This window comes from Winogradskya humida, from assembly GCF_016862215.1.
GTDB classification, from domain to species: domain Bacteria; phylum Actinomycetota; class Actinomycetes; order Mycobacteriales; family Micromonosporaceae; genus Actinoplanes; species Actinoplanes humidus.
In genome coordinates this window covers 1-57,671 of sequence record NZ_BOMN01000144.1, presented here as the reverse complement: position 1 = coordinate 57,671, position 57,671 = coordinate 1, and the positions used below count along the sequence as shown (strand labels likewise).

The 57,671-nt window shown below is 70.2% G+C and carries 43 protein-coding genes (1 of these 43 running past the window's edge); 32 read left to right on the top strand and 11 right to left on the bottom strand.

From position 1 onward, the window contains the following. Positions 1-3,269, bottom strand: partial view of an ATP-binding protein gene (locus Ahu01nite_RS47625; protein WP_203843384.1) — the 5' portion only. It extends 103 nt beyond the left edge of the window; 3,269 of the gene's 3,372 nt are visible here — the first part of the coding sequence; it begins with the start codon at positions 3,267-3,269; its stop codon lies beyond the left edge, outside the window. A 252-nt stretch (positions 3,270-3,521) separates the two neighbouring features. Here Ahu01nite_RS47625 and Ahu01nite_RS47620 point away from each other — a divergent pair, with 252 nt between their 5' ends. The 19 genes from Ahu01nite_RS47620 (at position 3,522) to Ahu01nite_RS47530 (ending at position 30,517) form a co-directional block, all read left to right on the top strand. Beyond that, entirely contained in the window at positions 3,522-4,202 is a 681-nt protein-coding gene (locus Ahu01nite_RS47620) for an ABC transporter ATP-binding protein (protein ID WP_239159728.1), read from the top strand. Then, positions 4,199-6,454: an ABC transporter permease gene (locus tag Ahu01nite_RS47615; RefSeq protein ID WP_203843383.1), complete on the top strand. Its 2,256-nt coding sequence runs from the start codon at positions 4,199-4,201 to the stop codon at positions 6,452-6,454. Before Ahu01nite_RS47620 ends, Ahu01nite_RS47615 begins: the two co-directional genes overlap by 4 nt. Before the next feature lie 13 nt (positions 6,455-6,467). Beyond that, positions 6,468-7,628, top strand: a complete 1,161-nt coding sequence (locus Ahu01nite_RS47610) for a sensor histidine kinase (protein ID WP_203843382.1) — start codon at positions 6,468-6,470, stop codon at positions 7,626-7,628. A gap of 37 nt (positions 7,629-7,665) precedes the next feature. Beyond that, positions 7,666-8,322: a response regulator gene (locus tag Ahu01nite_RS47605; protein WP_203843381.1), complete on the top strand. Its 657-nt coding sequence runs from the start codon at positions 7,666-7,668 to the stop codon at positions 8,320-8,322. 213 nt (positions 8,323-8,535) lie between these two features. Continuing rightward, positions 8,536-11,007: a BTAD domain-containing putative transcriptional regulator gene (locus tag Ahu01nite_RS47600; protein ID WP_203843380.1), complete on the top strand. Its 2,472-nt coding sequence runs from the start codon at positions 8,536-8,538 to the stop codon at positions 11,005-11,007. 63 nt (positions 11,008-11,070) lie between these two features. Next, positions 11,071-19,632 (top strand): DNRLRE domain-containing protein, encoded by an 8,562-nt coding sequence (locus tag Ahu01nite_RS47595; RefSeq protein ID WP_203843379.1) that lies wholly within the window; start codon positions 11,071-11,073, stop codon positions 19,630-19,632. 10 nt (positions 19,633-19,642) lie between these two features. After that, positions 19,643-19,942, top strand: coding sequence for a hypothetical protein (locus Ahu01nite_RS47590; protein WP_239159727.1), 300 nt, complete (start codon positions 19,643-19,645; stop codon positions 19,940-19,942). 88 nt (positions 19,943-20,030) lie between these two features. After that, positions 20,031-20,534 carry a hypothetical protein gene (locus Ahu01nite_RS47585; protein WP_203843378.1) on the top strand — a complete coding sequence of 168 codons (504 nt, stop codon included), beginning with the start codon at positions 20,031-20,033 and terminating at the stop codon, positions 20,532-20,534. Beyond that, positions 20,531-20,866: a DUF2750 domain-containing protein gene (locus Ahu01nite_RS47580; protein ID WP_203843377.1), complete on the top strand. Its 336-nt coding sequence runs from the start codon at positions 20,531-20,533 to the stop codon at positions 20,864-20,866. Before Ahu01nite_RS47585 ends, Ahu01nite_RS47580 begins: the two co-directional genes overlap by 4 nt. Positions 20,867-20,897: 31 nt before the next feature. Beyond that, entirely contained in the window at positions 20,898-21,752 is an 855-nt protein-coding gene (locus tag Ahu01nite_RS47575; protein WP_203843376.1) for an SCO6745 family protein, read from the top strand. Positions 21,753-21,772: 20 nt separating this feature from the next. Continuing rightward, complete coding sequence (locus tag Ahu01nite_RS47570) at positions 21,773-23,002, top strand: cytochrome P450 (RefSeq protein WP_203843375.1); 1,230 nt, start codon at positions 21,773-21,775, stop codon at positions 23,000-23,002. Positions 23,003-23,016: 14 nt separating this feature from the next. Beyond that, a complete protein-coding gene (locus Ahu01nite_RS47565; protein WP_203843374.1) occupies positions 23,017-24,087 on the top strand; it encodes a BMP family ABC transporter substrate-binding protein in 1,071 nt (356 codons plus the stop codon). Between the two features lie 2 nt (positions 24,088-24,089). Next, on the top strand, positions 24,090-25,580 hold the full coding sequence (locus Ahu01nite_RS47560; RefSeq protein WP_203843373.1) for an ABC transporter ATP-binding protein: 1,491 nt from the start codon (positions 24,090-24,092) through the stop codon (positions 25,578-25,580). Continuing rightward, positions 25,577-26,599 (top strand): ABC transporter permease, encoded by a 1,023-nt coding sequence (locus tag Ahu01nite_RS47555; RefSeq protein WP_203843372.1) that lies wholly within the window; start codon positions 25,577-25,579, stop codon positions 26,597-26,599. The genes Ahu01nite_RS47560 and Ahu01nite_RS47555 overlap by 4 nt, the downstream gene beginning before the upstream one ends. Further along, on the top strand, positions 26,596-27,450 hold the full coding sequence (locus Ahu01nite_RS47550) for an ABC transporter permease (protein ID WP_203843371.1): 855 nt from the start codon (positions 26,596-26,598) through the stop codon (positions 27,448-27,450). The genes Ahu01nite_RS47555 and Ahu01nite_RS47550 overlap by 4 nt, the downstream gene beginning before the upstream one ends. Before the next feature lie 94 nt (positions 27,451-27,544). Beyond that, on the top strand, positions 27,545-28,225 hold the full coding sequence (locus Ahu01nite_RS47545) for a hypothetical protein (RefSeq protein WP_203843370.1): 681 nt from the start codon (positions 27,545-27,547) through the stop codon (positions 28,223-28,225). 43 nt (positions 28,226-28,268) lie between these two features. Next, on the top strand, positions 28,269-28,781 hold the full coding sequence (locus Ahu01nite_RS47540) for a SigE family RNA polymerase sigma factor (protein WP_203843369.1): 513 nt from the start codon (positions 28,269-28,271) through the stop codon (positions 28,779-28,781). After that, complete coding sequence (locus tag Ahu01nite_RS47535) at positions 28,774-29,484, top strand: hypothetical protein (RefSeq protein ID WP_203843368.1); 711 nt, start codon at positions 28,774-28,776, stop codon at positions 29,482-29,484. The genes Ahu01nite_RS47540 and Ahu01nite_RS47535 overlap by 8 nt, the downstream gene beginning before the upstream one ends. 172 nt (positions 29,485-29,656) lie before the next feature. Beyond that, entirely contained in the window at positions 29,657-30,517 is an 861-nt protein-coding gene (locus Ahu01nite_RS47530) for an ATP-binding protein (RefSeq protein WP_203843367.1), read from the top strand. Here the strand turns inward: Ahu01nite_RS47530 and Ahu01nite_RS47525 are convergent. Next, positions 30,514-30,951, bottom strand: a complete 438-nt coding sequence (locus tag Ahu01nite_RS47525; protein WP_203843366.1) for a hypothetical protein — start codon at positions 30,949-30,951, stop codon at positions 30,514-30,516. The two genes, Ahu01nite_RS47530 and Ahu01nite_RS47525, sit on opposite strands and share 4 nt — an antisense overlap. A gap of 194 nt (positions 30,952-31,145) precedes the next feature. Further along, a complete protein-coding gene (locus Ahu01nite_RS47520) occupies positions 31,146-31,829 on the bottom strand; it encodes a GAF and ANTAR domain-containing protein (protein ID WP_203843365.1) in 684 nt (227 codons plus the stop codon). 322 nt (positions 31,830-32,151) lie between these two features. On the opposite strand from Ahu01nite_RS47520, the gene Ahu01nite_RS47515 reads away from it, so the two are divergent. Then, positions 32,152-32,883, top strand: a complete 732-nt coding sequence (locus Ahu01nite_RS47515; RefSeq protein ID WP_203843364.1) for a GAF and ANTAR domain-containing protein — start codon at positions 32,152-32,154, stop codon at positions 32,881-32,883. Positions 32,884-33,052: 169 nt separating this feature from the next. Beyond that, entirely contained in the window at positions 33,053-34,153 is a 1,101-nt protein-coding gene (locus tag Ahu01nite_RS47510) for an RCC1 domain-containing protein (RefSeq protein ID WP_203843397.1), read from the top strand. Between the two features lie 150 nt (positions 34,154-34,303). Here Ahu01nite_RS47510 and Ahu01nite_RS47505 read toward each other — a convergent pair whose 3' ends face one another. Both Ahu01nite_RS47505 and Ahu01nite_RS47500 read right to left on the bottom strand, forming a co-directional pair. After that, positions 34,304-36,271: a right-handed parallel beta-helix repeat-containing protein gene (locus Ahu01nite_RS47505; RefSeq protein WP_203843363.1), complete on the bottom strand. Its 1,968-nt coding sequence runs from the start codon at positions 36,269-36,271 to the stop codon at positions 34,304-34,306. 106 nt (positions 36,272-36,377) lie between these two features. Further along, entirely contained in the window at positions 36,378-37,055 is a 678-nt protein-coding gene (locus Ahu01nite_RS47500; RefSeq protein ID WP_203843362.1) for a 2-phosphosulfolactate phosphatase, read from the bottom strand. A 110-nt stretch (positions 37,056-37,165) separates the two neighbouring features. Here Ahu01nite_RS47500 and Ahu01nite_RS47495 point away from each other — a divergent pair, with 110 nt between their 5' ends. Then, positions 37,166-38,179 carry a LacI family DNA-binding transcriptional regulator gene (locus Ahu01nite_RS47495; protein ID WP_203843361.1) on the top strand — a complete coding sequence of 338 codons (1,014 nt, stop codon included), beginning with the start codon at positions 37,166-37,168 and terminating at the stop codon, positions 38,177-38,179. 160 nt (positions 38,180-38,339) lie between these two features. Beyond that, positions 38,340-38,786: a phosphotransferase gene (locus Ahu01nite_RS47490; protein ID WP_239159726.1), complete on the top strand. Its 447-nt coding sequence runs from the start codon at positions 38,340-38,342 to the stop codon at positions 38,784-38,786. Between the two features lie 96 nt (positions 38,787-38,882). Here the strand turns inward: Ahu01nite_RS47490 and Ahu01nite_RS47485 are convergent, their stop codons facing one another. Further along, positions 38,883-39,455, bottom strand: a complete 573-nt coding sequence (locus Ahu01nite_RS47485) for a TetR/AcrR family transcriptional regulator (RefSeq protein WP_203843360.1) — start codon at positions 39,453-39,455, stop codon at positions 38,883-38,885. An 86-nt stretch (positions 39,456-39,541) separates the two neighbouring features. On the opposite strand from Ahu01nite_RS47485, the gene Ahu01nite_RS47480 reads away from it, so the two are divergent. The 4 genes from Ahu01nite_RS47480 to Ahu01nite_RS47465 all read left to right on the top strand — a co-directional run bounded on the left by Ahu01nite_RS47480 (position 39,542) and on the right by Ahu01nite_RS47465 (position 44,022). Beyond that, entirely contained in the window at positions 39,542-39,913 is a 372-nt protein-coding gene (locus Ahu01nite_RS47480) for a DUF4267 domain-containing protein (RefSeq protein WP_203843359.1), read from the top strand. A 129-nt stretch (positions 39,914-40,042) separates the two neighbouring features. Continuing rightward, on the top strand, positions 40,043-41,428 hold the full coding sequence (locus Ahu01nite_RS47475; protein WP_239159725.1) for an alpha,alpha-trehalose-phosphate synthase (UDP-forming): 1,386 nt from the start codon (positions 40,043-40,045) through the stop codon (positions 41,426-41,428). Between the two features lie 314 nt (positions 41,429-41,742). After that, positions 41,743-42,690 carry a ferritin-like domain-containing protein gene (locus tag Ahu01nite_RS47470; RefSeq protein ID WP_239159724.1) on the top strand — a complete coding sequence of 316 codons (948 nt, stop codon included), beginning with the start codon at positions 41,743-41,745 and terminating at the stop codon, positions 42,688-42,690. A 51-nt stretch (positions 42,691-42,741) separates the two neighbouring features. Next, a complete protein-coding gene (locus tag Ahu01nite_RS47465; protein ID WP_239159723.1) occupies positions 42,742-44,022 on the top strand; it encodes an Nramp family divalent metal transporter in 1,281 nt (426 codons plus the stop codon). 35 nt (positions 44,023-44,057) lie between these two features. Here Ahu01nite_RS47465 and Ahu01nite_RS47460 read toward each other — a convergent pair whose 3' ends face one another. Continuing rightward, a complete protein-coding gene (locus Ahu01nite_RS47460) occupies positions 44,058-45,983 on the bottom strand; it encodes a potassium transporter Kup (protein ID WP_203843358.1) in 1,926 nt (641 codons plus the stop codon). Between the two features lie 106 nt (positions 45,984-46,089). Next, positions 46,090-47,151 carry an alpha/beta fold hydrolase gene (locus Ahu01nite_RS47455; protein ID WP_203843357.1) on the bottom strand — a complete coding sequence of 354 codons (1,062 nt, stop codon included), beginning with the start codon at positions 47,149-47,151 and terminating at the stop codon, positions 46,090-46,092. Between the two features lie 54 nt (positions 47,152-47,205). On the opposite strand from Ahu01nite_RS47455, the gene Ahu01nite_RS47450 reads away from it, so the two are divergent. Beyond that, entirely contained in the window at positions 47,206-47,838 is a 633-nt protein-coding gene (locus Ahu01nite_RS47450) for a TetR/AcrR family transcriptional regulator (RefSeq protein ID WP_203843356.1), read from the top strand. On the opposite strand, the gene Ahu01nite_RS47445 is transcribed toward Ahu01nite_RS47450, so the two are convergent. Further along, on the bottom strand, positions 47,835-48,773 hold the full coding sequence (locus tag Ahu01nite_RS47445; protein WP_203843355.1) for an NAD-dependent epimerase/dehydratase family protein: 939 nt from the start codon (positions 48,771-48,773) through the stop codon (positions 47,835-47,837). The genes Ahu01nite_RS47450 and Ahu01nite_RS47445 overlap by 4 nt on opposite strands. Positions 48,774-48,945: 172 nt before the next feature. Here Ahu01nite_RS47445 and Ahu01nite_RS47440 point away from each other — a divergent pair, with 172 nt between their 5' ends. Together Ahu01nite_RS47440 and Ahu01nite_RS47435 are read left to right on the top strand one after the other, a co-directional pair. Further along, positions 48,946-49,608 carry a TetR/AcrR family transcriptional regulator gene (locus Ahu01nite_RS47440; RefSeq protein ID WP_203843354.1) on the top strand — a complete coding sequence of 221 codons (663 nt, stop codon included), beginning with the start codon at positions 48,946-48,948 and terminating at the stop codon, positions 49,606-49,608. Between the two features lie 58 nt (positions 49,609-49,666). Further along, positions 49,667-50,083 carry an ATP-binding protein gene (locus Ahu01nite_RS47435; protein WP_203843353.1) on the top strand — a complete coding sequence of 139 codons (417 nt, stop codon included), beginning with the start codon at positions 49,667-49,669 and terminating at the stop codon, positions 50,081-50,083. Here the strand turns inward: Ahu01nite_RS47435 and Ahu01nite_RS47430 are convergent. Both Ahu01nite_RS47430 and Ahu01nite_RS47425 read right to left on the bottom strand, forming a co-directional pair. Then, positions 50,073-50,414 (bottom strand): STAS domain-containing protein, encoded by a 342-nt coding sequence (locus Ahu01nite_RS47430; protein ID WP_203843352.1) that lies wholly within the window; start codon positions 50,412-50,414, stop codon positions 50,073-50,075. The two genes, Ahu01nite_RS47435 and Ahu01nite_RS47430, sit on opposite strands and share 11 nt — an antisense overlap. A 41-nt stretch (positions 50,415-50,455) precedes the next feature. After that, complete coding sequence (locus Ahu01nite_RS47425; protein ID WP_203843351.1) at positions 50,456-53,518, bottom strand: putative bifunctional diguanylate cyclase/phosphodiesterase; 3,063 nt, start codon at positions 53,516-53,518, stop codon at positions 50,456-50,458. A gap of 102 nt (positions 53,519-53,620) precedes the next feature. On the opposite strand from Ahu01nite_RS47425, the gene Ahu01nite_RS47420 reads away from it, so the two are divergent. Both Ahu01nite_RS47420 and Ahu01nite_RS47415 read left to right on the top strand, forming a co-directional pair. Then, a complete protein-coding gene (locus Ahu01nite_RS47420) occupies positions 53,621-55,585 on the top strand; it encodes a putative bifunctional diguanylate cyclase/phosphodiesterase (protein ID WP_203843350.1) in 1,965 nt (654 codons plus the stop codon). 9 nt (positions 55,586-55,594) lie between these two features. Beyond that, positions 55,595-57,655, top strand: coding sequence for an ATP-binding protein (locus tag Ahu01nite_RS47415; protein ID WP_203843349.1), 2,061 nt, complete (start codon positions 55,595-55,597; stop codon positions 57,653-57,655). Positions 57,656-57,671: the final 16 nt, after the last annotated feature.

Below are 57,671 nucleotides of genomic sequence, written 5' to 3'. Positions count from 1 at the left end.
TGGGTGGCGGCCTCCGGAGCGGCCAGTCGCAGGCCGAGATGGTGGGCGAGAGGGTAGCGCCGGGACAGGTCGAAAAAGCGGCGCGCGTCGGCGTCGGCCTCGGTGGTCCGCCCGGCGCGCCCGTGCAGCACCGCCCGGGAGAGCAGCAGGAACTGCTGGTTCCAGCCGGCCTGGGCGTGTGCGGAGCGGGCCAGGGCCGCGCATCGTTCGAGCCCGGCGGTGCCGTCGAGGACGGCGGTCAGCAGCTCGGGGCCGGGCACGAACGACAGATAGGACGCGGGTCGCGACGCCTCGTGGGCGGTGGCCCAGTCGAGTTCGGCGCGGGCCGCGGCGGGGTTCTCGTTCAGCAGATGATGCAGGGCGAGGCCGAATCCGCGTACGGCTGTCGCGAAATCGTCCTCCTCCCCGCCGAGCGCGCGGAACCGGTCCATCAGCTCGTCCACATCGGAATTCGCGGCTCGATGGGCCGCTGCCATGATGCGTACGCCCAGCGCGATCAGCCGGGTGTGGGTCAGTCGCAGCCGCCCCGCGGTCTCCTCGCACCGTGCCGCCGCCGCGGAAGCCGTTTCGTACTCGGCGCGGCAGATGCGCACGACGCACAGCTCGATCTCGATGTTCAGCGCACTCACGACAGCCCCGGACGCGGTGGCCGTCGCCAGCGCGGACTCCAGCCGGCTCGGGTCGCCGTGCCGGATGCCGTGGTCGGTGCCGAGGTGGTAGAGCAACCCGATGCGCCGCCCGGCCAGGTTGTGCTCCTCCGCGACGGCCAGCCCCCGCTCGTAGAGGCGGTCGGCCTCGGCGAGATCGTCCAGCCGGGCACAACGGCCGAGCATCTCCAGGGCACCGCAGATCAGATCGGGATCGCCGGCCAGCCGCGCGGACCGCAGCGCCCGTTCGGCCCGCCGGCGCGCACCGGCGTAGCGGTGGGGCGTCGGGTTGCCGAAGGTGAGCCGCGCGGCGAGCAGGTCGAAGCGGGCATTGGTGACGTGGTCGGCGGGGCGCCCGATCAGCCGGCGCGCCTCCGCGAGGTCCCGCAGCCCGCGGATCCACAGCCCGGCGGCGGCTGCCACCTGGGCCATCCGCAGGTGCACGGCGGCGCGCTGCCGGGGGTCCGGTGCGTCGCGGACCCGCAGTGCCAGGGCGTACGCGTCGTCGATGCGCCCGGTGTCGGCGTACCCGTCGATGAGAGCGGTGATCACGTCGAAGGCCGAGGGATGCAGTGACAGCGCCCGCTCCAGCAGGGTGATCCGCGTGCCGATCGCGCCCTGGGCGGCGGCACGGGCGGCCGCGGTCAGGAACGCCGCCGCCGCCCGATCCGGATCGCCGGCCGCCAGCCACAGCTCGGCGACCAGGGGCTCCCAGCCTTCGGTCGCGCCGATCGTGGCGGCGGCGCGACGCGACAGCGCGGCCCGCTCGATCGGCAGCAGCCGCTCCCGAAGGGCGTCGGCGGTCAGCGCGTGCCGGAATTGTTCCCCGCCGCCGTCGAGGATCCGAGCCTCCACCGCCTCGCGCAGGCTGGAGAGCAGCTCCATCTCGTCCATCTCGGCGATCGCGCCGGCCGCGGCGGGCGGAAAACGCCGCCCCAGCAGCGCGGCGGCCTGCAGGAGCCGCTGGGTGCGCGGGCTGAGCCGCCCGGCGCGTGCCGTGAGGGTGGCGGCGAGGGTTTCCGGCACGCCCGTGGGCAGCCGGCGCCGCACCGTCCAGCCGTCGTCGTCGCGGACGAGAGAGCGCTCGCCCACCATGCCCGCCAGCAACTCCTCGACGTGCAGCGGCACCCCGTCGCAGCTCTCCGCCAGCCGCTCGTGCACCGCCTCCGGCACCTGCTCCGCGCCCACGCCCAGGCACAACCCGGCGAGCTCGCGCACCGCCGCACCGTCCAGGTGGTGGAGCTCGATGACGGTCGCGGCCCGGCGCTGCGCGGCGGTGTTCGCCAGCTTGAGCGCCTCGCCCGGATCCGGCCGCAGCGTGCTGACGATCAGGAGCTGCTCGCCCGCGGTGTTGTCGGCGAGGTAGTCGAGGACGGCGAGGGTGTCCGGGTCTGACTCGTGCAGGTCCTCCAGGATCAGCACCGTGCCGGCCGGGCGTCCGGCGTGCACGAGCAGCCGCAGCAGCGCCTCGGCCAGCACGATGGGGGAATCGTCGGCGTCCGTGCGGGTGTGCCCGCGCCATTCGGGCACCAATCGGGCCAGCGCGGGAAGGTACGGCGCCAGCTCCCGGGTCTGCGGCGGCTCGTCGTGGCGCACCAGACCCAGCAGCGCCTCGTGCAGCGGACGGAACTGCACCGGCGGTGCGGCGGCCCGCCCGCGCAGCACCCGCAACCCGGCAGCGCCGGCCAGCCGGCCGGCCTCGAGCGCGAGCCGGCTCTTGCCCAGGCCCGCTTCCCCCACGACGAAGGCCACGCCGCCCGCACCACGCCCGGCGGCGGCTATCCGCTCGCGCAGCGCGGCCAGCTCCGGGTGCCGTCCGATGAGGACCGGGCCGCCCAGGCGAAGCTCGCCGAACGTCCCCCTGCGGGAGTCCGGGACACCGGTCGCCCCGGCGAGGTGGGCATCCTGGCGCAGGACCGCCGCGTGCAGCCCCCGTAGCGCCCGGCCCGGATCGATGCCGAGCTCCTCGGCGAGCACGGCCCGGATCCGGTCGAACACCGCGAGGGCCTCCGCCTGACGCCCGGCCCGGTAGAGCGCGAGCATCAGCTGGGCGTGCAGCTGCTCGTCGAGCGGGTGGTCGCCCGCCAGCTCGTGCAGCACGGGGACGACCTCGGCCTGCTCGCCCACCGCCATCCGGCTCTCGGCCAGCGCCAGCGTCGCCCGCAGCCGCAGCTGGTCCAGCCGGGCGGCCTGCTCGTCCAGCCAGGCCAGCCCGGCGACATCCGCCAGGGGACGGCCCCGCCACAGCGTCAGCGCCTCCCGCAGCAGGGCCGCGCGACCGGTGTGGTCGGTGTCGAGCGATGCCCGTTCCACGAGACGCTCCGCGACGTCCACATCGGTGCCGTCCGCGTCGAGGTCGAGCACGTAGCCCGGTGCCCGCGCCACGATGCTGTCCCTGCCGCCCAGCACGCCGCGAAGGTGGGAGACGGTGCTCTGCAGGCTGTTCAGCGCGGTCGCGGGCGGGGAACCCTCCCAGGCCACCTCGATCAGCCGCTCGGTGCTGACGACCCGGCCCCGGTGCAACGCCAGCGTTGCCAGCACCGCCTTGCGCCGCAACCCGCTCACGTCCCGCACCTGGCCGCCGTCGACCACATCGACCGGCCCGAGCAGCCTCACCCGCATGAGCACCCCGCTTCCTGGTCGATCCTTTCTATCGATCGCCCGGGGCCTCAGATCGCTTGAGTCGCGCACTGGACACGCCGGCTCCGGAAAGGTGTTCGACAGCCTCCCCGGAGGTAGCCCTTTGGTCGTATCAGGGCGCGGGTGTACGCCTCAGGTCGTACACGAAGAGCCATCTTTTATACGGACGCCCCCGGGCGGTTCTGTTCCTAACGTGGTAGGCGTCCTCGATCGCCGACCGCCCTGGAGCGTCCCTTGTCGCCAGCTCTGCTCGTCGCTGAAGATCTGAGTAAGTCGTTCGGTGTCACCCGGGCGTTGAACGGGGCGTCGTTGCGGGTCTCCCCGGGTGAGGTGCTGGCACTCACCGGGCCCTCGGGGTCCGGCAAGTCGACGTTGCTGCACTGCCTCTCCGGGATTCTCGCGCCGGATTCCGGGCGGGTGCTCTACGACGGCCGGGAGCTGACGACCCTGACGGACCGCGAGCGCAGTGCCCTGCGGCGCCGGGAGTTCGGGTTCGTGTTCCAGTTCGGTCAGTTGGTGCCGGAGCTCACCTGCCAGGAGAACGTCGAGTTGCCGCTGCGGCTGAGCGGGGTGCGGCGGGCAAGGGCGCGGGGGCCGGCTGCCGAGCTGCTCGCCCGGCTGGGGGTGAGCGAGGTGGCCGGCAAGCGTCCGGGGCAGGTGTCCGGCGGGCAGGGGCAACGGGTCGCGGTGGCCCGTGCGCTGGTCACCGGTCCGCGGGTGATCTTCGCTGACGAGCCGACCGGGGCGCTCGACTCACGCAATGGCGAGCAGGTGATGGGCCTGCTCGTCGCCGCCGCGCGGGAGCGGGGGAGCGCGGTGGTGCTGGTCACGCACGAGACGCGCATCGCCGCGTTCGCCGACCGGGAGGCCGTCTTCCGTGACGGAGCCGCCGTGGAACGGCAGGGCGCGCGGTGAGCGCCGCCGGTGATCTGGCTCTTGGCGTGCGGCTGAGCGTCGCCGGGGGCCGTTCCGGCTGGCTGCGGCTGACCCTGATCGCGGCGGGGGTCGGTTTCGGTGTCGCGATGCTGCTGCTCATGGCGGCCGCCCCGACGGCGAGCACGAACCGTCAGCAGCGGCTGGCCGACCGGGCGATGGGCGCCACCGCCGAGCAGCCCGGGCCGGGCACGCTGCTGGCACTGACCACGCAGACCCGGTTCCGTGACGAGGCTGTTCGGGGCAGGATCCTGCGACCCGAGGGTGACCGCGCGCCGGTCCCGCCCGGGGTCGACCGGGTGCCCGCGGCGGGGGAGATGGTCGTGTCACCCGCCCTGGCCGCGCTCCTCGACGGGCCCGGCGGTGCGGTGCTGGGCGAGCGGTGGTCCGCCAGGGTGGCCGGCGTCATCGGGCCGCAGGGGCTATCGGGGCCCGGCGAGGTCTACTTCTACGTGGGCTCCGGCACGCTGACCCGCGACGACGGGGCCGCGCGGATCACGTCGTTCGGCGGCGGGGGCTCGCCGGTGACCGACCCGGCGATCGTGGTGCTCGTCGTGATCGGGTCGGTGATCATGGTGCTGCCGGTGCTGGTGTTCGTGACGACGGCCGTGCGGTTCGGGAGTGAGAGCCGGGAACGTCAGCTCGCCGCGATCCGGCTCGTGGGCGCGGACGCCACGATGACCCGGCGCATCGCCGCCGGGGACACCCTGATCGGCGCGGTGCTGGGGCTCGGGGCCGGTGGGCTCGGGTTCCTCGGGCTGCGCCGGGTGGTGGGAGGTCTGCTGCCGGTCGACTTCAGCCCGTACCCGGCGGATCTGCGGCCTGTCCCGGTCCTGCTTCTCCTGATCGTGGTGCTCGTGCCGGTCGGGGCTGTGCTGGTGACGCTTGCCGCGTTGCGACGGGTTGTCATCGAACCGCTCGGCGTGGTGCGGCAGAGCGGGGCGCGGCGGCGCCGGATCTGGTGGCGGCTGATCCCCCCGGCCGTCGGTGCGGTGCTGCTCTATCCCCTGATCGACGATCCGGCCGGGTCGGAGGCGCAGCTCGCCGCCGGGGTGGTGCTGTTGCTGGCCGGTGTCGTGGTGCTGCTGCCCTGGCTGGTGCAGGCGGTGGTGCGGGGGCTCGGCGGTGGCAGTGTCGCGTGGCAGTTGGGGGTCCGGCGCCTGCAACTGGACAGCGACACCGCGGTGCGGTCCGTCTCCGGCATCGCCGTGTCGGTCGCCGGGATCATCGCCATCCAGGGGATCCTCGCGGCGTCCGTCGCGGCGAACAACGGTGCGCAACCGCCGGACGATCACTTCCAGGCGGTTGTCTACACCAACGGCGCCGACGGGAACGGCTGGGAAGCGGCGCTCGCCGGCACGCCGGGGGTCCAGCAGGTGCGTACGTCCGGCTACGCCGAGCTGCGCCCGGACGGCGACGATCAACCAGGCGTCACCGTACGCGTCGGTGACTGCGACACACTGCGTCAGTACGCGCCGTTGCCGTCCTGCACGGAAGGTGACAGCTTCACCGGCACCATGTCCGGGTGGTACCAGACCACGGTGCTGCAGCCCGGCGCGAGCGTGGGGGTCTACGGCACCGACGACAAGAAGCCGCTGGCGCGGTGGGAGGTGGGTGCCGGGCTGCCGGTTGTCGAGCAGTACACGAGCGAGGCGGGGCCCGTGGCGTTCCTGGCGACGCCGTCGGCGCTCGGGATCGGGGGCGGGCTGCCCGTCGACGCGTACCTGCTGCGGCTGGATCCCGCCGACCCGGACGCGATCGAACACGTCCGCAACACCATGGTCGGGCTGGATCCGGCGGCGCCCCTGCAACTGTTCGGCGACGACCGGGTCGGTAACCAGTTCGCCGGCGCGCGGCAGGTCGCTCAGGCCTGCGCGGTTCTGCTGCTGCTGTTCATCGGCGCCAGCATGCTCGTCAACGTCACCGAGCAGCTGCGCGAACGGCGCCGGCTGCTGGCCGTCCTGGCCGCCTTCGGCACCCCGCGGCGCACGCTGTCGGCCGCGGTGCTCTACCAGGTCGCCATCCCGGCCACGGTCGGACTGGTCCTGTCGGTCATCGTCGGCAGCAGCCTGTCCGCGGTGCTGCTCGCGGCCACCCACGGACCCGTCGACCTCGACTGGCCGGTGATCACCGGGATCACCGCCACGGTCGCCGCGATGGTCGTGGCGGTCACCGCGGGTAGCCTTCCCTTGTTGTTCCGCCTCCTTCGGACCCAGGAGTTGCGCAGTGAATGACCTGCTCCGATTCATGTCCTCACGTCGCCGGATCTCCCCGGCCGACCTCCTGGTGTCAGGCTCGGTGGCCGCGCTGGCCACCTGGTGGTGGCACCGGTCCCCGCTGGGCGGCCTGCTGTTCGGCGTGCTGGCCGGGTTGCTGCTGCTGGCCCGGCGCCACCGTCCACTCGTCGTGCTCGGCTCGGTGATGGTGCTGACCGTGCTGACGGCGAGCGTCGAGGTCGACGGGACGAAACTGCACGAGGGCATGCTGCTGCTCACGGTGGGCATCGCCATGTACGCAGCCGTCGTGCACGCGGCGACCCGGCGTGGCGTGATCGCGGGCGGCCTCGGCGGGCTGCTCTTCGCGAGCCTGCTGCTGTCGGCTCACCCCAACACCGACGCCGGATGGCAGCCGATCCGGCTCGGTGACCTCGTGCACAACGCCGCGACGATGCTCGGGTTCGCCGCCGTCATCGGGGTGGCCGGGCTGACCGTGCGGTTCACCCGCGAACGTGTCCGGAGCACGGAACGGGAACGCGACCATGTGGCCCGGATCGCGGTGGCCGAGGAACGCACGCAGATCGCCCGGGAACTGCACGACATCGTCGCCCACTCCCTGTCGGTGATCGTCCTGCAGGCGAACGGGGCAGCGTACGCGTTCGACCACGATCCCGCCCGCGCCCGCGAGGCGTTACGGACGATCGGCGCGACCGGCAGCGACGCCCTGGAGGAGATCCGGCAACTCGTCGAGCTGCTCCGGGGTGCGGGTGACGGTCCGTTCGACCGCAATCCGGTCGCGCTGGACCAGATCGGAGCCGTGGTCCAGCGGGCCAGGGACGCCGGCCTGACCGCAGAGCTGATCATCGACGGTACGCCGCCCGAGGTCCCCAGCGCCGTGGCGCTGGCGTTCTACCGGATCGTGCAGGAGTCGCTCACGAACACCCTGAAACACGCCGGCCCGGCGCCGACGGCGACCGTGCGGGTGCAGAACCGGCCGGACTTCATCCAGATCGACGTGACCGACACCGGCACCACCATCGACATGGAGAACTACAGCGGGCACGGGCTGATCGGCATGCGCGAACGGGTGTCCCTGCACGGTGGCAGCTTCGACGCCGGTCCCGACCCGGACGGCGGCTGGCGGGTCCACGCCCGCATCCCCCTCAGCGCGGACCGGAAGGTGCCGGCATGAACCGCATCGCCCTCATCCAGGACCGGACGGTGCCCGCATGATCCGGATCCTGCTCGTCGACGACCAGCACCTCATCCGGGCAGGTCTGCGGATGGTCCTCGACTACCAGAAGGACATGACCGTGGTCGGCGAGGCGGGCGACGGCGCCGAAGCACTCCGGCTGCTGCGCACGACCCCCACCGACGTCGTCGTGATGGACCTGCGGATGCCCGTGCTCGACGGCGTGTCCGCGACCAGGCAGATCTGCGCGGCCGGCCCGCTGCCGAGAGTCCTGGCGCTGACCACGTTCGACACCGACGACGACGCGTTCTCCGCCCTGCAGGCCGGGGCCAGCGGCTTCCTGCTCAAGAGCGTGCCACCGGAAGAGCTGCTGACCGCGATCCGTGTGGTGGCCGGCGGTGATGCGGTGGTCGCACCCCGGGTCACGCGCCGGATGCTGGACCGCTTCGCCGGGCGCCTCATGGCCGGCACCGCGGCGGCGGCGGACCTGCCCGGCCTGACCGAGCGCGAGCGCGAGGTCATGCTCCTGGTGGCGGAGGGGCTGTCGAACGCCGAGATCAGCACCCGCCTGCAGGTGGCCGAGGCGACGGTGAAGACCCACGTCGGCCGGATCCTGGCAAAACTCGGGCTGCGCGACCGCGTGCAGGCAGTGGTCTACGCGTACGAGTCGGGCCTGGTGCGGCCCGGGGGATGACCGATGAGGACCCCGCGGGCAGGCGCCCGGCCGGCCGTGCCCGGCCGCTCGACGGGAAGCCGCCATTGCTTCGACGAATGTCAATGCAAAACGGGGTGACGTTGATCTTTTTCTTTCGCTATTGTCGGCGTCGAAACGGGGCGCTCGGGGGTGGCCGCAGTGGTCGGACAATGGCGGGATCAGGGCGGGACATCGGTGGGCAGGGTCGGCGATATGATCCTTGCCTACCGGCAAAGGTTGGGCCTTACGCAGCAACAACTCGCGGGCCGCAGCGGGCTGAGTGCCCGCATGGTTCGCGACCTGGAGAGCAATCGGGTGACCACCCCGCGGCCGCGATCGTTGCGGCAGCTCGCGGCCGCCCTGGAGCTCTCCGCCGAGGAGATCGCCGGGCTCGGTCCGCCGGTGCTGCGGGTCGGTGTGCTCGGGCCTCTCACCGTCACCCGCGGCGGTCAGCGGGTGACGGTGGAGAACGCCGAAGCGCGCCGCATGCTCGCTCGTCTCGCGTTGCACACGAATGCATTCCTTCCGTTTGACGAAGCGCCCGGAAAGGACGTGGAAAGCGCGCGGGAGCTGAGCCGGCAACTCGGCGCCGAGGCCCTGCATGTCAAGGAGGACGGCTGCCTGCTGCACATCGACCGGGGGAGCGTGGACGCCACCCGCTTCATCGACCTCCTCGAGGCCGGAGACGTCGCCGAAGCCCTCCGGTGCTGGCGTGGCCCGATCGCGGCGGAGCTGTCCGGCGACCCGCTCGCCAAGGATCTCGGGCGCCGCCGGGTCGCCGCCGCCATCGCCTGTGCCCGCGCGGACGGCACCGGTGCGCATCGTGACCTGATCGCCGAGGTCGCCGCCGCCGAGCCCCTGCACGAACCGCTGCACGCCGAGTTGATGCTCGCTCTCGGTCGCGCCGGGGACCGGGCGGCTGCGCTCCGGGCGTACGCAACAATCAGCCGGCGGCTGGCCACCGAGCTGGACGTCACACCGGGTGACCGCCTTGCCGCCGCCTACCGGCAGCTCAGTGACCCGCTGCGGGCCTGGGTGACGCCCGCGCAGCTGCCCCGGGTGCCCGAGGGGATCGTGGCCAGGCCGGAGCTGACCGCCGCGCTGGACGCGGCGACAGGGGTGTGCGTGGTGACCGGGCCGGCGGGGAGCGGCAAGTCCACCGCCGTGCTCGACTGGGCGCACCGGGTCCGGGAGTCCTTTCCGGATGGTCAGCTATATGTGGTGCTGGGTCTGCAGAAGCATCCGGAGCGGGCGGTGCTCGGTGCACTGGGAGTGCCCGGGGAGCTGATCCCGGCGGATCCCGCGGCGCTTTACCGCAGCGTGCTCGCCGACCGCAAGGTGCTGGTGGTGCTCGACGACGCCTGCTCCGCCGCGCAGGTCCGCCCGCTGGTGCCCGGCGGCGCGGGCTGCCGGACCGTGGTCATCAGCCGGGAGCCGCTGCCGGAGCTGCTGGCCACCGAGGCCGCCGTCCAGGTGACGGTCGGGCCCCTGACGCCCGGGCAGGCCCATGAACTCCTGGTCCGGCGGCTCGGCTCGCAGCGGGTCGCCGCCGAGGCCGACGCCGTGTCCCGTTTCCTCGCCGGCTGCGGCGGATCCCCGCTCGTCGTCGCCGCGGCCGCCGCCCGGGCCGCCACCATGCCTTCCGCACCCTTGTGCACGGTGCTGACTGCCGCGCACACCGGCCACGACCCCGATCTGCAAACGGGCCTGGCGGCAGCCCGGCACCTCGACCCGCACCGCCCCCCGCTGCCCGCCGTCGAGGAGGTGCACACCGCTGAGGATGCGCGCGCCTGGTTCACCGCCGAGCACGACGCCCTGCTCGCCGGTCTCGGCCGGGCGGTCGCCGACGGTCGCGACGGGGATATCCGCAGGCTGGCCTGGCTGCTTCGCGACCATCTGGACCGCGGCGGCCACTGGTTGTCATGGCTGGCCGTCGAGCAGGCCGCGCTGGCCGCCGCCGTCCGCCAGCACGACGACGAGGGGCAGGCGACCGTGCTGCGCAACCTGGGCGAGGCCTGCATGCGGCTCGGCCGGGACAGCGACGCCGCCGGCCATTTCCGCCGCGCCGCGCAGCTGAGCCTGGCCCTGGGGGACCGGACCGGGCAGGCGCACACGCTGCTCGCGTCGGCGCCGCTCAGCCCGCCCGGGGAGGAGTTGCGGCAGACGCTCGCCGCGCTCGCGCTCTTCCGCCGGGCCGGGAGCGCGGTGTTCGAGGCGCGGGCGCTTGCCAGTGTGGGCTCGGCGCATGTGCGGCTGGGGCGGCACGTCGCGGCGCTGGCCCACTTCCGCCGGGCACTGGAGTTGAACGACGGGCTCGACGATCCGGCGGGGCGGGCCGCCATGTGGGCCGGCGTCGGCGGTGTGCACCGGCGGATGGGTGAGCACACCGAGGCGGCGCGGTGCCTGACCCGGTCGCTGGAGTCGCACCACGCCGCCGGGGACCTGCTCGCCGAGGCGACCGTGCGGGCCGAGCTCGGCGACGTCCACCATGCGACCGGGCGCCGGCAGGCAGCGGCCACGGCGTGGCGGGCGGCCGCCGCGGCACTCGACCGGCTCGGTCACCCGGACGCAGCCCGGGTCCGTAGCAGGCTGACCGCCCACCGGGTGCGCCGCAGGCCGGCGAGCGACCGGCAGTTGCGAGCGGCAGTTCCCACCCGTGACCCGGACGGCCCCGCCGCGCATTGACCTAGATCGTTCCCCGGTGGAATCTCGATGCGCCAGATCAGGCCGAGCCATGGGGGAGCGGTTTTGCGTTCACGGCTGATCACGGCGGCTGCCGCCGTCGTACTCGTCATGTCCGGGAGTCCCGCGGCGGCGCAACCCGCCCGCGAGCCCAGTCCACAGCCGCCGCCGGGCACCGTCCTGCGGCCACCGGCCGTCCAGGGCCGCGAGCTGGCAGCGACACAGCCGCCACCGGCCGGGGTGCTGCCGTCCGCCGACCGCCCGGTGCCCGCGAAAGCGATCCCGGCCGCACGCCGCACCAAGGAGCTGACCGGGCGGCGCACCGCGACCACCAAGACCTATCAGCTGGCCGACGGGCGCCTGCAGACCGAGACCAGCCGCGAGCCGGTGCACTACCGCGACGGCAAGGGCCACTGGCAGGACATCGACACCAGGCCGGCCGCCACCACGGCGGCCGGCTATCGCTTCGCCGCGACGAAGAACACCTTCGGCAGCAGCTTCGGCGACCGCACCGACCGGCTGCTGAAGTACACGCTGCCCGGCGGGCACGGCCTGACGATGGGCCTCGACGGCACCGCCCGCGCGGCGAAGCCCACCGCCGACGGCGAATCGGTCACCTACGCGGGCGTCGCGGGCGCGGCCGATCTCGAGTACGAGCTGACCCGCACGGCCACCAAGGAGAAGATCGTCCTGAAGGCGCCCCCGGCCGGCGCGGCGAGCTGGACGTTCACGCTCGACCTCGACAAGGTCCGGGCGGTGCCGCAGGCGGACGGCTCGGTGGCCTTCTACGCCACCGACGCGGTCGGCCCGGCGCTGTTCACGATGCCCAAGCCGTACATGTATGACAGCAGGCCGGACCCGCAGTCGCCGACCGGCACCGCGCTGAGCCAGGCGGTCACTCAGCGGGTCACCCAGGCCGGCGGCCGGACGCTCGTGACGATCACCGCGGATGCCGCGTGGCTGAACAGCCCCGGGCGCACCTACCCGGTGGTGATCGACCCGACGATCAAGCTGCAGCCCACGATCGGCAAGGCGCAGGACGTCATGCTCGCCTCCGACACGCCCACCACCAACTACGACAACGTGTGGCGGCTGTCGGCCGGCGTCAACACCGCCGCCACGTTCCGGTCGCTGACCAAGTTCGACCTGTCGCAGATCCCGGCCGGGGTCCAGCTCGACTCGGCGCAGCTACAGATGTACTACGACCAGACGTTCGGCGGCGCCGACGACTTCGAGCCGGTGTTCGAGGCACGCAAGGTCACCACCGCGTGGGCGGAGAACACCGCCACCTGGAACACCACGGCGGCGAGCTTCGGCGAGGTCGGTGACAACACCGAGCGGGTCGATGACGTCAACACCGCGAAGATCGTCAAGGTCGGCCCGTGGAGCGGCGCCGCCAGCGGGGACAAGTCCCAGGCGATCAACGGCACCTATCTGATCAACTCCGACACCAAGACCGGCGACTCGGTCACCTGGGTGCCCCGGCTCACCGAGTCCGGACAGTACGAGGTGCAGGTCCACTACGTGCCGGGCAGTAAACGCGCCACCAACGCCCCCTACACCGTCTCCTACGACGGCGGGACGGCCGTGCGCCCGGTCAACCAGACCGGGGGCAGCGGCAACGGCACCTGGCTGTCGATCGGCACGTACCCGTTCAAGGCCGGCACCACGCACAAGGTCACGCTCGGCGACGTCGCCGGCAAGGAGGTCGTCGCCGACGCCGTCCGGTTCGTCAAGCGCGCCGAGGCGACCAAGGTGCTCAAGCAGACAAACGTGTGGCACTCGTTCAGCGTCCGGTCGATCGTGCAGAAGTGGCTCGACGGCGAGGCCAACAACGGCTTCATGGTCAAGGCCAAGGACGAGACGAAGGTGTGGGGCGGTCCGCGCTACGAGAGCGGCGACTTCTCGTACGGTGGCGAGGACGACCACGGCCCGAAGCTGATCCTCACGTGGGGCCGCCCCGGCGTGACGATCAACCCCGTGACCACCGTCCGCGCAACGGGTGCCGACCTGTCCTGGACGACGTACGCGGACCCGTCCACCTCGCCCGACGACGACCTGCTCGAATACGAGGTCCACGCCAGCAAGGAGCAGAACTTCTGGCCCTCGGCGGCGACCCTCGTGGCTCCTGTCCGGGCTGGGCGCACCACGTACAACGACACCCACGCGGCGCCCGGTGACCAGCTGTTCTACACCGTGGCCGCGCGCACCCGGGACGGTTCGCTGCTCCCGTCGCCCACCGAGATGGTGAAGCTGCCCGCGGCGGGTCAGGTCGTCAAATTCTTCGGCGGCGCCGACGACAACACCCTGACCAGCGCGAAACCCACGAACAACTGGGACACCCTGGACTCCGGCGGCGAGCTGCAGATCGGCAACAAGGGCACCACGTACGGCACCAGCCGCGCCGTCGTGAAGTTCCCCAGCATCACCGGCCTGCCCCCCAAGGCGAAGGTGCTCGACGCCGAGGTCGGCCTCTGGGGCTGGTACGCCGAGGGCGCCAACGCCGGTGCGACGCCGTTCGAGCTGCGCGGGCTGACCCGCGACTTCAACGAGACCACCTCCACGTGGAACAGCGCGCAGACCGGCACCGCGTGGACCACCGCGGGCGGTGACTTCGAGGCGACGGCGCAGTCCACGGCCGCGTCGATCAGCGGCGACCCGGGCTGGACCCAGTGGGACGCCGGGCCGCTCGTGCAGCGCTGGGTCGACACGCCCAGCACCAACAAGGGCGTGGTCATCAAGGTCGCCAACGAGGCCGGCAACGAGCAGCGGTCGCTGTTCCTGTCCGCCGAGGCGCAGGAGCCGGCGCTGCGTCCCCGGCTGCGCGTCGTCTACACCGCGCCGGACAGCACCAGCACCTACTACGCACCCACCACGCCGGGCCGGATGATCCCCGCCGACCAGTATCTGGTGCCGGTCACGCTGACCAACACCACCGGCGCGGTCTGGTCGCCCGCCGACTGGGTGGTGTCCTACCGCTGGCAGCGTCAGGACGGCACCGATGTCACGACCGCCGGAAACCGGATCGAGACGCCGCTGCCCTCGGCGCAGGCACCGGGCGGCGTGGTCACCGTGACCGCGACCGTCAAGGCGCCCGACTCCGGCGACGACGGTGACCGCCGCGAGCCGTACGTCCTGAAGTGGGAGCTGCGCAACAAGACCACAGGGCAGTGGCTGTCACAGACCACGACCATCGAGCCGCTCGACCAGAGCGTCGCCGTGGAGGACCCGACCTCCGACCAGCTCGGGCTCGAGAAGTTCTACCACTACGCCGGGGGCGGCGCGGGTGCCGGTGCGACCGTGATGGTCAACCAGTTCTCGGGCAACGCGGTGGTCGGCTACAACCCGATCAGCAATCCCAGCCAGGGTGTGTCGACGTTCGTCCGGCTCACCTACAACAGCCAGGACACCTCCACCTCGTACGCCGGCCTGGGCTGGTCGCTGTCGACCTCCAGCGTCGTACGCCTCGGCTCGCCCCTGGAGTTCCGCGGCGGCACCACCACCTGGCCGCAGCAGGTCGCGATGACCGACGGCGACGGCACGACGCACCTGTTCAACCTCGACAAGCACGACAGCACCAGCACCGCCGACTGGCGATACGTCCAGCCGTCCGGCGTGCACATGTATCTGCAGCGCACCAACAGCGGCGACACCACGCAGGCGTGGACGATGACCCGCCCGGACCGCAGCCAGTTCGTCTTCGACGAGCAGGGTTTCCAGACCGCGGTCCGCGAGCGCAACGGCAACAAGCTGACCTTCACGTACGAGCGCCGCACCGTGAACAACCGCACCACGAGCGTGCTGCGTTACCTGACCGACCCGGCGAGCCGCCGCACGCTGACGCTGGACTACTACGCGGCGGGGGACAGCTATGAGGCGTACGTCGACGGCACCAAGCAGTCGCTGACCGACCTGCAGAACCCGGCCATCATCGACCAGGTCAAGGCGATCACCGACATCAGTGGCCGCCGGGTGTCGTTCGTCTACAGCGACACCGGGCTGCTGCGCGAGGTCGCCGACGCGGCCGACCCGTACAAGATCAAGACGTTCACGTTCGCCTACGACGAGTCCGAAGGTGCCCAGAACGCACGGCTGACCAAGGTCACCGACCCGCGGGCGTCCAGCGGCACCAAGGTCGCCTACAACGAGCCCGGGGACGCGTTCCAGCAGGGCAAGGTCAACACGGTCACCGACCGGCTCAACAAGCCCATGTTCTTCGAGTACGCCGACCCGGACGGTGCCGCCAGCGGAGCGGTCACGTCGACGGTCACCGACGCCAAGGGCCGCATCACCGAGAACGCCATGGACGGCTACGGCCGGGTCACCCGGATCGTCGACGCCAAGCAGAGCACGACCCTGCTCGGCTGGGACGCCGACAACAACGTCACCCGTCTCGACGAGCCCGGGGGCGCGGTGACCACCTGGCGTTTCGACCAGACCACCGGATACCCGCTGGAGATGCGTGACCCGGAGGCCAACAAGAACAACACGCCGTCCACGCGGATGGGCTACCAGTTCGGGCTCGCCGGGCACACCGCGGACCTCACGGAGAAGGTGTCACCGGAGGGGCGGCGCTGGCTGTTCGCGTACGACACGGTCGGCAACCTGACCTCGGTGACCGACCCGAAGGGCACGGCGACCACGACCGCCGGCGACTACGCGACCAGCTACACCTACGACAGCGCCGGGCGCATGCTCACCACGACGGACGCCAACGAGAACGTCACCGGGTTCACCGACTACGACGTCGTGGGCTACCCGAAGACGATCACCGACGCGCTGACGAACCCCACCAAGTACACGTACTCCGCGACCGGTGACGTCCTCACGGTCACGGACGCCAATACCAAGACGTCGACCTACACGTACGACGGGTTCCGCCGGCCGCTGACCACCCAGGTCCCCAAGGACGCCACGGCCGGGCGTTACATCACCACGCCGGCGCCGAGCTACGACGCCAACGACAACGTGCTGCAGACGACGTCGCCGACCGGGGCGAAGACCACCGCCACGTACGACGCGCTCGACCGGCAGAGCACGGTCGCCACGCCCAAGGACACGACGACCGCCGACGCGCCGACCACGAAGTACGAGTACGACCAGGTCGGCAATCTCAGCCGGGTCACCGAGCCGAAGGGAACCCTGACCCCGGCCGACACCCAGGACTTCGTCACCAGCTACGTCTACAACGAGCTGAACCAGGTCACCGACGTCGTCGACGCCCTCAACGGGCGGGTCAGTGCGACCTACGACCTGGCCGGCAACGTCGTCGCGCAGTACGACCAGCGCAAGAACGCCACCGCGGACACCACGGACTACACGACGAAGTTCACCTACGACCTGAACCACCGGCTCAAGACCACCATCGACGCCAAGGGGAACACCACCGGCCAGGAGTACGACAAGGACGGCAACCCCACCGAGTCGTACGACCAGGACGGCAACCGCTCGTACACGAAGTACGACGAGCGCAACGCCGTCGTCGAGAAGCGCGTGCCGTACTCAGCCGGCGTCTACCGGACCACCCGCTACGGCTACGACGAGGCCGGCAACCAGAACCGCGCCGAGAGCCCGCGTGGCGTGGACACCACCGGGGATACCGAGGACTTCACCACCGTCACGCTCTACGACAAGCTCAACCGGGCGAGCGAGGTTCAGCAGCCGTACGACAAGGCCGACACCAGGTTCAAGACGCCGGCGGTCACGAAGTACACGTACAACAAGGTCGGACAGTTGGAGCGGGTCTCCGCCCCGCCGTCGGAGAACGAGACGGTGCGCAACGACACCGTGCAGACGTACTTCGACAACGGCTGGGTCAAGACCTCGCAGGACGCGCCGTGGAACATCACGACGACGTACGACTACGACGACAACGGCTCGCAGACGTCCAGGGCGATCAGCACGACCGGGGCGACGACCCGGCAGATGACGTGGACGTACTTCCCCGACGGCAAGCGAAAGTCGACGAACGACAACGGCGCCGGCTCCGGAACCCCCGCCAAGGACTTCGCCTTCAGTTACGACGTCAACGGCAACCTGACCCAGATGCTCGACAACACCTCGGGCGCGGCCATCGGCACGTACGCCGTGGGTTACGACGGCGTCAACCGGGTCGCCGGTCTCGAGGAGAAGAACGGCTCCACGGTCAAGAACACCACCACCTTCGAGTACGAGCCCAACGACCTGCTCAAACGGCGCACCCACGACCTGCAGGTCTCGTCGTACACCTACGAGCCGCAGCGCGACCTGGTCACCGAGATCAAGAACGCGGAGACGCTCGACGACCCGAAGCCGAAGTACACGAAGTACGCGTACACGAAACGCGGTGAGGTCGACACCGAGACCAAGGGCAACAACAACGTCGTCACCAGCGACTACTTCCTCAACGGCGCCAGCCGCAGCACGGTGGAGAAGAAGTCCGACGGCACGGTGGTCAACCAGCACACCTACGAGTACGCCGCGAACGGGCAGAAGTCCAAGGACGTCCAGCACAAGCAGAACGCCGACAACAAGACGGCGTACCTGGACACGACCAGCACGTACGCGTACGACCCGCAGGACCGGGTCCGCACGGTCACCAAGACCGGCAGCGGCGCGTCGACCGAGAGCTACGTGCACGACGCGAACTCCAACGTCATCAGCCAGACGGTCGGCGGCACGACCACCGCGTACACGTACAAGAAGAACCGGCTCGAATCCGCGGCGGTGGGCAGCGCCACGGCGAGCTACGCCTATGACCCGTACGGCCGGCTCAAGACCATCACATCGGCCGGCACCACGCTGGAGAGCTACACGTACGACGGCTTCGACCACGTGGTCAAGAACGTCAAGAACCCGGGCGACAAGACCACCGACTACAAGTACGACCCGCTCGACCGGATGTCCACCCGAACCTACGGCGGCAAGACCACCACGTACGCGTACCTCGGCCTCACCAAGGACGTGTCCGCGGAGCTGGAGGGCACCAAGGTCGTCAAGTCGTACCAGCGCGGCCCCGGCGGCGGTCTGCTCTCGCAGATCAAGACGAACGCCGACGACACCAAGGAAGACTCCTACACCGGTTACGACGGCCAGTCGGACATCGAGCAGATCACCGACGACAAGGGCGACGGGCGGGCCACGTACGGCTACACCGCCTACGGCAAGAACGACGCGAGCCAGTTCACCGGTGCCGATAAGCCCGACGCGAGCAACCCCGAGAACCCCGACAAGGTGCCGTACAACTCGTACCGTTTCCAGAGCAAGCGCTACGACCAGGCCAGCGGCGACTACGACATGGGTTTCCGCGACTACGACCCCGGCATCAACCAGTTCCTCTCCCGCGACAACTACAACGGCGCCCTCGCCGACCTCGGCCTGGCCGCCGACCCCTACACCGGCAACCGCTACGCCTTCGCCGGCGGCAACCCCATCTCCAACGTCGAACTCGACGGCCACAACTTCCTCTCGGACGCCGCCGACGCCATCGGCGACGGCATCGACGCTGTGGGCGACGGCATCAAGAACGCGGTCAGCGACGCCAAGAAGCCGGCCAAGGAGTTCGGCTCGGCGTTCGTCGACCACGTCAAGGGCAGCGTCAAGGAAAGCCTCAACACATACGCCGAGCTCGACGACTGCTCCTCCGGTGACAGCGAGGGCGCCTGCAAGAGCCTGGAGAACAAGGCCAAGCAGGCGGGTGAGCTGTTCGACAAGATGGAAGACTGCGGCTACGGCGGCAGCAAGGGCGCCTGCGGCCAGGTCCAGGACGCCGCCGGCTGTGGCCAGGGCACTTCCGGAGCCACGTGCGCCGGCAACCTGACCGCCCTGGGCGTAGAGGCCTTCGTCGGTAACAAGGTGGGCAAGGGGCTGACCTCCCGCACCGGCGCCGACTGCGTCAGCAACAGCTTCGCGGCCGGAACGCTCGTCCTGATGGCCGACGGCAGCACCAAACCCATCGAAGACATCGACGTCGGCGACAAGGTCCTGGCCGGCGCCCCCGAAGAGGCCGACACCGAGAGTGAGCCGGTCACCCGCACGATCACCGGAACCGGCGACCGCGACTTGGTCACCCTGACAATCGCCACGGAGCACGGCAGAGCCCGCGTCACAGCGACCGCTGCGCACCCGTTCTGGAATGCCGACAAGTCCGAGTGGGTCGACGCTGCGAAGCTCCGGCCTGGGGACCACGTCACCACCACGGACGGCAGACAACTCACGATCCGCGCCACGCGGCACTGGAGCAAGCACACCACGGTCCACAACCTCACGGTCCAGGACATCCACACGTACTACGTCCTGGCCGGCAACACTCCGGTCCTCGTCCACAACTGCGGAGCCGGCAACATCTCCAACAAGCAGATGAACCAGCACATCCTTCCCCGCCACGACGCGAATCACCCGGATGCCTGGAAGTGGTCCGACCGGTCAAAATTCGAGGACTGGGTCACGCCGGGTCACATCCGTAACTGGGCAAAGCTGGCGATGAAGAAGCCGATGGATAACATGAACCTCGGTACCGGTGCTGCTCATCGGCACGTTTTGGACATCAAGAGCCGGCACCCGATCGGTTATGACGCTGACGGCAACGACCTCCATTCAGTGGCGGTGTGGGTCAACAATGGCAACGTGGAAAGTGTCCACCCGAACTGAGGAGTTCCTGATGATCGGTCTGCAGGTGCGCAGTGAGCTGGGTGAGATCGTGACGCACGGATCATCGCGAGGGATCCCCTGGTCAGATGCGCTGGCGCAGATCGATCAGGCAAGGTTTCCGTGCCTCGGCGGTCTGCTGCCCTATGCGGACACAGCCTTCAACGAACGACAGGTGGGAAGGCTTCTCCTGGAGGTGGCAGACCAATCCGTGCGTGACATGGTGGGCGAGGAAACCGCTTCCGAAATTGAAGTGCTCTGCAGGCAGGTCGAGCAGGGATCGCACCTCTATCTCTGGTTCATCGGAGACTAGGTTGCCATTGACCGGTCCTGTTCTGCGCACCGACCGGGCGCGGATCGCTGAGCTGCGATCCGCGCTGGTCGGAGGATGCTTGGAAGACGTGGCGTATGGCCAGAGCGCCTTTGCGGGTTATGCCGATCCCCAGGACGGCGACATTCATCAGGTCGACTTCGAGTTGTTCATGCGCTTCGGCAACGGGGTCATCGCCGTCACCTGGGACCGCGATGACCGGGTCGAGGGTCTGTCGGTCTCGACCGCGGAGCCGTACTACGAGGGCGACGACACTGTGCTCGTTCCGGCGATGTCGACGGCGTGGGCGGCGGCGATCGGCCGGGTCGTGGAGGCCGTGGACTTCGGTTGGCAGGTGAGCGAGACCGGTGTTCCAGAAAGCCTGTGGGGGATCCGGCTCGGGTTTTCCGAGGGCCGACGGGTGGTGATCGCGCTCGGGGAGATCGGTTCGGACGGCGCCGTCTGGTATCACCCGGACTCGCTGGTTGTCCTGTTCGATGAGCGGGACCTGGCCCGGTGCCGGACCCTCGGCGGGACAGCGGCCGTCAGCGGTCCGATCATCTTCGAAACGGCGACGTCGGCCGTGGCCGGGTGAGTGTCAGTGGGGCTCAGGCGGCGGCGTTCTTCCGGGAGATCGTGCAGCACCGGACCGTGTGGTGGGTCAGGGATGACAGTGGCAGCCCGACGCCCCGGCGGGTCTTTCCCTACTGGTCGTCGCGGGCTCGGGCGCAGCGCGCCGCTGCGTTGTGGGGGCCGGAGTTCCGGGTGGGTTCGATGCCGTTGGAGCATTGGCGGGATGCGGCCTTGCCCGATCTGGCCAAGGATGACTTCCGGGTCGGGATCAATTGGAGTGGGCAGCGGTTGACGGGGTGGGATTTCACCGTCGATGAGGTGATCAATCGACTGAGCCACGCCGAGGGGGCTTGACCAGGGGGTCCGGGTCGCGTTGGGTGCTGGTATGACGCCAATGGAGGTGCCGCGGCGGGTGTGGTCGTTGTTCGAGCCGCTTCATGCTGTTACGTATTTTGCTCCGGCGGCTCGGGCAGCGCTTGTGGATGCTGGGCTCAAGGGGTTCTGGCGGGGGTATTTCGCGGGCCGGGCGGCGCCGCTCGGGGCGGTGGGGGCCGGGCCGGTGACGGCGGCGTTCTTCGGGTTTGCGCCGGCGATGGTCGCGCGGGCGTTGCCGGATGTGTGGAGCAGGGCCAGCCCGGAAGCGGTTCTGGTCGCCCGGCTCGAGGGTGCCCGCGCTGCGCTCGACGATCTTCTGAAGGGCACGGAGGTGGCCGAGGCCGCCGAATTGCTCGAGGCCGCGGCCGGCGAGGTGGAGCTGCCCGGGCGGGTGCTGGGCGCCGCCAACGCCGATCTGCCCCGGCCCGACGATGCGCTCGGCCGGTTGTGGCAGGCGGCGACCGTGCTGCGGGAGCACCGGGGTGACGGGCATGTGGCGGCGCTGCTCACCACCGGGGTGGACGGCTGCGAGTCGGTGGTGTGGCGGGCTGTGCTGGACGGCGGGGAGCTGCCTGCCAGCATGCAGCAGGCCCGCGGCTGGACCGATGAGCAGTGGGGAGCCGCGGTGCGACGGCTGGCGGACCGGGGCTGGATAGCAGAGGACGGCACGGTCACCGCTGCGGCGCGGGCGGCGTACGCGCAGGTTGAAGCGCTCACCGACCGGCTGGCCGCCGGGCCGTGGGAGCGGCTCGGGGAGGACGCCACGCGGCGGTGTGTCCAGCTGCTGGGACCGTTGGCGGAGCGGACGTGGGCGGTGTTGCCGAAGGACAATCCGATACCGCTGCGGCCGTTGCCTCCTGCTTGACGATAGTCCATTGTCGATGGATGGTCAGTGAACTCGCCACGAGCTATGACCCGCTCGGAGCGCACTCCGACGATCCCTACCCGTTCTACGTTCAGGCTCGCCGTGACGAGCCGGTCTTCTATTCGCCGCGGCTGGACGCCTGGGTGGTCACGCGGTTCCGGGACGTCGAGGCGATTCTGAAGGACCCGGAGGGGTTCTCGTCGGTCAACAGTCTGCGGGCGATCCGGCAGCTGTATCCGGCGACGCTGACGGTGCTGGCCGGCGGCTTCCCGATGGTGCCGGACCACGTGACGTCCGACGGGGAGGTGCATCGGCGGCTGCGGCAGCCGTACACCAGGCATCTGACCGCGAGTGGCCGGGTCAAGGGCATGGAGCCGGAGATCCGGAGGCGGGCCGGGGCGCTGGTGGACTCGTTCATCGGCGATGGTGGCGCCGACCTGGTCACCCGGTTCGCGGCACCATTGCCGGCGGAGACAGCCGCGGCGTTGTTCGGGTTCGCGCCGGACGACGTGGCGACCGTCAAGGGCGGCAGTGAGGCTTCGTTCTCGCTCGGCGACGTCGATCTCACCGAGGAGGACGAGGTGGAGGCCGCCAAGCGGGTGGTCATCTTCAAGAACCTCGTCGCCGGGTACGTGCGCCGCCGCCGTGACGCCCCGGAAGGCGACCTGATCAGCGATGTCGTCGCCGCGCTGGCGCCGGTGGACGGGCCGCTGGACGACGACCGGGAGGCCGAGCTGGTCACCACGCTCAGCAGCACGTTCGGGGCCAGCCACATCACCACCGCCGACCTGATCGGCAGCGCGCTGCGTTTGCTGGTGGCGCATCCGGAGCAGTGGGAGTTGCTGTGCCGAGAGCCGGAGCTGATCCCCAACGCCGTCGAGGAGGTGCTGCGGTTCGAGACGCCGATCCCGACGATGTTCCGCCGGACCACCCGGGCGGTCGAGCTGGGCGGTGCCGAGATTCCGCAGGGTGCCGATGTGCTGGTGGTGTTCTCGTCGGCCAACCGGGACGAGGACCGTTACCCCGACGCCGGCCGGTTCGACGTGACCCGCAAGCCGTCGCGCCACTTCTCGTTCGGTGCGGGTCTCCACACGTGTGTCGGTGCCGGGCCCGCTCGCGCGCAGGGTCGCATCGCGCTCCAGATCCTGACGGAACGCCTGCCCGGCCTGCATGCCACGCCCGGCCAGCACATTCCACTCCGGAAATCCATCAATGTACGCGGCCCGCTCGCACTCGAATTCCGCTGGTGACCGGGGAGCCTGGGATGAGAAGAGCACTGGTACCGATCATGGCGACCGTCCTGCTCGCCGCGTGCGTGAGCAACGATGCCACCGCGACCCCGGAGGTCTCCGGGGCGTCGGCGCCGGCCGGGGCGGGGACCGTGCCGGCCGGTGAGCCCGATGTGAACGGTGACGGCAAGGTGGTCGTCGGGGTGCTCAGCCCCGGCGACATCAACGACAACGGCTACTACGAGAGCTTCGTGGTCAAGGCCGAGGCGTTCGCGCGGAGCAAGGGCTGGACGGTGATCAAACGGGGCAGCGTGCCGATCGCCGACGCGCTGAACGCCGCGCGGGCACTGTGCCAGCAGAAGGTCGATCTGGTGGCGATCGGTGCGACCGAGCTCAAGGACGCCATCCCGGCCTCGACGGAGCCGGTCTGCACGAAGACGGCCTGGTACGTCCCCTCGTCGGCGAACATCCCGCAGACGCCGGAGGTCATGCTGTCGACGGACGACCCGAACCAGTCGATGCTCGTCGCCGGGTATGCGGCCGGGTTGCTGATGCAGGAGCGTGGTGTCACCAGGGCGGGCTTCGTCACCGGGCCGGAGGCCGACTTCACCGTGGTGGCGTCGACCGCGTTCAAGGCGGGCATGCGCGAGCTCATCCCGGACGCGACGCTGGTTACCACGTACGCCGGGGACTTCAACGATTCCGGTAAGGCACGGGAAGCCACGCAGGCGCAGATGAGCCAGGGGGTCGGCGTGCTCTACCCGTACCTCGGAGGTGCCACCGACGCGGCGACGGCGCTGGCCAACTCGAAAAAGCTCATCACGCTCACGCCCGGCACCGATCGGTGCGCGTCGACCGGCCCCACGTTCGACGTGTCCGTGCTGTTCGATCCGGGTGACTACTTCGAGGCCGCCCTGACCCAGTTCGCCGCCGGGCAGCTGCGGATGGGTGTGACCCGGACGTGGCAGCTGGGCGTCGACCCGTACCCGACGGTGAAGCTGTGCCACGGCACGGCCGAGCAGAACGCGAAGCTGGCGGCGTTCATCGCCGGCATCGGCGCCAAGAAGATCGATCCGGCGGCGGAAGTCAAGAAGCTCGGCGCCTGAGCATGAGCGCCCTGACGCTGAGGGCCGTCTCCAAGCGCTACGGCACCGTCGTCGCCTGCGACGGCGTGGATCTCGACATCGATCCGGGTGAGATCCACGGGTTGCTGGGGGAGAACGGCGCGGGCAAGTCCACCCTGATGCGCATCCTTTTCGGCCTGGAGACCCGCGACGCCGGCACCGTCCTGCGCGACGGCGAGCCGGTGCGCATCGCCGGCCCGCAGGACGCGGCGGCGCTCGGGCTGGGCATGGTGCACCAGCATTTCAGCCTGATCGACCCGCTGCCCGTGTGGGAGAACGTCATCCTCGGCGACACCGGCCGCATCCGGCGGGCGGCCGCCCAGGCCGAGATTCACGCGGTCGCGCAACGGTACGGGCTCCCGATAGACCCGCTGGCCATCGTCGGCACGCTGTCGGCCGGTGAACGGCAACGGGTCGAGCTCATCAAGTGCCTGCGCCGCGACCCGGGTGTGCTCATCCTCGACGAGCCGACGTCGGTGCTGACCCGCGCCGAGTCGGCCGAGCTGTTCGCCGTGCTGCGCCGCATGGTGCGCTCGGAGCGGCGGGCCGTCGTACTGATCAGCCACAAGCTCGCGGAGATCGCCGCGGCAACCGACCGGGTGACGGTGCTGCGCCGGGGCCGCGTGGTCTTCCGCAGCGCGACCCGGGACACGGACGTCGCGGAGCTCGCCCGGCAGATGGTCGGCCGGGACGTCTCGCTGGGCGCCGAGGCGGCGGCGCTGGGGTTACTCCCCGCCACCCCCGAAGCGGAATCCGAAGTAGACCAGACACCGGCGATGCGGCTGCGGGGGCTCGTGGTACGGCCATTTCTGAACGGCGTCGACCTCGACGTGCGGCCCGGGGAGATAACCGGGTTGTACGGCGCCGAGGGCAACGGGCAGACGGTGCTCGGTGACGTGCTCAGCGGGTTGATCGTGCCGGATGCGGGGATTGTCGAGCTGAGCGGCGTACCCGTCGCCTTGAAGCGGCCTGGAGCGTTGCACCGGGCCGGACTCGGCATCGTGCCGGAGGACCGGCACCGGGCCGGGGTGGTGCTCGACCTGAGCGTCGCCGCGAACCTGGTCATGAAGGACCCGGTGCTCAACCGGCGCCGCCTGCGCCGCACCGCCCAGGGGCTCGCCGAGGAGTTCGGCATCGTCGCGGCCTCGCTGGACGCACCGCTGCGTACGCTCTCCGGCGGCAACCAGCAGCGCGTCGTCCTGGCCCGCGAACTCTCCGCACACCCGAAGGTCCTGGTCGTCGCGCAGCCGTCGCACGGTCTCGACGTCGGCGCCGCCGAGGATCTCTACTCCCGCCTGCGGTCATGCGCGCGTGACGGGGTGGCGGTGCTGCTCATCTCCACGGAGATCGAGGAGGTTCTCGGGCTCACCGACCGGATCGCGGTCATCGCCTCCGGCCGCATCGCGGGGGAGATGCGCACGGCGGACGCCACCGCGGAACGGCTCGGGCTGCTCGTCGGCGGCGTGGCGCGGTGATCCGTACCGTAGCCGCCCTGGTCGTGGCCCTCGCCCTGTCGTCCCTGCTCATCACCGTCACCGGCGGCTCCCCGCCGGCGGCCCTGCAGGCACTTGTCCGGGGCAGCCTCGGCGACGCCACAGCCCTCAGCCTCACCCTGCTGTACGCCGCCCCGCTGCTGCTCATCGCGGTCGGCGCCTGCGTGAGCGCCCGTGCCGGCGTGTTCAACATCGGCCAGGAGGGTCAGGTGCTCGTCGGTGCGCTCGCCGGTGCCGCCGTGGGACTGCGCCTCGCCGTCCCGGGTCCCGCGCTGGTCGTGGTCATCCTGCTGGCGTCCGCGTTCGCCGCCGGTCTCTGGGCGTGGCTCAGCTCGCTCATGCACCGGCTGCGCGGCGTCGACATCGTGGTCAGCACGCTGCTGATGACGTTCCTCGCGCAGCAGGTCGTCGCGTTCGCGGTGAACACCCCGTGGCTGTTGCAGGAGTCGCGGCTGGGCCGGGCGACCGTGCTGCCGCAGACGAACAAACTGCCCGCGGACGCCCTGCTGGGCTCGATCGGCCACTACCCGGGCCTCCGGGTCAACGCGGGCCTGCTGACCGGCGCGGTGCTGGCGATCCTGGTCGCGGTGGTCCTGGCCCGCACCCGCTGGGGTTTCCGGATCACCCTGCTAGGTCTCAACCCCCGAGCAGCACAGCATTCCGGGGTACGGGTGGGAGCGCTCGGCGGCGTAGCGCTGGCCATCTCCGGGGCGCTCGCCGGACTCGCCGGGGCCGTGGTGCTGGCGAGTCCACTGAGTACGAACCGTCTCCAGCCGGGCACCTCCCTCGGCATCGGGTGGGACGGTCTGCTGGTCGCGTTGGTCGCCCGGAACCGGCCGCTGCTCGCGATCCCGGTCGCGGGGCTGTTCGCGGTGCTGCGCTCGGGCGGGAGCTTTCTGGCGGCGACCGGCGTCCCGTCGTACCTCGTCGATGTGGTCAAAGCCCTGCTGGTCCTCGCGTTCGTCGCCCCGCCGGCGCTCAAACGGTGGTCCTCCGCATGAGCCTTGCCGGTGACATCGAGACCGTTCTGTCCAGCGGCGTGCGGCTGGCTGCGCCGCTCGCGTTCGCGGCCTGCGGGGAATACCTCGCCGAACGCGCCGGCACGCTGAACATCTCCGTCGAGGCCATGATGCTGGGCGCGGCGTTCGGGGCGGTCGCCGTCGCCGGCCTCACCGGTAGCGGCATCGCCGGGCTGCTGGCGGGCGTCCTGATCGGCGCGCTCATCGGCCTGGTCCACGGCGTGCTCGCCCACGGCCTCGCGGTGAACACGTTCGTGGTGGGCCTGGTGCTCAACGCGCTCGTCCTCGGCCTGACCAGTTACCTGATAGCGACCGCGGCGCCTCTGAGCCGCCCGCCCGAACGGTGGCCGCTGTATTCGCTGCTCGCCATCGTCCCGCTGACGTGGTGGCTGGTCGGCCGCAGCCGCTGGGGGCTGGAACTGCGCGCGGCCGGCGAGAACCCCCAGGCCGCCGCCATGACCGGCATCCGGGTCAACCTCCGGCGCAGGCAGGCTCTGCTGTGGTGCGGGGCGCTGTCCGGGCTCGGCGGCGCCTATCTCGCGGTGGGGGAGGTCGGCTCGTTCAACCAGAACATGACCGCCGGCCGGGGCTACCTCGTCATCGCCGCGGTCATCTTCGGTGGCTGGCGGCTGGCCCGGACGCTCGTGGGCTGCGCGCTGTTCGGCCTCGCCGACGCGCTCCGGCTGGCGTTGCCCGCGCTGGGTGTCACCCTGAACTCGCAACTCCTGATCTCCGCGCCGTACCTGCTGGCCCTGCTCGCGATGCTGCTGTTCGCCAGCCGCCACAACCAGCCCCAGGCTCTTGGCCGGCCCTTTCCCCGCGGTGGCGCCTGACGCTGGCCGTGATCTTTTCGTTACCTTGGCGGTGAAATCAGGAGTGCCGCGCAGGCGTGTCCGGGGCGTATCGACCGACCCCCAAGGAGCCACCATGCGCAAGATCATCGCCGGAGTCGCCGCCCTCGCCGGAGCCGCCGCCCTCTCGGCCTGCGCCGAAGCCACCCCGACAACGGCCTCGCCCGCAGCCTCGCCCGCAGCCTCGCCCGCAGCCTCGCCTGCGGCCGCCTCGCCCGCCGGCTCGACCGCGTCGACCTCGCCCGCCGCGGCGACCGCAACGGCGACCGCAACGGCGACCAAGGCGGCGACCAGGACCGCGACCAAGGCGGGCACGTCGGACCTCAGTCAGCTCGAGCGGCTCGGCATCGACATCAACAAGGGGGTGCTCATCGACGTCGCGGACGACGGCGAGGACCGTTACCTGCAGGTCGGCAGGAACGGCGTGGACTTCACCGGGACGGGCAGGACCGACTCGACGATGATGGCGCTCAAGGCGGCACCGGTGAGCGCGAAGAACCGCGTACTGATCAAGCCGCCGTTCTGGAACGAGGACCTCGGCAAGGGCAGCTGCGTCGCCGACACCAAGGGCGCCGCGCTGGCGCTGGAGACGTGCCAGGCGGGCCGTGCCGCGCAGATCTGGACCGTCGTCCCGGGCGGGGATTCCGGCCAGTTCGAGCTCAAGGGCGCCTACGGCATCGTTACGGTCGACAACGGGCGGATCACCACGGGCGGGTCCGGTCGCACGGGCCTGCAGACCATCCCGTTCTCGAGCTGACACCACCCGGCGAAGGCCGAGACCACCAGGAGTTCCCCTGTCCATGCGTGATTCCGAGGACTTCGACGCGTTCTACGCGACCTCGTCGCGGCGTGTGCTCGCGCACGTCACGATGATGGTGGGCAGCAGGGCCGACGCGGAGGATTCCGTGGCCGAGGCGTACCTGCGTGCCTGGAACCGATGGCACAAGATCAGCCGGTTCGACAATCCCGAGGCCTGGGTACGCCAGGTCGCCTACCGCCACGCGGTGAGCGCCTGGCGCAAGGCCGTCAACCGGTTGCACGCCCATCGCAGCGACAATGCCGACCGGCACGTCGAGGGACTGAGCCCGGATCACGTCGCCATCGTCGCGGCCCTGCGGCGCATCCCGGCGGATCAGCGCCGGGTGATCGTCCTGCATCATCTGGCAGGGCTCAGCGTGGCCGAGATCCACCGGGAGACCGGCATCCCGGCGGGTACCGTCACCACCTGGCTGGCCCGGGGACGCCGTGCCCTGGCCGCCCATCTGACCGACAGCGAGATGTTCGAGACGGGTCAGGAGCGCCGCGATGTCTGACGATCGGATCCAGCAGGGCCTCGAGGCGTACGCCGACCACCTCCAGCACACCACGGCCCCCGCACCCGCCCGGGAGATCCGCCATCGTGCGGCCCGCAGGCGCCGCAACCGGGCAGCCGGTGCCGCATTCGTCGCCGTCCTGATCGCGGCGGGCGGCCTCGGAGTGCTGGTGAATCGCGGTCCCGAGCAACCCGACCACCCGGTCGCCCCGGCATCGCCATCGCCGTCGCCGTCCTCGCCGGCCCCCGTCACCTCCAAGACCCGGACCAGCACGGTGACGTCGAACGTCAAGCAGCTCCGGAACCTCGGCGTCGACCTGAACGTCGGTGTGCTGATCGACGTGGCCGACGACGCCGTGGACCGGTGGATGCAGATCGGCGCGGGCGACGTCGTCGACTTCACCGGCTCGGTGAAGGACCCGTCCACGGAGATGATGCTGAGCCCGGCACCGGTCTCGGGCACGAACCGGGTGGTGATCGTGCCACCGGCACGGCCGGGGATGTGCGTGGCGGACACCCCGGAGGTGACGCTGACCCTGCAGGCCTGTCAGGACGGCGCCGAGGCGCAGACCTGGCGGGTGGTGCCGGCCGGGGACTCGGGCCAGTTCGAGCTCGAGGGCCGGTACGGCATCCTGGAGGTCGAGGGGAGCCTGGTCGCCGATGGTGGCAGGACCGGCATGCAGACCATCCGCTTCACCGGTTGAGGAACGTCACCCGATCGGCTGTGAAGTGGCCGATCTCGGCACTTGGGATACGGTGTGTTCACCGGGGGTGCCGTATTCCCCTGTCAGCTGCCCCGGACCTCGGTGGCGCACCGGTTCTGACAAGGTGCCTTGGAGCAGCTGTGCACATCACCGACCCTTCCGGTATTTCGCAGTGACCGAGTTACTTCGATCCCCATATCTGCTCACTGCCGCGGCCGCCCACTCCGGGAGCGCGGTGGGTGTCACCGGCCACGACGAGAGCGCAGTGGGCGTCACCGGCGACGCGGGGATCGCAGTGGGCGTCACCGGCGACGCGGGCATCGCGGTGGTCGAGCTGGTGGTGTACGGCCGGTGGTCGCCGGTGCTGGCCGGTCAGGTGTCCGAGGGGCTGGGCCTGTGCCTGGCGGGGCCGTCCCGCGCGATCATCGTCGACCTGCACGAGGTGGATGACCCGCTCGGCGACAGCGTCCCGTTCTGGCGCGATGCCTGGCAGCGGGCCCTGCGGGAGGTGTCGCCGGTGCAGCTCGCGTTGTGCCTGCCCGTGGCGACGCGGTTGAACCGGCAGCTGGCACTTGCCGGGAAACCGGGACCGGAGGTGTACGCCGGGATGCCGCAGGTGCGCACGGCCGTCGCCGCCCGGACGTCGCGCGCCGACCATCTCCAGGCGCGCCTGCAGCCACTGCCGGCCTCGGTGCGGGCCGCCCGGGAACTCGTCAGCCGGGCATGTCTTGCCTGGAATCTGCCCGGGCTGCTGCAGGACGCGCTGCTGGTGGTGTCGGAGCTGGCGGCCAACGCCGTGGAACACGCCTGCACCGACTTCGTCGTCACGCTGTCGCGCACCGGCACCATGCTGCACGTCGCGGTGCGGGACGGCATTTCCTGGTTCCCCCGCCCACGCCACCCGGTATCGGTGGATCCGCTGGCCGTCCTCGAATACCGGGGGCGTGGGCTGCGTCTGGTGCACCATGTCGCCACCGGGTGGGGTGCGATGCCTACTCTCGGCGGCAAGGTGGTGTGGGCCTCGGTGGCCTAACGTAGTACGGTGAGATCGGCGCTCTTCCGCCGTTTTATCATGGCGGCCCGTGCCTCGCACATGGTGGTGAATCGTGGCAGGCGGTTCGTGTCGATGCGCCGCAGCCTGCGTTCCAGCATCGTCTTGCCCGGCAGACACAGTGCCAGCGCGATCGGTGGCCGTATCGCCGTGCAGGCCCGTCGCGTGGCGAGCCACAGCGCGAGGCTGGTGCCGTCGGCGTCCAGGAGCTCGCAGAGGTCGATGATCATGGCGCTGGGACGTTCGGCGAGCTGTTGGCGGATGCCGGCGGAGACGTCGGCGCCCAGCTCGTACGACCAGCGGCCGTGTACCCCGATCTCGATCAATGCCGTTGTTCCGCTGCTGGTGAAGGACGGAAGCGGGGTGTTGATCGCTTCGTTCTCAGCGGCCGGAAGGGGCAGGTAAGGAACGGTCATGTCGGCTTCCCTGAGGCACCGGGTGCGGATGTTCGCTACCGGGGTCCGGGGCAACGGATGGCGGTGATCGGTCACGACGCCACCTCACGAGAGTAGGCGGCTCGTCGTGCCGAAAGTAGACAGTTTGGACGGGTACGTAAGTATTGGTCTTTCGGTGGACCTCGGCTGAGGGAACCGATCAAGGGTGCTGCGTTCTAGGGAGTGAACGACAGGCGGTGGCCGAGGACGTCGGCGGCGGTGTCGTCGAGATGCCTTTCGGTGGCGTAGGCGTGTGCGCGCAGCCGGGCCAGCGCATCGTGACGGTTGCCGCCCACCTGCACCATGACCATGCCCACTGCCTGGTGGACGACGTCGCGGCGTTCGGGTGCGTAGCCCGAGTCGGCGTCAGCGGCTGCCGGGACGGCGTGCAGGAGCGCGCGGCCGGCGGCATCGGCGAAGCGAGCGGCTACGGCGGCCTCGTTGTCGTCAAATTGTCCGGCGCTGCTGCGGTAGAGGTCGAGCACGGCGAAGCGGCGACGGCCGGCGGTGATCGGCAGGGCGGCGACGGCCAGGGCGCCGGCCACGAGCGCGGCGGGGACGTAACCCGGCCAGGATGCCATGTGCACCGGGTCGCGCAGGTCGGCGACGAACACGGCGACACCGGTGTGGAACGCCTGGAAACAGGGTCCCTCACCATGTTCGAACTGCGCGTCCTCTATGGCGGTGCCTATGTCGTCGCTGGTGAACACGCTCCGGCGGGTGTTGACGCCGGTCAGGATGGTCACGGCCGTCCCGCTGATCCGCGGCAGCGCCCGCAGGCAGGCCTCGCCCACCTCGGCGACGGTGCTGCTGCTGGTCAGGGTGGCGAAGGCGGCATCGGCCGGATCGGGGTCAGCCACGGCCGGGCCTGCCGTCGATGGCGTTCGTGATGGTGTGTGGGCGTAGCCGCATGGCGGCTGCCTTCCCGAGCTGTCGGGTGCGCTGAGTCGCAGCGGGTCGAGTTTCACACGGACTGTGGCGTCGTCTGCGGGCGCCGACCACCGTACGCCTTCGCCTGACTGTGCAATGCGGGCGTATAGTCCCGGTCACCGCCCAAGGTGTCTCGCCTCGGCGGCCAGTCGCCCCGGGCCCCGGCGTCACGTGTACGTCCGCACGTTACCTCGGGAGCGTCATGTCGTCATTCAGCACCGTGGTTCGGCCCGCACTGAGTCGGCGTACGTCATGACCACTTTGTCCACCGGGCAGCTGTCGAAGATATTTGTGGAGGCCGCCGACACCCTCACCGCGGAGTTCAACCTCCGGGATTTCCTGCACATGCTGACCAAGCGCACGGCCGACCTGGTCGGTGCCGCCGCTGTGGGGATGCTGCTAGCGGACGAGCACGACGAGCTGCAGTTCATGGCCGCCTCGCAGGACAATGCCATGTGGCTCGAGCTGTTCCAGTTGCAGAGCCAGGAAGGCCCATGCCTGGAAGCGTTCCGCTCCGGCCATCCGGTGGTCAACGCCGATCTGCCGGCTGCGGGCGGGCGCTGGCCGCTGTTCGCGCCGCGGGCGGTGGCGGCCGGGTTCCAGTCGGTGCACGCTTTCCCGTTGCGGGTGCGCCGGGAGGTGATCGGGGCGTTGAACGTCTTCGGCACCGTGGTCGGCGCCGATTTTGACGACGCCGACGTGCCGATCGTGCAGGCCCTCGCCGACGTCGCGGCGATCGGGCTCCTGCAGCAGCGCGCGCTGCTGCGCGAGCAGACCCTGACCGATCAGCTGCAGCACGCCCTCGAGAGCCGGGTCATCATCGAGCAGGCCAAGGGCGTGATCATCCGTGCGTACGACGTGAGCCCGGACGAGGCGTTCACGTTGCTCCGTACCTATTCCCGGCGCAACAGCCGGCGCATCGCCGACCTGGCCCTGGCCATCGTCACCGACCCGGCCAACATCCCCGACCTCACCCGTCCGTGAGCCCAGGCCCTTCTGCAAGCCCCCGCCTTCCGTGAGCTTGGCAAAGCGACGTTCTTGAATGTTTGGGAGCGCTCCCGTAACCTTCGCGTAACTTCCTGCGACGAGGAGTCACGTGAAAACGCTGTCGCTTACCGGTAGTCCGGCGAGAATTGTCCTCGCCGCCGTCCTGATGATGATCGGCCTCGGAGTCACCGCCGGCCCCGCTTCCGCGGCCGCTCCGGCGCCCGCCACGGTGGCCGCCGGATATGCCCATACGTGTGCGATCCGCACCGACGCGAGCCTGTGGTGCTGGGGCAGCAACGCCAGCGGCCAGATCGGCGACGGGACGGCGGTGAACCGGACCACCCCGGTCCGCGTCGGCGCCGCCACCTGGGCCGGCATCGACGCCGGCACCAGTTACACCTGCGCGGTCCGCACGGACGGGACACTGTGGTGCTGGGGCAGTAACACCCGGGGTCAGCTCGGCGACGGCAGCACCGTGAAGCGCACTGCCCCGGTGCAGGTCGGCACCGCGACCACGTGGGCCTCCGTGAGCGCCGGGGACAGTCACACGTGCGGTGTGCGTACCGATGGAACGTTGTGGTGCTGGGGTTTCAACCGGCTGGGCCAGCTGGGTGACGGCGCCGTCGTCTACGTCCAGACCACGCCGCTGCGTGTCGGCACGGCGGCCACCTGGGCGAGCGTCACGACCGGCTTCGCACACACCTGCGCCACCCGGACCGACGGCACCCTCTGGTGCTGGGGTGACAGCTCATCGGGGCAGCTCGGCACGGGCACCCCGAGCTACCAGACGACACCCACGCAGATCGGCACCGCGACCAGCTGGGCCGGTGTGACGGCGGGGTACACCTTCACGTGCGCCACCCGGACCGACGGGACGCTGTGGTGCTGGGGTGACAACGGGTACGGGCAGCTCGGCGTCACCGGTTCCTACCAGGCCGCGCCGATCCAGGTGGGTGCCGTCACCACGTGGACGGGCGTCCGGGCCGGCTTCGACACGGCGTGCGCCACGCGTACGGACGGGTCACTGTGGTGCTGGGGCAACAACGCGACAGGGCAGATCGGCGACGGCACCACCACCCACCGGTACGCCCCGACCCGCGTCGGCACCGCCACCACCTGGACCAGCAACGCCGCCACCGGTTACCACAACTGCGTCATCCGCACCGACGGCGGGCTGTGGTGCTGGGGCAACAACGCGAACGCCCAGCTGGGTGACGGCACCACCACCCAGCGGACCGCCCCGCAGCTGGTGACGTTCCCGGCCTGAGCATCTGCCCCCGAGGGTTCACGTCGAGCGGCCGCTCTGCCCTGAGCGGCCGCTCTCATGCCGTTCTGTTCTGAACGGCCGGCCGGCCGTTTCGTTCTGAACGGCCGGCCATTCTGTTCTGAGCGGCCGGTTCACGCGGGCGGCTGGGAGTTACCAGATGCGGATGCGTGAGGTTCCGGAGGTGAGGGCGGCGACGGGGCCTGCCGCGGCGGGTTCGCCGGCCGGGCGGTGGGCGCCGGTCAGGTCCACGTCGATGACGGCCGGGCTGCCGTCGGGTTCTTCGAAGGCGGCATCAGCGAAACGTACGGGTGGCAGGTCGCGGCCGTTGACCGTGCTGACGCGTACCCGGTCGAACCCGGCCGGGAGCTCGGTCTGCAGATAGACCACGTCGTCCTCCTCGACAACGGTGACCGTCGCATTGTCGAGCCGGTGGGAGCCGGTCTCGCCGGTGAACGGTCGGGCCGCGGCGATGTGGACGTTGTCGCGGGCGTAGACCGGTTGCAGCACGTCGTGGAAGCGCTTGTGATCACCGGGCGGCTGCGCGGCGATGCGGTCCTTGTACTCCTCGAAGGACGCCGGGTGGCTGTCGTAGCCGGCGAGGCCGTACCCCGGGGTGGCTTCACCGTCGCCGCCGGTGCCGTACGCGGAGGCAAGATCGTCACCGGCGAAGATGTTGCCGATGTAGCGGTCGTCGCCGCCTCGGATCACCGCGTAACCGGCGACCTGGGTGCTGTGCGGCCGGTGGTACGGCGTGGCGCGGTCCATCACCGGCTCGAGGCGCAGGGTGCCCGCGAACAGGTTGCCGACGAAGGCGCCGCCCTGGCTGAACGACTCGAACGAGGCCCGCGACCCGAACACGTTGTGGTCGACGAGGTACGGGCCATGGCTGACCTCGACGAACAGGTCCCGGTTGTTGTTGTAGTAGACGTTGCGCGAGATCCGCGAACCCTGGGTCTGCCAGTCCAGCCAGGTCCCGAGGGAACAGTCGTGGATGCGGTTGTGCCGGATCACCACGTCGATGGCGGCGTGGAGTTTGATGCCGCCGATCTCGTACCCGTAGAACTCGCGTTTGATCGCGATGTTGTAGATGTGGTTGTCCTCGATGGTCGAGAAGACGCATCCGAGATGGCCCACGATGCCGTTCTGCCCGCAGTCGTAAATCGTGTTCCGGCGGATGACGTGCGACCCGATGTGCTCCCGGTCCCAGCCGATCTGCCGCGCACTGAACACCGACTCGAGCTGATACTGGTAACCGGGTTTGTCGCCGCGATCGGTCGCGTAGTTGTGCCCGGTCGACGCCTCCTTGCCGATCGAGATCGCCGAGCACTTCGCGTCGTGGATGACGTTGTCCTCGATGATCCAGCCCCTGGCCCAGTTCGGGCCGATGAGCCCCGGCTGATCAGCGGTCGGCGGCGTCCACGGGCTCGCGGCCTGGGCCAGCTCGAAGCCGCGCACGGTGATGTAGTCCAGGTGCGGGACGAGCGGATAGAACACCGATCGGCGTACGTTGATCTCGGTCAGCTGGGTGTTCGGATCGGCACCCTGGAAGTTCGCCCAGATCGTGGTCACCTCGGCGCCGACCTGCGCGTGCCACACCAGCGTGGTCTGCTCCGGATCCCGCACCTGGTCGGGCAGCGCCGTCCAATTGTCCAGCACCTCCTTGCGCAGCGGCGGATCGTCCACCGCGGCCCGATCAGCGACCTCGTAAAAGCTGCGCCCATTGAGATAGACATCGCCGAGATGCTTCCGCGGCGCGCCCTCGGGATAGACGATCCAGTCGCCGGCGACCTCCTCGGCAAACGGATTGAAATCCCCGAAAAGTGCATTCGGCACGGCGGCGCGCCAGACCGTCCCACCGTCGGATTCCCAGTCGGTGATCCGCTCGGAGCCCTTGATCACCACATGCTCACCGTCCGCCGCGGCATAGGTGATCCGCCGTGAATCACTGAGCCCGCCCCGGCGCGGCGTCACCCACTCCCGGTATTCCCCGCCGTGCACAACAACGGTGTCACCGGGCCGGGCCGTCGCGGCCGCCTGGTTGATGGTCCGGAACGGCCGCTGAGCCGACCCGTCGGAATCGTCGGAACCGGTGGTCGCCACGTGCAGGACAGAGGTCATGATCGGCAGGGCCCTTCTCACGCCTGGAAGACCCCGCCAACGTAATCTTCCGAAACATTCAGTGTCAACGCCGAAACATTTCCGAGAGTTTCGGCTGACCTGTTTCTCAGGCCGGCACCTTCGTCAGCACGACGTGGTCGTCGCGGATTTCGCCGACCATCGCGAATGCGGAGCGGTCGACGTCGCAGCAGAACGGCAGATCCACGGAGAGGTCGACGCGATCGGCCACCGGGCGATGAGCGAAGCTGCGGGAACGTTCGGCGACGCCATCCATGACTCCCGCGACCAGCCGTTCCCGCTCCGGCTCCACCCCCTGCAAAAGATCACTCAGATGCCTGGCACAGGCCCAATCCTCTTCAGTGCGCCCGGTGCACAGAATCGTCCAAGGCTCCCCACCATGGTTCGCCCTGACCCACCGCGCAGTAGCGCTGACATTGCGAGCCGATGCCGCAAGCAACGCCGTCGGCTCCAAACACCGCCCGAGCCCCACCGTGCCATTCGACGTCGCCTGAATCAGCCGCTTCCCGTCCACCTGCGCCATCGACATCTCGAACGGCGAATTCCCGAAGTCGTAGTCCACCGGCTTGAGCCCCCGGCTCTCCCCGGCCAGGAGCCGATCCGGGTACCGCCGCCGGAGCTCACGCCCGAGGTCGAGCGACGCCGCGCAGGCTATGTCCCGCACACCCCGCTCGAACGCGACAGCCGCCGTGGTGAAGGCCCGGATGACGTCGACGACAACGACCACCCCGGAAGAAATCTCGGCATCCATACCCACGATCGACATGATCGCGACCCTCCACCGCTGCCAAGCCGGCCCGCAACGGGTTTTCCTGCTGGGGCGGCGGAACTTTAACGGTTCACCTGAGAGCGCTCTCGGCCGTACCGTGGGCAGTGATGAACAGATCGAGGCCGACCATTATGGACGTCGCGCGGGTGGCGGGGGTTTCCCGTGCCACGGTGTCGCGCGTGATCAACAAAGCTCCCGGGGCCTCCGACCAGTTGCGGGCCCGGGTGGAGGCCGCCGTTGCCGAGCTCGGTTTCCTGCCCGACCCGACCGCGCGGGCCCTGGCGTCCGGGCGGCACCGGGCGGTGGATGTCGTCGCGTTCGCCTGCGGGCCGCCCGATATCCGGTGGCTGGGTGCGGATCCCTACTACAGCCGGGTGCTGTCCGGGATGATGTCCCTGCTGCAGGCCCAGGATGTGCAGATGCGCATCCACGCCGTCAACGGGGACAGCGGGCCCGGGGAGATCGACGCGATCGCGGAGCGGGTCACCGTCGGGGCGGTGCTCACCAGCCTCCCACCGGAGCTGGCGTCCCGCTTCTACAGTCGCTGCCGGCAGGTGGTCTCCCTCGTCGCGACGTCGCCGGTGGTCCCGGCGATCGAGGCGGACAACGCCGGCGGGACCCGGGCCGCAGTCGAGCATCTGTACGCGCTGGGCCGCCGCCGCATCGCCGCCATCCACGGCCCCAAGGACAACACCTGTGCCACCGCCCGCCGCGCGGGTTACCGCAACGCGATGGCGGACCTCGGCCTCCCGCCCATCGAGGCGCATGGCTACTTCATGCGCGAGAGCGGGCGCGCCGCCGCCCGCGAGCTCCTCGAACGCTGTCCCGACCTCGACGCCATGGTGGTGGCGAGTGACCTCATGGCCGCCGGCGCGGTCCAGGCCATCACGGCCTCCGGGCGCAGCGTCCCGCACGATGTCGCCCTCGTGGGCTTCGACGACAGCATCGCCGCGGAGTGCGCCAACCCGCCGCTGACCACGATGCGCGTACCGGTCGAGGAGATGGCCGCCGCCGCGACCCGCCTGCTGCTGACGGGTGACGTCCCGCCCGGTCACCGCCAGTACTTCCCGGTCGAACTCGTGCAACGGGAAAGCGCGGGCCACCGCTCGGGCTCTGCCTGATACTGGCCCGCATGGACGATGTGCAGGTCGTGGTTGCTCATTCCGAGCGGGTGACGCTGCGCGTCGGCGACGTCTTTCTCAAGGTGGACGGCGACCCGGCGCGCCTGGACGCCGAAGCCGAGGCGATGGCTGCGGCACCGGTCCCGACGGCCCCGATCCTGTGGCGCCAGCCGTCGGTGATCGCGCTCGGTGCCCTCCCCGGCCAGGCCCTCGGCGTTCTCGGCGAGCCGTCGCCCGCCTCGCCGCCGGTCTGGTCGCCCGCAACCGCGAGGTCGCCGGGGCAGCCTTCCGCCCGTTCGCCCCGGCGTTCATCCACGGCGACCTCCAGATCACCCACATCTTCACCGATGAGGACCGGGTCACCGGCGTGCTCGACTGGTCCGAGGCCGGCCACGGCGACCCGATGTTCGACCTCGCCACGCTGACCCTGGGGCACGAGGACCGCCTCGCCGACGTCCTCGCCGGCTACGGACCCGCCGCCGACCTGGCTGCCGTTCGCGCCTGGTGGTCGCTGCGCAGCCTCCTCAACGTCCGCTGGCTCGCCGGCCACGGCTTCGACCCGTTCGCCCCGGGCTGCGAGGTCGACGTACTCAAAGCCTGCATGTGACACCCGGCTGAGCCCCTCTTGTCAACGCCCGGCTGAGCCCTCTTGTAACCCCCGGCTGAGCCCTCTTGTAACCCCCGGCAGGGAAAGCGGCGCGGCCTAATCGCTGAAGCGGTGGAGCAGGACGGCCATTCGCCGGTCGTGGTCCTCGCGGCGCAGGCGGCCTGAGCGGGTGAGGGTCATCAGGCCGTGGAGGCTGGCCCAGAAGACCTCGGTGCGTACTTCGAGGTCGTCATCGCCGACGAGGGGGCGGACCGCCTCGCGGATCTCGCCGAAGCCCTCCTGCAGTTCGGCCGGCGTGTCCGGGCTGGCGAACGTCAGGTCGACGGCGCTGGTGAACATGGCCTCGTACAGGACGGGCCTGGTCTCGGCGAAGTGGGCGTATGCCGCGGCCACCCCGGCGAGTGACGTTTGCGGATCGGTGGATCCGGTCCGGGCCTCGCGCAGTTCAGTGGCCAATTCGGCGAAACCCTGGAGTGCCACGGCCGCCATGATGGCGTCCTTGCCCTTGAAGTGGCTGTAGAGCACCGGCTGGCTGTATTCGATCCGTTCCGAGAGCCGGCGGGTGGTGACGGCGTCCCAGCCCTCGGCTTCGGCCATCTGGCGGGCGGTGTCGATGATCAATCGCTCCCGCTCCCTGCGTTCGCGTACCCGGCGCTCCTGAATAGGCATGACAGGAATCCTAGCGGCACTAGCCGGGCTGTCGGTGCCATGTTAGTGTCACAATATATTCTAGCGATGCTAGCAAGGGAGTCATCATGCTCGAGACGGTCGCCTACGGCCTCGCCATCGCGCTCAATCTCTTCATCATCTTCATTGGCGTCAGGTTCCTCCTGGTGCCGCACGCGGCCGCGGCGGGTTACGGCGTCCCGGTCGAGCCAGGCAAGGGAGACGCTTTCCTGTCGGTCAAGGGCGTCCGCGACCTTACCTACGGGCTGGTCGGCCTAGCGCTGCTAGCCTTCGTGGGGGTGCAGGCCGAGGCGTGGTTCATGCTCGTCGTCGCCCTAGCGCCACTAGGGGACACCGTGATCGTCCTGCGCCACGGTGGCACCAAAGCCGTCGCGTTCGGCATCCACTTCGCCACGGCGGTCACCGTACTGATCAGCGCCGCCCTGCTGTTCGCCCTGTGACGCGTCGAAAACTCGCCGTTAGGTTGTGTGCAATTAAGTTGTGCACAACTTAATTGCGCACAACCTAACGGGCGCGGAGGGTTTCGCTACGGGGAGCGCGCGGTATCTGCAGGTGGTGAGGACATCGCTGTGAACGAGACGTACGAGTTCGTCGTGGTCGCCAACCGCCTGCCGGTCGACGAGGTGGTGGCCGCCGACGGGAGCCGCAGCTGGGCGCGGAGCCCGGGCGGGCTGGTCAGCGCGCTGCAGCCGATCGTGCGCGGCCATGGCGGTGCGTGGGTGGGCTGGACCGGTCAGCCCGGCGACGCGCCCGAGCCGTTCGACAGCGACGGGATGCACCTGCACCCGGTGGGGCTGAGTGCCGATGACGTCGACCGGTACTACGAGGGGCAGTCCAACGGCACCATCTGGCCGCTGTTCCACGATGCAGTCGAGCAGCCGACCCACCGCCGGCCGTGGCGCCAGGCCTACGAAGCCGTCAACCGCCGGTTCGCTGAGGCCGCCGCAGAGCTGGCCGCGCCCGGCGGCACGGTGTGGGTGCACGACTACCAGTTGATGCTGGTGCCGGCGATGCTGCGCGAGCGGCGGCCCGACCTGCGGATCGGGTTCTTCCTGCACATCCCGTTCCCGCCGGTGGAGCTGTTCATGCAGCTGCCCCGTCGTGCCGAACTGCTGCGCGGACTCCTCGGCGCGGACCTGGTCGGCTTCCAGCGCCCGCTCGCCGCGCAGAATTTCCTGCAGCTGACCGGCCGGCTGCTCGGGCTGGACCCGCAGGAGGACCACGTCGTCCACGATGGCCGCACCGTCACCGCCCGGGCGTTCCCGATCTCGATCGACGTCGACGAGGTGGAGAAGCTCGCCTCCGATCCCGGCGTCCAGGCCGAGGCCCGGCGCATGCGCAAGGAGCTCGGTGGTGACCGCCGGCTGCTGCTCGGCGTCGACCGCCTCGACTACACCAAGGGCATCGAGCAGAGGCTCGAGGCGTACGGCGAACTGCTCGCCGACGGCACCGTCTCCAACGACGACGTGGTCCTGGTCCAGGTCGCCACGCCGAGCCGGATGCGCGTCCAGGAGTATCAGGAACTGCGCGCCCGGGTCGAGCGCGAGGTCGGCCGGATCAACGGCGAGTTCGGCGCGGTCGGCCAGGTCCCGGTGCACTACCTCTTCCAGTCGATGAACCGCGAGGAACTCGTCGCGCTCTACCTCGCCGCCGACGTCATGGTCATCACCCCGCTGCGCGACGGCATGAACCTGGTCGCCAAGGAGTACGTCGCCGCCCGCGAGGACGACCGGGGCGCCCTGGTGCTCAGCGAGTTCGCCGGTGCCGCCGCCGAGCTGGAGACCGCCTTCCTGGTCAACCCGCACGACGTCGAGGACATCAAGCGCGCCCTCGTCGACGCCCTGAACGCCGACCCCGCCGAGCAGGCCGGCCGGATGCGCCCGATGCGTGCCCAGGTCCGCGGTCACGACATCGACCGCTGGGCTCAGGACTTCCTCGGAGCACTCGCCGACTGACGACGGCAGACCTGCCACGTCAGGAGGGCGGACGTGGCAGGGAGCTGTTCTGACCTGGGTTTTATTGCCTGCTGTTGGCATTTGCAATTTATTCTCACTTTCGACCTTGAGCGCGGCCGTCGATCGTTATGGTTTGCCTGGCTGATCTGTTGCAGGCTGCCCGATCCGTACCGCCGGTGCTCCCGGCAGACCCCCGAGGCAGCCCGGCGACCGTCGTCGAGTGACAGTTCCGCCGGCCTCTTTCACGACCCTCGACCCCGCGTCCCCGACGCCGGGCCGGTTTGTCGTGCCCGTCTTCTGTCAGGGAGTGCACCGTGTTCGGTAAGACCCTCGTCAAGGAAATGATCAGCCGCAGTGCTGAGAACAAAGCGGACCGCCGCCGCTTCCTGCAGAGTGCCGGAGCTCTCGGGCTCGGAGTCGTCGGTGGCGGCGTGCTCACCTCACCGGCCGTCGCGGCGCCTGCCCAGGAAGCCGCCACGGCCGCCGCGGCCGCGGCGGCGGCGCCGAGCGATGGAGCGGTGCTGAACTTCGCGCTGAACCTGGAATACCTCGAAGCGGAGTTCTACCTGCACGCCGTGAACGGTGAAGGGCTCGCCGACAACTTCACCACTGGCAAGGGCACCCGGGGCGGCGTGACCGGTGGCCGGGCGGTCAAGTTCGACACTCCCGCGATCCGGCAGTACGCCCAGGAGATCGCGAACGACGAGCGCGCGCACGTGAACTTCCTGCGCGGGGCCCTGGGCAAGGCCGCGGTGTCGCGCCCCTCGATCAACATTCGTGACAGCTTCACGGCGGCAGCCCGCGCCGCCGGTGTCATCGGTGCCACTGAGACGTTCGACCCGTACGCCAACGAGAACAACTTCCTGCTGGCGGCGTACCTGTTCGAGGATGTCGGCGTCACCGCGTACAAGGGCGCTGCCCCGCTGATCACCAACAAGACCTACCTGGAGGCCGCAGCCGGCATCCTGGCCGTCGAGGCGTATCACGCCGCGACCATCCGCACGTCGCTGTTCGAGAAGGACATGGCCGCGACCGTGGCGAAGCTGTCCGCCGCGCGCGATTCGCTGGACGGCAGGACGGACCTCGACCAGGGCATCACCGCCAACGGACGGGCCAACATCAACCCGACGAACAAGAGCGGCATCGCCTACAGCCGTACCCCGGGGCAGGTGCTCAACATCGTGTACCTGAACCCGGGCAAGGTCAGCAAGGGCGGCTTCTACCCCAAGGGCCTCAACGGTGACGTACGGGTCAGCGGCTGACGCCGTACCTGTAGCGCGGACATTCATCGTCGCCCGAGGAGGGACAGCTTCGTGACCCGGACATCACCACCGCCGCTGATCACGGGGCCCCTCCCCGGGCGGCTCACCCCGGCGGCGAAGAACCTGCGTATCGCGACGGCGCTGGGGCCGGCGTTCGTCGCGGCGATCGCCTATCTCGACCCCGGCAACTTCGCCACCAACTTCGCCGCCGGGTCCAGCACCGGCTACCGGCTGGTCTGGGTGGTGGTGCTCGCGAACGTCGTCGCCATGCCGATCCAGTACCTCGCCGCGAAGCTCGGCATCGTCACCGGGCAGAGCCTGCCGCAGCTGTGCCGCGCCACGATGGGCCGCCGCAGCCGGTGGGTCATGTGGGGCCAGGCCGAGATCGTCGCCATGGCCACCGACCTGGCCGAATTCGTCGGCGCCGCCATCGGCCTCAACCTGCTCTTCGGCATGCCCCTGCCGCTCGCCGCGGTCATCACGGCCGTCCTCGCCTTTGCGATCCTCGCGTTCCAGCGTCGCGGGCACCGGCCGTTCGAGCTGGCCGTCGGGGCGATGCTCGCCCTCATCTGCGCCGGTTTCCTCTACACGACCCTGCGCATTCCGCCGTCGGCCACCGGGGTGCTGGGCGGCCTGATCCCGAACTTCGCCGGAGACGACACCCTGCTTCTCGCCGTCGGCATCATCGGTGCGACCGTCATGCCGCACGCCATCTACCTGCACTCCGGGCTGATGAGCAACCGGGTCGGGGTGGCCGGCGACACCTGCCGCACGAAGATGCTGCACTTCGCCCGGCTCGACATCGGCATCGCGATGGGAATCGCCGGTCTCGTCAATCTCAGCATGCTGGCCGTCGCCGCGAAGCTCTTCTACGGCGGTCCCGGCACACCGGCGATCGGTCTCGGCGAGGTCCACAACCGGTTCGCGGAGACGATCGGCGGCAGCGTCGCCCTCGCGTTCGCCGCCGCATTGCTGGCCTCCGGGATCTCGTCGTCCAGCGTCGGCACGGCCGCCGGTCAGATCATCATGGACGGCTTCCTGAATCTGCGCATCGCGACCTGGCTGCGCCGTGCCATCACCATGACCCCGGCCGTCGTACTCCTGATGTCCGGGCTCGACCCCACCAAAGCGCTCGTGCTGAGCCAGGTGACCCTGTCGTTCGGCATCCCGTTCGCACTCGGCGCGCTGCTGTGGCTCACCAGCCGCCGCGACATCATGGGCGAGCACGTCAACACCCGGACCATGACCGCCGGTATGGCCGCCGTGGTGGCCGTGCTCAGCGGCCTCAACCTCATGCTGCTCGGCCAGCAACTGACTACCTGGCTCACCTGAGGCAGGTCGCCTGGCTCAGGTGAGGCAGGGACCCGTCAGACCTCGACCCGGGAACCCATGATGACCGTACGGTCGCGGGGGAGCCCGAAGTAGTCGGCGGCGTCCGCGGTGGCGTGGGCGGTGGCCATGAACAGCCGTTTGCGCCAGGTGGCCATCGTCGGGGAGTCGCCGGGACGCAGCTCGATCTTCGACAGGAAGTAGGACGCCTCGTCGAGGTCGAGCTGGCCCTCGGTGGTCCCGGGGTCGAGCAGGGCGAGTGCGGCGGGGACGTTCGGGGCCTCGAGGTATCCGTAGCGGACGATGACGTGGAAGATGCCGTCGTGGGCGTAGCCGAGGTCGTCGATGACGATGCGATCCTGCTGCGGGACCCGGGGCACGGGTTCGGTCTCGAGCGACATGATGACGACGTGTTCGTGGCGGACATGGTTGTGTTCGACGTTGGCCCGCATCGCGAGCGGTGCGGTGAGCTTGCCGCGGTTGAGGAAGACGGCGGTGCCGGGGACCCGCTGGGTGGCGCACGTACCGTCGCGGATCTGGTCGATGAATTCGCGGAGCGGGCCTTCGAGGCGTTCCCGCTCGGCCGTGATGATCCGGCGACCCCGCTGCCAGGTCGTCATCAGGGTGAACGCGGTCAGGGCGATGGCCAGCGGCAGCCACGCGCCGTGCACCAGCTTGGTGAGGTTGGCGGCGACGAACAACAGATCGACCAGGAGCAGCAGGACCGCGCCGCCGCCGATCAGCCAGAGCGGGGCGCCCCAGCGTTTGCGGGCGACGTAGAGGCTCAGCAGCGTGGTGATGGTGATCGTTCCGGTCACGGCCATGCCGAACGCGTACGCCAGGGCGGCCGAGCTGCGGAACGCGAAGACGAGGGTGAGGACGGAGACCAGCAGCAGCCAGTTGATCCACGGCACGTAGATCTGGCCGATGGACGACTCGGAGGTGTGGGCGATGCGCAGGCGGGGGAGGTAGCCGAGCTTGCCGGCCTGGGAGGCGACCGAGAACGCCCCGGTGATGACGGCCTGGGAGGCGATCACGGTGGCGGCGGTGGCCAGCAGGACCAGCGGCAGGCGGGCCCAGCCGGGTGCGAGCAGGAAGAACGGGCTGCCGACGTTGGCCTGGTCCTTGAGGATCAGGGCGCCCTGGCCGAGGTAGCTGAGGGTGCAGGCGGGCAGCACGAGGAACAGCCAGCCGCGGGTGATCGAGCGGCGGCCGAAGTGGCCCATGTCGGCGTAGAGCGCCTCCGCGCCGGTGACCGCGAGCACGATGGCGGCGAGGGCGAAGAAGGCGATGCCGAAATGCCCGGCGAGGAACCCGGCGGCGTAGGTGGGCGACAGTGCCTTGAGGATCTGCGGTTCCGAGGTGATGCCGGTGATCCCGAGCGCGCCGATGGCCAGGAACCAGGCGATCATCACGGGTCCGAAGACGCGGCCGACGGCGGCGGTGCCCCGGCGCTGGACGGTGAACAGCAGCACGATGATGACCGCGGTGATCGGGACGACCCAGGAGTCGAACGACGGCTCGACGATCTTGAGCCCCTCGACGGCCGACAGCACGGAGATCGCCGGTGTGATCATGCTGTCGCCGAAGAACAGGGAGGCGCCGAAGATGCCCACCGCGGCGAGCAGCGCGGCGGTCCGGCGGCCCGGGGCGGCGGCCTGGCGGCGCAGCAGCGCGATGAGGGCCATGATGCCGCCCTCGCCGTCGTTGTCGATGCGCAGGGCGAGCAGTATGTAGGTCACGGTGACGATGATCATCACGGACCAGAAGATGAGCGACACGACGCCGTACACGTTGTCTGCGCTGACCGGGACGGGGTGCGGGTCGTCCGGGCTGAACACGGTCTGCAGCGTGTAGATCGGGCTCGTCCCGATGTCCCCGAACACCACACCCAGTGCGCCGACGATCACTGCCAGTCGCACACTGTCGTGCCGATGCGGTGTCGCCTGCTGGACGTCAGCCACGGCAGGGTCCCTTCTTGGTGCGGCGAGCAGTGGAGTTGATCCCCAGCCGCGTCGGCGAGACCCTACCCGCCCGTCCGGCTGACCTGCGTCGCAGCCCGGCGGTGCCTCAGTTGCCGGTGTTCTGCAGGAAGAAGCCGGTGAGGAGCTCGGTGAACTCGGCGGGCTTGTCCAGGTGGACGACGTGGGTCGCGTCGATGCGCCGGTACGTGCCGTCGCGGAGCAGGGATGCCGCCCGGCCGGCCTCTTCCTGGCTCATGGCGCCGTCGAGGATGCCGTCCGGGCGTACCTCGAAATTGGCCTGGAGGAGCAGCACCGGGCAGGTGATCCGGCTGAGCGCGGCGGCGTGGCCGAAGTTCTTGTTGAACGTGCCGTCGTAGAAGGCGGCACCGAAGCGGGGGTCGTACTCGTCGAGTCCGCGGATGAACTGGCGGACGGTGTCGTTCTTGAGCAGCCCGATCTCGACCGGCGCGCCGGGGTTGGCCCCGCGGTACGACGTGATGGCCCGGGTCAGCGCCGATCCGGAGCCCCGGCCGACGTTCCTGTCGAAGAACGGCTTGCTGGCCCTGATCCAGTAGAGCAGGAAATCATCGGCCCGATCCTGTACGGCCTGGTTGCTCGTGACGAAGGACTTGTACGCGATCGTCTGCCGGATCCGGGGCTGCTCGGCGGAGAACAGCGGCGGATCCTCCAGCAGGGCGGCCCTCACGAGCTCCGGGCGGTTGGCGGCGAGCCAGGTTGCCAGCAGACCGCCGGACGAGTTGCCGGTGACGTACGCGGGCTCCTTGATCACTGTCTCGATGAAGTCGCCGAGGTCCGTGCCGATCCGCTCGGCGGTCATCGGGTAGCCGGCCGGGACGGTGGTCGCGCCGTGCCCCGGGTAGTCGATGTCGAAGACGTGGAACGACCTGGCCAGGCCCGGCAGGACGAGGTTGTAGCTGTACCAGTCCAGGTGCTGGGCGTGCAGCAGGACCAGCGGCGGCCCGTTGTCCGGCCCCTCGACGTAGCTCAGGGCGACCTCGTTCACCCGGATTGTCTTCTCGACGTAGCCCGCTGCGATGACTTTCGCCTGGCCAGGGTCGGTGTAACGGTCGTTGACGGTCTTCAGGGTGACCAGGGCTATCGCGGCCAGGAGCACGACGACGCCCAGCGTGATGGCGGTGTTTCGCATGGAACTGATGAAATCATCAGAGCTGTAGGGAATCAACATAAGTAAGCTGTGACCATGAGCGCGCAGCACGGCACCGCCGCGAACCGGACCGAGCGGCGCAAGGCGCAGACCCGCCAGAAACTGATCGACGCGGCCCGCGGGATGCTCGCCGACGGCACTGCGCAGAAGGCCAGCATCGAGGCCATCACGGAACGCGCCGACGTGGGCTTCGGGTCCTTCTACAACCACTTCACCAGCAAAGATGAGTTGTACGCCGCAGCTGTCACCGATGTCCTCGTGCTCGTCGGCGCCGCGCTGGACGACCTGCACCGCGACCTCGGCGACCCGGTGGCGGCGTACGCGCTGTCGGTCCGGCTGTCCGTTCGCGGGGCGTTGCTCCGGCCACAGTTCGCCCAGATCCTGGTCAGCAACGGGATGTCCTACCTGGACGACGCGCAGGGTCCGGCGGCGTACATCCAGCGTGACATCGAGGCGGCCGCCGCGACCGGCAGGCTCCGGGTCGACAATGCTCCACTCGCCGTCGCGGTGACCCTCGGCTCGGTGCTGGCCAGCCTGCGCCTGGCGCTCGCAGACCCTGACCTCGCCGTCGGCTCCGTCGCCGAGCAGCTAGCCGAGCACCTGCTCCGGATGTTCGGGCTGCCCGCCGACGAGGCCCACGCGGTGGCGAACGCTCCGCTGCCCTCCTAGGCGCCTGCCGCCTTCAGTGTGCGGCGCAGGACGTCGTCCCAGTCGGTGGGGTGGAGGCTGAAGCGGGCTTTGGCGGCCGATGCGTCGAGGACGTACGGCCGGGTCATGATGTAGTCGATCCCGGCGACCTCGCGCAGCACCGGCGACACGGCGCCCAGCGCTCTGACCACGGTCGGGTGCAGCGTTTTCACGGTGACCCGCGGCCTGCCGGCGGCGTCCATGAGCTCGGCCATGATCTGAGCCTGGGTGCGGGGCGGGTTGCTGGGGGCGTGCCAGACCCGGCCGTACGCCCCGGGGTCGTCGGCTGCGGCGATCAGGGTGCGGGCCATGTCGAGGACGTCGGTGAAGGTGTGGGGCTGATCGGTGCGGCCGAGCATGCGTACGGTGCGCCCGCGCAACGCTGCCGGCAGGACCCGGCTGACATGGCCCTCGCCGCCACCCGTCCCCTGCCCGCTGCCGACAAAATCGGAGCCCCGCACCTCGAACGCCCGGACCCGCCCGGCCTCGTGCGCGGCGCGGGCGTCGGCCCAGATCCGCGACCGCAACCGGCCCAGATGGTCACGGGCAACCTCCGGGAGTCCTTCGTGGATCGGCCCGTCGACGGGACCGTACGGGTACAGGTTGCCTGTCATCGCATACCCGGCACCGGTGCGCTCGGCGGCGATCAGCAGGGCGGCGGCGAGCGGCGGCCAGCGTGCTTCCCAGGTCGGGTAGGCGCCCGGGTTGGCGGTGTTGAAGATCGTGGCGGCGCCGTCGGCTGCCCGGGTCAGCGCGTCGGCGTCGGAGGCGTCCAGGCCGCGATGCTCCACGCCACGGATGCTGGTGTGGTGCCCCGACCGGCTCGCGACGATCACCTGGTCGCCCCGCGCGGCGAGCAGCGTCGCCACGTGCCGCCCGATCGGCCCGGCGCCCACGACAAGTTGACGCCGTGTCATCACGTGACCGGTACGACGATCGGGCTGGCATGGTCCCGGTTCATGGTGACTCCCCGACTTAACTGAACAAGTGTTGGCTTGGCAAGTGAACAACTGTTGGTCAAAGACGTCAAGGGGTCGGGGCGGTAATGTGAACAACTGTTGGTGACGAGCTGTCGGGAAGGAGCCTGTGATGCGCCGCCGCAACCCCCGTGGGCAGGGGCAGATTCTCAAGGAGCAGCTCGTGGGCGCCGCGGCGAAGCTGCTGGCCACCCTCGACCAGCCCGAGACGCTGACCCTGCGGCAGGTTGCGCGCGAGGTCGGTGTGGCTCCGGCCAGCATCTACAGCCACTTCGACGACCTGAGCGCGTTGATTCAGCACGTGCTGCGGCTGCGTTACGACGAGTTGGCGCGGCTGATGAACGGGGCCGCGGCGGCAGCGCCGGATCCGTTGAGCGAGCTCGTGGCGCGGTGCGCGGTCTACGTACGGTGGGGGAACGAGCAACCCGGGCACTACCGCACCCTGTTCGGTGGCCGGATGCCCGCTGACCTCGTCCCGGGAACGGCCCATGAGGCCGGCGCCGACCTGCTGGGATCGCTGGTCACCGTGCTGGGAGCGGTGACCGGGCCGGGAGCGGGGGCCGGGCCGGATCGGGCACCGTCCACGCAGGAGCAGCAGTGGCGGGACGGGCTGCTGCTCTGGACCGCGCTGCACGGTCTGGTCAGCCTCTACAACGACCACGGGAGCATTGACTGGCCGCCGCTGGACGAGCTGCTCGCCGACCTGATCGGCCTGCACACCCACCGGCCCGCCACCGAGATCGCCGCTGTCCTGGCCCGGCGGGCGCCAAGATGATCATGAACGTCCATGGATCGACGTTTTCGGTTCGCGTGTGAGGGCAATGAGCTGATCCATGAAGCCCCCGAGATCAGCGCCGCCCCCGGCACACGCCGTGGAGCTGCGGCGTTGGTCGCTGACCTCGGGGGACGACCTGCACGCCATGCGCTCGGAGCTGACCGGTGAACTGAGCGATCGGCGGCTGGGCGACGGTGAGCTCGGTGAGCGGATGACCCTGGCGGCCACGGAACTCGCGAGCAATGCGTTGCGTCACGGGCTGCCACCCGTGCAGGTGCAGCTGCTGCGCACCCCGGAGGATCTGATCATCGCCGTGTCGGACGGGGACGTGACCGGGGTCCCGCAGTCGGACGGTGACGGCGGCCTCGTGGCAGGCGGCCGGGGACTGCTCATCGTGGGAGCGGTGGCCGACGACCTGTGCTGGCACGCCGACGGCACGGTCAAATACGTGTGGGCGTCGTTCCTCAGCCAGTAGCGTCCTGGCACAGCACCTCGGCCAGGCCGGTGACGTCGAGGATGTGCTTGACCATGCCCCGCGCGTTGGTGACCGAGAAACGGCGCCCGGCGCTGCGGGCGGCCTCGTATCCGGCGACCAGACCGGCGATCCCGTGCGAGTCGAAGAACGCGACCCGCTGCATGTCGACGAACACCTGCTCGACGCCGGCCTCCTGCGCCGCCGTCCTGAGCGCGTCGGCGAGCGCGGTGCCGACACCCATGTCGAACTGGCCGCCCAGGCACACCAGCAGGACGCCGTCGCGCGCCGGCTGAACGGCGATTTGATAGTGGTGGATGCTCACAACGCGCATGTCTAACACGTGGGTACGACAGTCGGATAACGACGAGCTCGCTATCCGGCGTCGCTGATCGCCGCGGCGGCCGGGGTGTGCAGCCAGGTGTGGAGGTCTTCGCTGGTCAGGGGCTTGGCGAAGAGGTAGCCCTGGCCGTAGGGGCAGCCCATCGCGATCAGGGCCGCGCGGTGCTCGGCGAGTTCGATGCCTTCGGCGACGACTTTCAGGTCGAGGATCGCGGCGAGGCTGATGATGGTCTCCACCAGGGCGAGCTGCTGGCGGGAGTGCAGGATGTCGTCGATGAAGGACTTGTCGATCTTGAGGACGTCGACGGGCATCTGGCTGAGGTAGCTCAGCGAGGAGTAGCCGGTGCCGAAGTCGTCGATCGCGATCCGGACTCCCCAGGCGCGTAGTTCGCGCAGGTCGCGCCAGACCTGTTCGGCGTCGTGCAGGACCAGGCTCTCGGTGATCTCCAGCAGCAGGGCGCCGGGCGGGGTGCCGGTTTCGGCGAGGACGGCGCGGACCTGGTCGACGAAGCCGGGGGTGCGGAACTGGCGGGCCGAGACGTTGACGCTGACGTACTGCAGCGGGCTGTCCGGGGACGCCGCGGACCAGGACGCGAAGGTTCGCAGGGCTTCGCGCAGCACCCAGCCGCCGACGGCGACGATCGCCCCGTTCTGTTCGCAGAGCTCGATGAATTCCTGCGGGCCGAGCAGGCCGAGCACGGGATGCTGCCAGCGGACGAGTGCCTCCACGCCGACGGTGTCGCCGCTGCTCAGGTCGACGATGGGCTGGTAGCGCAGCCGCATCTGCCCGCCCGGGACCGCCTCGGTGAGTGCGGAGCGCAGTTCCAGCCGGCGTACGGCCGCGTCGTGGAGCTCGTCGCGGTAGGGCTGCCAGTTGTTCTTGCCCTCGGCCTTCGCGGCGTACATGGCCACGTCGGCATGGCGCAGCAGGTCGGAGACGTCACCGTGGGCAGAGGCGGTGGCGACACCGACGCTGGCGGCGCCACTGACCAGATGTACGCCCCCGGCGCCATCGCTGACCTCGATCGGCGCGCCCAGCGCCCCGATGATGCGGCTGGCGATCCGACCGGCCTCGGCGATGCCGCCGTCGTGCTCGATCAGGACGGCGAACTCGTCACCGCCGGTGCGGGCCGCGAGGTTGAGCGCGCCGGCGACCCCGGCGATCCGGTGCCCGACGGTGATCAGGACCTGGTCGCCGATCTCGTGGCCGAGGGTGTCGTTGATCTCCTTGAAGTCGTCGAGGTCGATGAACAGCACGCTGACCGAGCCGTGGGCGGCCGCGGTGAAGGGCGTCATCTGGGCCAGCCGGTTCTGCAGCAGCGCCCGGTTCGCGAGCCCGGTCAGCGTGTCGTGGAAGGCCTGGTGCGCGATGTCGTCCTGCAGCTGGCGCCGCTCGGTGACGTCGCGGATGGTCATCACCAGGGCCGACACGGCGGGCTCGTCGCGCAGGTCCCTGCAGACGCATTCGACCTGCAGGAGCGTGCCGGCCGCGGAGATCGCCGACAGGTCGACGGCGTCGCGGCCGCGACCCGCGCGTACCTCGCCGAGGAAGTGGCGCAGGCCGGTGTGGTCGATGCTGGTGATCAGCTCGTAGACGGTGGTCCCGGCGAGATCGTCGCGCCCGAAGACCGCCAGCGCCGACGGGCTCGCGTACCGGATCGCGTCATCGGCGTCGACGATCAGGATCACGTCGGACGCGTTCTGGATCAGGGCCCGGAAGTAGTCCTCGTTGCCGCGCCGGTGGACCTGCTGGGTCAGCATGATCCGCTCGATCGCCATCGTGCCCTGGGCCATCAGCGCGGCGAACGGCGCTGACAGGGTCTGCAGCACCTGCTCGGACGCGGCGAAGACCGCCCTGTTGTGCCGCAGGGTCCCGTCCGCGGACCCGCCGATCGCCTCCGCGTACAGCGCCGACGGGAAGCCGGTCATCATCACGGCGACGTCCGCGGGCAGCTCGGCCACGGCGACGCGGCCGGTGCCGATGAAACCCACCGGCGTGTCCTGGGCGGCCGGCGTGCTGTAGAAGTGCAACCGGTACGGCTCCACCCGCGGAGCCATGTGCGCCATCGCGGTCCGCACCGCGGTCAGCACCTCGGCCTCGCTGCCGACCGCGACCAGTTCGGCGCCGGCGATCCGCAGCGTCCGTTCCCGTGCCGCGGTGTCCCGCTGATGCCGCAACAGGCCCGCGACCCGCGCCATGACCAGCAGGAACATCGTCGCCGACGCGACCGCGATCATCGGGGCGTCGGTGACGGCGCCGCGCGCGAACTCGATCAGCAGGGCCACCGGCGCGATCAGCACCGCGACCGACATGGCCACGATCCGGCGCCCGCCCGGGGTCTCGTAGACGGCGGTCTCGTCCGGCTCGGTCAGCTGCGACATCGACGGGTGCAGCGCGGCCAGCGCGATGGCGGCGTAGAACGCGACCCAGCCGAGGTCGACCGGGCCGCCGACCACCCACGAACCGTCCAGCTGCCGCAGCCCGTAGACCACGTCGGTGAGCAGCAGGCAGGCCACCCCGGCGGCGAGGATCCGCACCGGGACCGGTCGCCGTCCCCCGGCCGTGAGCAGCCGCGCCACCATGGCAAGAGCCAGGACATCACCCAACGGGTACGCGATGGACGTCAGCTTCTCGAGCAGGCTCAGCGCGTCGTCGCGTACGTAGGGGGAGATGAGCAGGATCCAGGAGAGCAGTCCCAGGCCCGCGGTCGGCACCAGTGCGTCCAGCAGCGCCCCGCGATCGTCGGAGCGGCCGCTGTACCGGATGAACGCCGCCAGCGCGATCGCCAGCATCGGATAGACCAGCAGGTAGAACACGTCACCCAGCGACGGGAACGGATCGGTCCGGCCGAGAAAGTCGGTGAGAATGTTGTACGTCGTGTCACCCGCCGTGAAACTGACGAGCACCGCTGCCAGCAGGTACCACGGGGCCGGGTTCGCCGGACGGTGCCGGCGCACCCCGACCAGCACCGCGACGGCGGCTGACAGCCCGATCGCAGCCCACGAATACATGCTGATCGCGGGGAAGAGATAGAAGACAGCCGTCAGCGCGACGATCCAAGCACCGAAGCGCAGCTGCAACCGGGCGGCCGACATGCCCCTCCTATCGGTATGCCCACCGCCCGCATGAGCGTTCACCGGGAACGAGGTGTCCGATGAACGCTCATGCGGGCGCGCGTACGTGCCGATCAGGCAGGCATGAGGCTGCGGTCCGCTCAGCGGTTGTTCGTGGCGTACGCCGCGGCGAGCCTGGTGCCGATCGTCGTGCTGGCCGGGGTGCTGTCGGCCGCGCTGGCCCGCGAGGCGCGTGACCGCGGATTGTCGGAAGGCCGCGCGCAGGCCGCTGTCGTCGCCCGGACCGCGATCGAGCCGCTGCTCGACGGGGAAGACCTCGCTTCCGGGCTGTCCGCCGCTGAGCGGGACGGGCTGACCAGGATCGCCGTCAGCGCGGTCGGTGGCGGGTCCGTGGTGCGGCTCCGGATCCTGGACTCCTCCGGGCGGATGGTGTTCTCGCCGGACGGGAGCGGGCTCGGCCAGGCGCCGGACGACGAGGCGCGCGAGGCCGCCGCGTCAGGGACCGATCGTGCGGAGCTGACCAGGCTGAACACCGACAGCAACGACCAGGAGGCGGTCGGGCAGCGGGTGGTGGAGGTATATCTGCCGCTCATGGTGCAGAAGCGTCAGGTGGGGGTGCTGGAGATCTACCTGCCGTACGAGCCGATCGACGCGGCCGTCAGCGCTGGTCTGCGTACGGTATATGGGCTGCTCGGGGTTGGTCTGGTCCTGCTGTGGGTGGCACTGGCGGGGATCTCGGCCTCCACCATGCGCCGGTTGCGACGGGAGGCCGCTCGCAACGCCTACCTGGCCGATCATGACGTGCTGACCGGGCTGCCGAACCGGGCCCAGTTCCACCGCCGGGTGCAGGCCGCGCTGGCCGAGGGGCGCGCGGGCGGGACCAGCACGGCGGTGGTGCTGCTGGATCTCGACCGGTTCAAGGAGGTCAACGACACCCTCGGGCACGATCACGGCGACCTGCTGCTGCGGAGCCTGAGTGCCCGGCTGACCGAGAACGCCCGGTCCGGTGACGTCGTCGCCCGGCTCGGCGGCGACGAGTTCGCGCTGGTGCTGCCGTCGGCGGGGGAGGACGACGTGGTCGCGCTGCTCGATCGGCTGCGCGGGAGCATCGGGGCCGACATCGTCGTGGGGGAGATCCCGTTGTCGGTCGAGGCGAGCTTCGGGTACGTGCTGGCACCCGCCGACGGCGACGACGCCGACACGGTGATGCGCCGCGCGGACATGGCGATGTACCGGGCGAAGGACAGCCGGGTCGGACGGGCCCGCTACGACGGCGTGCGTGACCACTACGACGCCGGGCAGCTGGCGCTCGTGGTGCAGCTGCGGGATGCCATCGAGACCGGTCAGCTCGTCCTGCACTACCAGCCGAAGACGGTCATCAGCACCGGGGAGGTCTGCGCGGTCGAGGCACTCGTCCGGTGGCAGCACCCGGAGCGCGGCATGGTCCCGCCCGACCTGTTCATCCCGGTCGCCGAGCGGACCGGGCTGATCGAGCCGCTGACCCGCTGGGTGCTGGACGCGGCGCTGACCGAGGTCCGCGGGTGGGACGGCGCGCTCACCGTGGCGGTCAACATCTCGGCTCGCAACCTGGCGCATCTGGGCTTCGCCGCGATGGTGCTGGAGACGCTGGACCGGACCGGAGTGCCCGCGGACCGGCTGGTACTGGAGATCACGGAGACGGCGCTGCTCGCGGAGCCGGAGACGGTGGTCGCGGTGCTGGGCCGTTTGACGGCTGCGGGCGTACACATCAGCATCGATGATTTTGGGGTGGGTCAGACGTCGCTCGGGTATCTGCCGTCGCTGCCGCTGGCCGAGTTGAAGATCGACAAGAGCTTCGTGATGGATCTGGTCACGAACCCGAGCCATCGGGCGATCGTGCGGACGTGCGTGGACCTGGGTCACAACCTCGGATTGCGGGTCGTGGCCGAGGGGGTCGAGACGGCGGAGATCCTCGATTTCCTGGGCGCGGCCGGATGCGACATCGCCCAGGGCTACCTCCTGACCCGGCCGTTACCCCCTGCTGAGCTGCGGCGATGGCTCGGCGACCGGCGTGTGGGAACGCCGTCGGCTGCTCCTGGGGCGTGGTAGACAGAGGTCGTGGACGGCCAACCAGCGGATCCGGCACGGTTGCTGGCCGATCTGGCGTCGGCGCTGACGACCGCGTCCACGGATCTCGATCGGGTGGTGGAGTGCGCCGCGCTGGCCGCGGCCGAGCTGATCGGCGACGGCGCGGTGGTGCGGCTGGCCAACGACCAGGGCATCTTCGACCGGGCAGCCGTTCACCACCCGGACGCCGGGCTGGCCGAGCTGCTGAATCAGATGTTGCCGCGCCAGCAGCAGCACGTCGATGCCGGGTTCGCCCGCGAGGTGCGTGACCACGGGGGAGCCGTGGTGCGCAACAACCTCACCGAGGCGGCGATGCGGGAGATCGCCGGTCCGCTGTGGGAGTACCTGAAACGGCTGCGCTTCGGGTCGATCCTGATGGTGCCCCTTATTGCCGACGGCACCTACCTGGGCAACATGTCGCTGGGGCGCGAGGGCACGCGGCGGCCGTACCTCGACGAGGACGTCCAGCTCGCCGTCGACGTCGCCGCCCGGGTGGCGCTCGCGGTGGCCACCGCCCGCTCGGTGGCGCTGCTGCGCGAGGAGCGGGAGAACTACCGGGTCATCGTCCAGACCTGTTCCGAAGGTGTCTGGAAGGTCGACGCCGAGGGCCGGACCAGGTTCGTCAACGACCGGATGGCGGAGATCCTCGGCGTGAGCGCCGAGCAGCTGCTCGCCCGCCCCGCCTCCCATTGGCAGCCCGATCCCGGTGCCGGGCCGTGGTGGCGGCTCCCCGAACGTCGCCTGCACGAACGCCGCCTGCGTCACGACGACGGTCACGACATCGAGGTGCAGCTGTCCGTGTCGTCGCTCCCGGCGCCGGCCGGAGCGCCGGAATGGCTGATCATGGTCACCGACATCACCGACCGGATCCGCAACCGCGAACTGGGCGAGCGGCTCGCGCAGATGCAACGGCTGGACAGCATCGGCCAGCTGGCCGGCGGCGTCGCCCACGACTTCAACAACCTGCTCTCGATTGTCAGCGGCGCGAACGAGCTCATGCTCCTCGAGGTCCCGCCCGGCTCGCCGGCCGCGGACCTCACCCGGCAGATCGCCTCGGCGGTCGAGCAGGGCGCCGCCCTCACCCGCCAGCTGCTGGCCTTCGGGCGGGGGCAGCCCGGCAACGCCGAGACCGTGGACGTTCTCGACGTCATCGCCGAACTGGAGCCGATGCTGCGCCGGACCCTGGGCGAACACATCGAACTGCGCTGCCCGGTACGCGAGGACAACCGGGCGCCGTGCCGCGTCCGGATCGACCAGGGCCAGCTGCACCAGGTCATCGTCAACCTCACGACCAACGCCCGGGACGCGATGGACGCCGGTGGCCGGCTGAGCATCGACTGCGAACACGTCCTGGTCGACCGCGCCGAGCTCGGTGACACCATGCCGGACGACTTCGACGACAAACCCTGGTTCGTACGCCTGGCGGTCTCCGACACCGGGACCGGCATGGACGCCGTCACCCTGCGCCGCGCGTTCGAGCCGTTCTACACGACCAAGAGCGCCGGCCACGGTACGGGTCTCGGCCTCGCCGGCGTCTACGGCATCGTCCGGGCCGCGGGCGGGCTGGTCCGCCCGTACTCAGAACCCGGCCACGGCACCACCATCAAGATCTACCTGCCCGCGAGCGACGAACCGGCCGCCCCGCACCAGGCCGGCCCGGTGGAGGCTCCGCCCGCTGACGCCGGCCCGCTGCACGTCCTCGTCGTCGAGGACGACCCGGCACTGGCCGAGGTCCTGCGCCGCCTGCTCGAACCCGGCGGCTGCACCGTCACCGCCGTCTACAACCCGCACGCCGCCCTCGCCCTGCTCAACACCATGCCCGTCGACCTCGTGATCACCGACGTCGTGATGCCCGACCTGACCGGCCCCGAACTCGTCGCCGCGATCCACCGGCACCGCCCGGGTCTCGCGGTCGTCTACACCTCGGGATACACCGCCGGCGTCCTCGGCGAACGCGCCCACCTCGAGCCCGGCGCGATCCTGCTGGAGAAGCCCTACACCCGCGCCGGCCTGCGCGACGCCGTCAGCCGCGCACTCGCCCGCAGGCCTTAGTAGGACTTGGTTAGGT

Coding starts and splice junctions, on each gene's coding strand:
- Ahu01nite_RS47610 (WP_203843382.1), top strand. CDS start 6,468: ATGTCCTCACGTCGCCGGATCTCCCCGGCCGACCTCCTGGTGTCAGGC.
- Ahu01nite_RS47605 (WP_203843381.1), top strand. CDS start 7,666: ATGATCCGGATCCTGCTCGTCGACGACCAGCACCTCATCCGGGCAGGT.
- Ahu01nite_RS47600 (WP_203843380.1), top strand. CDS start 8,536: ATGATCCTTGCCTACCGGCAAAGGTTGGGCCTTACGCAGCAACAACTC.
- Ahu01nite_RS47590 (WP_239159727.1), top strand. CDS start 19,643: ATGATCGGTCTGCAGGTGCGCAGTGAGCTGGGTGAGATCGTGACGCAC.
- Ahu01nite_RS47575 (WP_203843376.1), top strand. CDS start 20,898: ATGACGCCAATGGAGGTGCCGCGGCGGGTGTGGTCGTTGTTCGAGCCG.
- Ahu01nite_RS47570 (WP_203843375.1), top strand. CDS start 21,773: ATGGTCAGTGAACTCGCCACGAGCTATGACCCGCTCGGAGCGCACTCC.
- Ahu01nite_RS47565 (WP_203843374.1), top strand. CDS start 23,017: ATGAGAAGAGCACTGGTACCGATCATGGCGACCGTCCTGCTCGCCGCG.
- Ahu01nite_RS47560 (WP_203843373.1), top strand. CDS start 24,090: ATGAGCGCCCTGACGCTGAGGGCCGTCTCCAAGCGCTACGGCACCGTC.
- Ahu01nite_RS47550 (WP_203843371.1), top strand. CDS start 26,596: ATGAGCCTTGCCGGTGACATCGAGACCGTTCTGTCCAGCGGCGTGCGG.
- Ahu01nite_RS47545 (WP_203843370.1), top strand. CDS start 27,545: ATGCGCAAGATCATCGCCGGAGTCGCCGCCCTCGCCGGAGCCGCCGCC.
- Ahu01nite_RS47540 (WP_203843369.1), top strand. CDS start 28,269: ATGCGTGATTCCGAGGACTTCGACGCGTTCTACGCGACCTCGTCGCGG.
- Ahu01nite_RS47535 (WP_203843368.1), top strand. CDS start 28,774: ATGTCTGACGATCGGATCCAGCAGGGCCTCGAGGCGTACGCCGACCAC.
- Ahu01nite_RS47525 (WP_203843366.1), bottom strand. CDS start 30,951: ATGACCGTTCCTTACCTGCCCCTTCCGGCCGCTGAGAACGAAGCGATC.
- Ahu01nite_RS47515 (WP_203843364.1), top strand. CDS start 32,152: ATGACCACTTTGTCCACCGGGCAGCTGTCGAAGATATTTGTGGAGGCC.
- Ahu01nite_RS47510 (WP_203843397.1), top strand. CDS start 33,053: ATGATGATCGGCCTCGGAGTCACCGCCGGCCCCGCTTCCGCGGCCGCT.
- Ahu01nite_RS47505 (WP_203843363.1), bottom strand. CDS start 36,271: ATGACCTCTGTCCTGCACGTGGCGACCACCGGTTCCGACGATTCCGAC.
- Ahu01nite_RS47500 (WP_203843362.1), bottom strand. CDS start 37,055: ATGTCGATCGTGGGTATGGATGCCGAGATTTCTTCCGGGGTGGTCGTT.
- Ahu01nite_RS47495 (WP_203843361.1), top strand. CDS start 37,166: ATGAACAGATCGAGGCCGACCATTATGGACGTCGCGCGGGTGGCGGGG.
- Ahu01nite_RS47485 (WP_203843360.1), bottom strand. CDS start 39,455: ATGCCTATTCAGGAGCGCCGGGTACGCGAACGCAGGGAGCGGGAGCGA.
- Ahu01nite_RS47480 (WP_203843359.1), top strand. CDS start 39,542: ATGCTCGAGACGGTCGCCTACGGCCTCGCCATCGCGCTCAATCTCTTC.
- Ahu01nite_RS47455 (WP_203843357.1), bottom strand. CDS start 47,151: ATGCGAAACACCGCCATCACGCTGGGCGTCGTCGTGCTCCTGGCCGCG.
- Ahu01nite_RS47450 (WP_203843356.1), top strand. CDS start 47,206: ATGAGCGCGCAGCACGGCACCGCCGCGAACCGGACCGAGCGGCGCAAG.
- Ahu01nite_RS47445 (WP_203843355.1), bottom strand. CDS start 48,773: ATGACACGGCGTCAACTTGTCGTGGGCGCCGGGCCGATCGGGCGGCAC.
- Ahu01nite_RS47440 (WP_203843354.1), top strand. CDS start 48,946: ATGCGCCGCCGCAACCCCCGTGGGCAGGGGCAGATTCTCAAGGAGCAG.
- Ahu01nite_RS47435 (WP_203843353.1), top strand. CDS start 49,667: ATGAAGCCCCCGAGATCAGCGCCGCCCCCGGCACACGCCGTGGAGCTG.
- Ahu01nite_RS47430 (WP_203843352.1), bottom strand. CDS start 50,414: ATGCGCGTTGTGAGCATCCACCACTATCAAATCGCCGTTCAGCCGGCG.
- Ahu01nite_RS47425 (WP_203843351.1), bottom strand. CDS start 53,518: ATGTCGGCCGCCCGGTTGCAGCTGCGCTTCGGTGCTTGGATCGTCGCG.
- Ahu01nite_RS47420 (WP_203843350.1), top strand. CDS start 53,621: ATGAGGCTGCGGTCCGCTCAGCGGTTGTTCGTGGCGTACGCCGCGGCG.